The 53,649-nt window shown below is 43.6% G+C and carries 53 protein-coding genes; 32 read left to right on the top strand and 21 right to left on the bottom strand.

Annotation, left to right across the window (positions count from 1 at the left end):
• Positions 1–34: 34 nt before the first annotated feature.
• A complete protein-coding gene (locus tag FTU72_RS09795; RefSeq protein ID WP_004782528.1) occupies positions 35–457 on the bottom strand; it encodes an OsmC family protein in 423 nt (140 codons plus the stop codon).
• Positions 458–604: 147 nt separating this feature from the next.
• Here FTU72_RS09795 and crp point away from each other — a divergent pair, with 147 nt between their 5' ends.
• The 4 genes from crp to clpB all read left to right on the top strand — a co-directional run bounded on the left by crp (position 605) and on the right by clpB (position 5,894).
• Entirely contained in the window at positions 605–1,312 is a 708-nt protein-coding gene (crp, locus tag FTU72_RS09800; protein WP_004782527.1) for a cAMP-activated global transcriptional regulator CRP, read from the top strand.
• Positions 1,313–1,505: 193 nt separating this feature from the next.
• Complete coding sequence (locus FTU72_RS09805; protein ID WP_180025323.1) at positions 1,506–2,555, top strand: NADP(H)-dependent aldo-keto reductase; 1,050 nt, start codon at positions 1,506–1,508, stop codon at positions 2,553–2,555.
• Between the two features lie 140 nt (positions 2,556–2,695).
• Entirely contained in the window at positions 2,696–3,061 is a 366-nt protein-coding gene (locus FTU72_RS09810) for an antitoxin Xre/MbcA/ParS toxin-binding domain-containing protein (protein ID WP_180012072.1), read from the top strand.
• Positions 3,062–3,314: 253 nt separating this feature from the next.
• Positions 3,315–5,894: an ATP-dependent chaperone ClpB gene (clpB, locus tag FTU72_RS09815; protein ID WP_180012075.1), complete on the top strand. Its 2,580-nt coding sequence runs from the start codon at positions 3,315–3,317 to the stop codon at positions 5,892–5,894.
• A 67-nt stretch (positions 5,895–5,961) separates the two neighbouring features.
• Here clpB and rlmKL read toward each other — a convergent pair whose 3' ends face one another.
• A complete protein-coding gene (gene rlmKL / locus FTU72_RS09820) occupies positions 5,962–8,166 on the bottom strand; it encodes a bifunctional 23S rRNA (guanine(2069)-N(7))-methyltransferase RlmK/23S rRNA (guanine(2445)-N(2))-methyltransferase RlmL (RefSeq protein WP_180031784.1) in 2,205 nt (734 codons plus the stop codon).
• 655 nt (positions 8,167–8,821) lie between these two features.
• On the opposite strand from rlmKL, the gene FTU72_RS09825 reads away from it, so the two are divergent.
• The 4 genes from FTU72_RS09825 to FTU72_RS09840 all read left to right on the top strand — a co-directional run bounded on the left by FTU72_RS09825 (position 8,822) and on the right by FTU72_RS09840 (position 13,330).
• On the top strand, positions 8,822–9,154 hold the full coding sequence (locus FTU72_RS09825) for a hypothetical protein (RefSeq protein ID WP_034170006.1): 333 nt from the start codon (positions 8,822–8,824) through the stop codon (positions 9,152–9,154).
• Between the two features lie 223 nt (positions 9,155–9,377).
• Positions 9,378–10,394 carry an aspartate carbamoyltransferase catalytic subunit gene (locus FTU72_RS09830; RefSeq protein WP_004782500.1) on the top strand — a complete coding sequence of 339 codons (1,017 nt, stop codon included), beginning with the start codon at positions 9,378–9,380 and terminating at the stop codon, positions 10,392–10,394.
• A 10-nt stretch (positions 10,395–10,404) separates the two neighbouring features.
• Positions 10,405–11,643 (top strand): dihydroorotase, encoded by a 1,239-nt coding sequence (locus FTU72_RS09835; RefSeq protein ID WP_159123875.1) that lies wholly within the window; start codon positions 10,405–10,407, stop codon positions 11,641–11,643.
• Between the two features lie 193 nt (positions 11,644–11,836).
• Positions 11,837–13,330 (top strand): OmpA family protein, encoded by a 1,494-nt coding sequence (locus FTU72_RS09840; RefSeq protein WP_257220190.1) that lies wholly within the window; start codon positions 11,837–11,839, stop codon positions 13,328–13,330.
• Between the two features lie 58 nt (positions 13,331–13,388).
• Here the strand turns inward: FTU72_RS09840 and FTU72_RS09845 are convergent, their stop codons facing one another.
• The 8 genes from FTU72_RS09845 to FTU72_RS09880 form a co-directional block, all read right to left on the bottom strand.
• The gene (locus FTU72_RS09845; RefSeq protein ID WP_004782496.1) at positions 13,389–14,801 is read right to left on the bottom strand and encodes a short-chain fatty acid transporter; all 1,413 of its coding nucleotides are present in this window, start codon (positions 14,799–14,801) and stop codon (positions 13,389–13,391) included.
• A 97-nt stretch (positions 14,802–14,898) separates the two neighbouring features.
• Entirely contained in the window at positions 14,899–15,537 is a 639-nt protein-coding gene (locus tag FTU72_RS09850; RefSeq protein ID WP_004782495.1) for a CoA transferase subunit B, read from the bottom strand.
• A gap of 2 nt (positions 15,538–15,539) precedes the next feature.
• The gene (locus FTU72_RS09855; RefSeq protein WP_159123878.1) at positions 15,540–16,244 is read right to left on the bottom strand and encodes a CoA transferase subunit A; all 705 of its coding nucleotides are present in this window, start codon (positions 16,242–16,244) and stop codon (positions 15,540–15,542) included.
• 100 nt (positions 16,245–16,344) lie between these two features.
• The gene (locus FTU72_RS09860) at positions 16,345–17,247 is read right to left on the bottom strand and encodes a hydroxymethylglutaryl-CoA lyase (RefSeq protein WP_004782490.1); all 903 of its coding nucleotides are present in this window, start codon (positions 17,245–17,247) and stop codon (positions 16,345–16,347) included.
• A complete protein-coding gene (locus FTU72_RS09865; protein ID WP_179992276.1) occupies positions 17,244–19,238 on the bottom strand; it encodes an acetyl/propionyl/methylcrotonyl-CoA carboxylase subunit alpha in 1,995 nt (664 codons plus the stop codon). The genes FTU72_RS09860 and FTU72_RS09865 overlap by 4 nt, the downstream gene beginning before the upstream one ends.
• A gap of 19 nt (positions 19,239–19,257) precedes the next feature.
• The gene (locus tag FTU72_RS09870; protein WP_004782487.1) at positions 19,258–20,052 is read right to left on the bottom strand and encodes an enoyl-CoA hydratase/isomerase family protein; all 795 of its coding nucleotides are present in this window, start codon (positions 20,050–20,052) and stop codon (positions 19,258–19,260) included.
• Positions 20,053–20,064: 12 nt separating this feature from the next.
• Positions 20,065–21,666 carry a carboxyl transferase domain-containing protein gene (locus FTU72_RS09875; RefSeq protein ID WP_004782485.1) on the bottom strand — a complete coding sequence of 534 codons (1,602 nt, stop codon included), beginning with the start codon at positions 21,664–21,666 and terminating at the stop codon, positions 20,065–20,067.
• Positions 21,667–21,701: 35 nt separating this feature from the next.
• Entirely contained in the window at positions 21,702–22,874 is a 1,173-nt protein-coding gene (locus FTU72_RS09880) for an isovaleryl-CoA dehydrogenase (protein WP_004782484.1), read from the bottom strand.
• 146 nt (positions 22,875–23,020) lie between these two features.
• Here FTU72_RS09880 and FTU72_RS09885 point away from each other — a divergent pair, with 146 nt between their 5' ends.
• From FTU72_RS09885 to FTU72_RS09905, 5 genes are all read left to right on the top strand, one after another.
• Positions 23,021–23,656: a TetR/AcrR family transcriptional regulator gene (locus tag FTU72_RS09885; RefSeq protein WP_004782481.1), complete on the top strand. Its 636-nt coding sequence runs from the start codon at positions 23,021–23,023 to the stop codon at positions 23,654–23,656.
• A gap of 97 nt (positions 23,657–23,753) precedes the next feature.
• Positions 23,754–25,442: an AMP-binding protein gene (locus FTU72_RS09890; RefSeq protein WP_004782479.1), complete on the top strand. Its 1,689-nt coding sequence runs from the start codon at positions 23,754–23,756 to the stop codon at positions 25,440–25,442.
• A gap of 242 nt (positions 25,443–25,684) precedes the next feature.
• A complete protein-coding gene (locus FTU72_RS09895) occupies positions 25,685–26,356 on the top strand; it encodes a class I SAM-dependent methyltransferase (RefSeq protein WP_034702126.1) in 672 nt (223 codons plus the stop codon).
• 62 nt (positions 26,357–26,418) lie between these two features.
• Entirely contained in the window at positions 26,419–27,216 is a 798-nt protein-coding gene (locus tag FTU72_RS09900; RefSeq protein WP_179992277.1) for a thioesterase family protein, read from the top strand.
• An 83-nt stretch (positions 27,217–27,299) separates the two neighbouring features.
• Complete coding sequence (locus FTU72_RS09905) at positions 27,300–28,076, top strand: Rossmann-like and DUF2520 domain-containing protein (RefSeq protein WP_179992278.1); 777 nt, start codon at positions 27,300–27,302, stop codon at positions 28,074–28,076.
• 43 nt (positions 28,077–28,119) lie between these two features.
• Here FTU72_RS09905 and trmB read toward each other — a convergent pair whose 3' ends face one another.
• Both trmB and FTU72_RS09915 read right to left on the bottom strand, forming a co-directional pair.
• Entirely contained in the window at positions 28,120–28,836 is a 717-nt protein-coding gene (gene trmB / locus FTU72_RS09910) for a tRNA (guanosine(46)-N7)-methyltransferase TrmB (RefSeq protein WP_004782474.1), read from the bottom strand.
• 150 nt (positions 28,837–28,986) lie between these two features.
• Positions 28,987–30,432: a SulP family inorganic anion transporter gene (locus FTU72_RS09915; protein WP_179992279.1), complete on the bottom strand. Its 1,446-nt coding sequence runs from the start codon at positions 30,430–30,432 to the stop codon at positions 28,987–28,989.
• Positions 30,433–30,648: 216 nt separating this feature from the next.
• Here FTU72_RS09915 and FTU72_RS09920 point away from each other — a divergent pair, with 216 nt between their 5' ends.
• The 3 genes from FTU72_RS09920 to FTU72_RS09930 all read left to right on the top strand — a co-directional run bounded on the left by FTU72_RS09920 (position 30,649) and on the right by FTU72_RS09930 (position 32,326).
• Complete coding sequence (locus FTU72_RS09920; RefSeq protein WP_004782472.1) at positions 30,649–31,260, top strand: glutathione binding-like protein; 612 nt, start codon at positions 30,649–30,651, stop codon at positions 31,258–31,260.
• Positions 31,261–31,417: 157 nt separating this feature from the next.
• Positions 31,418–31,999 carry an NAD(P)H-dependent oxidoreductase gene (locus tag FTU72_RS09925; protein ID WP_179992280.1) on the top strand — a complete coding sequence of 194 codons (582 nt, stop codon included), beginning with the start codon at positions 31,418–31,420 and terminating at the stop codon, positions 31,997–31,999.
• 15 nt (positions 32,000–32,014) lie between these two features.
• On the top strand, positions 32,015–32,326 hold the full coding sequence (locus tag FTU72_RS09930) for a putative quinol monooxygenase (protein ID WP_179992281.1): 312 nt from the start codon (positions 32,015–32,017) through the stop codon (positions 32,324–32,326).
• Between the two features lie 40 nt (positions 32,327–32,366).
• On the opposite strand, the gene FTU72_RS09935 is transcribed toward FTU72_RS09930, so the two are convergent.
• The 6 genes from FTU72_RS09935 to FTU72_RS09960 all read right to left on the bottom strand — a co-directional run bounded on the left by FTU72_RS09935 (position 32,367) and on the right by FTU72_RS09960 (position 36,191).
• Positions 32,367–33,092 carry a hypothetical protein gene (locus FTU72_RS09935; protein WP_179992282.1) on the bottom strand — a complete coding sequence of 242 codons (726 nt, stop codon included), beginning with the start codon at positions 33,090–33,092 and terminating at the stop codon, positions 32,367–32,369.
• A gap of 314 nt (positions 33,093–33,406) precedes the next feature.
• Positions 33,407–34,189: a thiazole synthase gene (locus tag FTU72_RS09940; protein WP_034702140.1), complete on the bottom strand. Its 783-nt coding sequence runs from the start codon at positions 34,187–34,189 to the stop codon at positions 33,407–33,409.
• A 17-nt stretch (positions 34,190–34,206) separates the two neighbouring features.
• Positions 34,207–34,404, bottom strand: coding sequence for a sulfur carrier protein ThiS (thiS, locus tag FTU72_RS09945; RefSeq protein WP_005235073.1), 198 nt, complete (start codon positions 34,402–34,404; stop codon positions 34,207–34,209).
• Between the two features lie 39 nt (positions 34,405–34,443).
• Positions 34,444–34,809 carry a DUF423 domain-containing protein gene (locus FTU72_RS09950; RefSeq protein WP_004782466.1) on the bottom strand — a complete coding sequence of 122 codons (366 nt, stop codon included), beginning with the start codon at positions 34,807–34,809 and terminating at the stop codon, positions 34,444–34,446.
• Between the two features lie 137 nt (positions 34,810–34,946).
• A complete protein-coding gene (gene rpoH, locus FTU72_RS09955) occupies positions 34,947–35,816 on the bottom strand; it encodes an RNA polymerase sigma factor RpoH (protein WP_004782464.1) in 870 nt (289 codons plus the stop codon).
• A 141-nt stretch (positions 35,817–35,957) separates the two neighbouring features.
• Complete coding sequence (locus FTU72_RS09960; RefSeq protein ID WP_175968201.1) at positions 35,958–36,191, bottom strand: sulfurtransferase TusA family protein; 234 nt, start codon at positions 36,189–36,191, stop codon at positions 35,958–35,960.
• A 383-nt stretch (positions 36,192–36,574) separates the two neighbouring features.
• On the opposite strand from FTU72_RS09960, the gene FTU72_RS09965 reads away from it, so the two are divergent.
• Both FTU72_RS09965 and rhlB read left to right on the top strand, forming a co-directional pair.
• Positions 36,575–36,790: a cold-shock protein gene (locus tag FTU72_RS09965; protein ID WP_004782461.1), complete on the top strand. Its 216-nt coding sequence runs from the start codon at positions 36,575–36,577 to the stop codon at positions 36,788–36,790.
• Positions 36,791–36,886: 96 nt separating this feature from the next.
• Positions 36,887–38,038 (top strand): ATP-dependent RNA helicase RhlB, encoded by a 1,152-nt coding sequence (rhlB, locus tag FTU72_RS09970; RefSeq protein ID WP_004782458.1) that lies wholly within the window; start codon positions 36,887–36,889, stop codon positions 38,036–38,038.
• A gap of 60 nt (positions 38,039–38,098) precedes the next feature.
• Here the strand turns inward: rhlB and FTU72_RS09975 are convergent, their stop codons facing one another.
• Complete coding sequence (locus tag FTU72_RS09975) at positions 38,099–38,476, bottom strand: hypothetical protein (RefSeq protein ID WP_171505595.1); 378 nt, start codon at positions 38,474–38,476, stop codon at positions 38,099–38,101.
• Positions 38,477–38,741: 265 nt separating this feature from the next.
• Between FTU72_RS09975 and FTU72_RS09980 the strand changes: the two genes are divergently transcribed.
• The 13 genes from FTU72_RS09980 to FTU72_RS10040 all read left to right on the top strand — a co-directional run bounded on the left by FTU72_RS09980 (position 38,742) and on the right by FTU72_RS10040 (position 51,674).
• Entirely contained in the window at positions 38,742–39,320 is a 579-nt protein-coding gene (locus FTU72_RS09980) for a nitroreductase family protein (protein WP_034169994.1), read from the top strand.
• 33 nt (positions 39,321–39,353) lie between these two features.
• Positions 39,354–40,427, top strand: a complete 1,074-nt coding sequence (locus FTU72_RS09985; RefSeq protein WP_034704062.1) for an NAD(P)H-dependent glycerol-3-phosphate dehydrogenase — start codon at positions 39,354–39,356, stop codon at positions 40,425–40,427.
• A gap of 72 nt (positions 40,428–40,499) precedes the next feature.
• Positions 40,500–40,955, top strand: a complete 456-nt coding sequence (locus FTU72_RS09990; protein ID WP_179992284.1) for a histidine phosphatase family protein — start codon at positions 40,500–40,502, stop codon at positions 40,953–40,955.
• A 29-nt stretch (positions 40,956–40,984) separates the two neighbouring features.
• Positions 40,985–42,127: a type II secretion system protein GspL gene (gspL, locus tag FTU72_RS09995; protein WP_179992285.1), complete on the top strand. Its 1,143-nt coding sequence runs from the start codon at positions 40,985–40,987 to the stop codon at positions 42,125–42,127.
• Positions 42,127–42,606, top strand: a complete 480-nt coding sequence (gspM, locus tag FTU72_RS10000; protein WP_004782448.1) for a type II secretion system protein GspM — start codon at positions 42,127–42,129, stop codon at positions 42,604–42,606. Before gspL ends, gspM begins: the two co-directional genes overlap by 1 nt.
• 90 nt (positions 42,607–42,696) lie before the next feature.
• A complete protein-coding gene (locus FTU72_RS10005) occupies positions 42,697–43,698 on the top strand; it encodes a quinone-dependent dihydroorotate dehydrogenase (RefSeq protein ID WP_005235085.1) in 1,002 nt (333 codons plus the stop codon).
• 5 nt (positions 43,699–43,703) lie between these two features.
• Complete coding sequence (locus tag FTU72_RS10010; protein WP_005235088.1) at positions 43,704–44,285, top strand: CvpA family protein; 582 nt, start codon at positions 43,704–43,706, stop codon at positions 44,283–44,285.
• Between the two features lie 24 nt (positions 44,286–44,309).
• Positions 44,310–45,845 carry an amidophosphoribosyltransferase gene (gene purF / locus FTU72_RS10015; RefSeq protein WP_179992286.1) on the top strand — a complete coding sequence of 512 codons (1,536 nt, stop codon included), beginning with the start codon at positions 44,310–44,312 and terminating at the stop codon, positions 45,843–45,845.
• Positions 45,846–45,936: 91 nt separating this feature from the next.
• A complete protein-coding gene (locus FTU72_RS10020) occupies positions 45,937–47,826 on the top strand; it encodes a M48 family metalloprotease (RefSeq protein ID WP_034169988.1) in 1,890 nt (629 codons plus the stop codon).
• A gap of 208 nt (positions 47,827–48,034) precedes the next feature.
• A complete protein-coding gene (locus FTU72_RS10025) occupies positions 48,035–48,682 on the top strand; it encodes a hypothetical protein (protein ID WP_180031788.1) in 648 nt (215 codons plus the stop codon).
• Between the two features lie 22 nt (positions 48,683–48,704).
• On the top strand, positions 48,705–49,685 hold the full coding sequence (locus FTU72_RS10030; protein ID WP_180031790.1) for a D-glycerate dehydrogenase: 981 nt from the start codon (positions 48,705–48,707) through the stop codon (positions 49,683–49,685).
• A gap of 85 nt (positions 49,686–49,770) precedes the next feature.
• A complete protein-coding gene (locus FTU72_RS10035) occupies positions 49,771–51,213 on the top strand; it encodes a M48 family metalloprotease (protein ID WP_180031792.1) in 1,443 nt (480 codons plus the stop codon).
• Between the two features lie 101 nt (positions 51,214–51,314).
• On the top strand, positions 51,315–51,674 hold the full coding sequence (locus tag FTU72_RS10040; RefSeq protein ID WP_180003691.1) for a hypothetical protein: 360 nt from the start codon (positions 51,315–51,317) through the stop codon (positions 51,672–51,674).
• Between the two features lie 80 nt (positions 51,675–51,754).
• Here FTU72_RS10040 and FTU72_RS10045 read toward each other — a convergent pair whose 3' ends face one another.
• Together FTU72_RS10045 and rpsU are read right to left on the bottom strand one after the other, a co-directional pair.
• On the bottom strand, positions 51,755–52,201 hold the full coding sequence (locus FTU72_RS10045; RefSeq protein WP_004782432.1) for a GatB/YqeY domain-containing protein: 447 nt from the start codon (positions 52,199–52,201) through the stop codon (positions 51,755–51,757).
• A gap of 33 nt (positions 52,202–52,234) precedes the next feature.
• Entirely contained in the window at positions 52,235–52,450 is a 216-nt protein-coding gene (rpsU, locus tag FTU72_RS10050; RefSeq protein WP_001136722.1) for a 30S ribosomal protein S21, read from the bottom strand.
• 146 nt (positions 52,451–52,596) lie between these two features.
• On the opposite strand from rpsU, the gene tsaD reads away from it, so the two are divergent.
• Positions 52,597–53,613 (top strand): tRNA (adenosine(37)-N6)-threonylcarbamoyltransferase complex transferase subunit TsaD, encoded by a 1,017-nt coding sequence (gene tsaD, locus FTU72_RS10055; protein WP_004782431.1) that lies wholly within the window; start codon positions 52,597–52,599, stop codon positions 53,611–53,613.
• The last annotated feature ends 36 nt before the right edge of the window (positions 53,614–53,649 follow it).

Consider the following 53,649-nt stretch of genomic DNA (forward strand, 5'->3'; position numbering starts at 1 on the left):
CCACGAAGACTGCTTTTTTATTGAAATTAGCGGATTATTCCACTTCTACAATTTCAAAATCGTGAGTAATTTCGACCCCACCGTCAGATAGCATTTTACTGGCAGAACAGTATTTCTCAGCAGAAAGTTCTACGGCTTTAGCGACCTGTTTCTCTTTGATGCCTTTACCGCTGACCACAAAGTGTAGATGGATTTTGGTAAATACCGCAGGAATTGTATCGGCACGTTCTGCTTTTAATTCACAGCGAACATCAGTAATCTCCTGACGTGCTTTCTTTAAAATTGTCACAATGTCAAAAGAAGCACAACCGCCCAGACCGGTTAAAATCAGTTCCATTGGGCGAGGACCACGGTTTTCACCGCCATATTCAGGTGAACCATCCATGATGATACTGTGACCACTTTGAGTTTTTGCTTCAAAAGCAACATTCTCTAGCCAATGAACACTCGTTTGCATTGCAACTACCTAAAAAAAGCTATAAATTTACGAAGTAACTGTACACTAACATAAATTGGGTTGATAAGGAATTTCAATCCCACTGTGTGACAAGTTCACATTAGGTCTTGTGCGATCTATAAATTATCCATATTCGGAACTGTAAGCATGACTTCAAACTTTTCACAATTAAGCACAGACGCACTTTCGCCGGGGCAACTACCTGAATCAGTGAAAGCGTTATTAAAACGTGCATATATCAATCGCTATCCAAAACGTACCACGATCGTGGATGCAGGATCAGAATCTAAATCGCTGTATTTAATTCTGAAGGGGTCTGTATCTATCATTCTTCGTGAAGATGATGAACGTGAGATTGTGGTAGCTTATTTAAATGCGGGAGACTTCTTTGGGGAAATGGGTCTTTTCGAAGCAAATCCACAGCGTACTGCAGAAGTGCGTACTCGTGATGTCTGTGAAATTGCTGAAATTACCTATGAAAACTTTCATGAAATTAGCAAACAATATCCAGACCTTAGCTATGCAGTTTTTGCCCAGCTGGTTCGCCGTCTGAAAAATACCACACGTAAAGTGACTGACCTGGCATTTATCGATGTGTCTGGTCGTATTGCACGTTGTCTGATTGACCTGTCATCTCAGCCAGAAGCGATGATCTTGCCAAATGGTCGTCAGATCCGTATTACCCGTCAGGAAATTGGCCGTATTGTTGGGTGTTCACGTGAAATGGTCGGTCGTGTTCTAAAAACTCTAGAAGAACAGGGCATGATTGAAACCGATGGTAAGGCGATTCTGATTTTTGATGCATCGCTGGAAGAACCTGAAGCAGTGGGTGCTGGCGAGTTCGAAGACGAATAAGCCAAAAGCACGATAAAAAGCAAATCTTCGGGTTTGCTTTTTTTATTCCTGTTTAAAAATTTCAGCCTGATTCAGAACATAACAAATTGGCACAAGCTTCTTAGAAAAGATGATCTAAGTCCGTCTTATAATTCCGATAGGCTATAGCACACTTGCTCTTGATAAATAACAGATAAACTTAAAGGACATTTTTATGCAATTCAGACCATTGGCGGATACGGGAATCTTATTGCCAGAAATCTGTTTGGGCACCATGACTTTTGGTGAGCAAAATACTCAGGAAGAGGCTTTTCAGCAATTAGACTATGCCTTGGAGCAAGGTTTATATTTCTGGGATACCGCAGAAATGTATCCGGTGCCACCCAAGCCTGAAACGCAAGGGGCAACTGAACGCATTATTGGTAACTGGATTGCTTCACGTGGTGGTCGTGACAAACTATTTTTAGCTTCGAAAATTGCGGGTCCGTCACAAGGTGGGAGCCATATCCGTGATGGTCAGACCCGGTTTGTGGCAGATGAGATTGCATCAGCAATTGATAATTCATTGTCACGTTTGCAAACTGATTATATCGACCTGTACCAATTGCACTGGCCTCAGCGCGCAACCAATTTCTTTGGCAAGCTGGGTTATGGCAATGCAGAAGCTGCAGATGATCGTGCCGTAACGAATCTGGAAGAAACCCTGACTGCTTTGCATGACGAAATTAAGAAAGGTCGTATCCGTTATATTGGCTTGTCCAATGAAACCCCTTGGGGCACCATGAAGTTCCTGCATCTGGCAGAGAAATTGGGACTTTCTAAATTTGTTAGCGTGCAAAATCCGTATAGCTTGCTGAATCGGACTTATGAAATTGGTATGTCGGAAATTGCCAAATACGAAGGTGTAGGTTTGCTGGCTTATTCTCCACTGGCATTCGGTTATCTGACTGGTAAATTCCGCAATGGTGCACGTCCAGCCAATGCACGTGTGACTTTATTTTCACGTTTTAGCCGTTATAGCAATCCGGAAAGCGAGTGGGCCGTCGAGCAGTATGCACAACTGGCTGAGCAGCATGGCCTGACCTTAACCCAGTTGTCACTGGCTTTCATTAAACAGCAGTTCTTCGTGACCAGTACTATTATTGGTGCGACCAACTTGGATCAGCTCAAAGAAAACATTCAGGCGTTTGACGTGAATCTGTCTGAAGAAGTCTTGCAGGGCATTGAAGCCATTCACCGTCAGCAGCCCAATCCGGCACCATAATCACGATATTACCATTCTAAAACACCCTCTAAGCGAGGGTGCTTTTAATTTGATGAGTAAATTTGATGATAAACAACATAGCAAGAAAAGGATAAAGGCAGCATAATCAAAACAAGATTCATCAATAGGATTTAATAAAAATGAATAATGAAACGGATATTTCTAAATCCCAAGTACTAGCTATAGCAATATTCAATCTCGCTGAACAGTTGCAATTGCAAGAATCTGAGCTTGCATTAGTTCTGGATCTATCTAAAGCAGAATTATCGTCAATCATAAATCAAAAAGAATTAGAACCAGATACTACCGCAGGTAAAAGAGCAATAACTTTAATCAATATCTATCAGGCATTATTTAGCCTGAATGGTGGGGATTTGAGCTGGATGCGCCAGTTTATCAATTCACCTAACAAGCTTTTGGATCAGCAAATACCAAGATCCTTGATGCAAACAGAATATGGTTTGAGTGCAGTATTGCGATTACTAGGACGCTTGCAACCGCACTAAAGGTCTTTCTCTATTTTCTACCCATCCGAAAAATAGCAGAGTCAATTAAATCAAATATTCATTATTGATCTTCACCTTAAAAATTCTACTTTCGCTCACTTGAAATATTTTCATTGAATACCAATATTAATACTGATAACTCTGTCTTTTATTTAATTAAATTTTTGAAAAATATATAAAAAATTATTTGAAATTTTATTTCCAGCACCCATATATCCATCAAGTAGAAAATTTGTTGTGAGGAATAACAAGAATGCGTTTTGAGAAATTTACCAATCGCTTACAGCAAACCCTTTCCGATGCGCAATCTCTGGCAATGAGCAAGGATCATGCTGCCATTGAAGGGATTCACATCTTGTCCACCTTGATGGAAGAAGCATCGAATGTGAGCTTGCTGCAACAGGCAGGAGCGAACCTGCGTGACCTGCAAAGCAAAGTACAAACTGCGCTGAACAATGTAGCTACGCTCGGTAATCCCTCTGCCGATATCAATATCAGTCAGGAAGCAGCCAAAGCCCTGCATCTAGCGGACAGTTATGCACAAAAAGCAGGAGATGAGTTCCTGTCCACTGACTGGGTATTACTGGCACTTGCAGAAACGGGTGCCACCAAAACCTTATTAAATAGTGTTGGCGTAAAAACTGAAACTTTACGACAGGTCATTAATCAAATTCGAGGCGATGAAAAAGTCATGAGCAATAATCATGAAGATCAACGGGACTCACTGAATAAATATACGATTGATTTAACTGAACGTGCCATGGCTGGCAAACTTGACCCGGTGATTGGTCGTGATGATGAAATCCGTCGTACGATCCAGGTGCTGTCACGCCGTACCAAAAACAACCCGGTACTGATCGGTGAGCCAGGTGTCGGTAAAACTGCGATTGTCGAAGGTCTGGCACAACGTATTGTTAACGGTGAAGTTCCTGAAGGCTTGAAAGGCAAACGTGTATTATCACTGGACTTAGGTTCATTGCTGGCAGGTGCCAAATATCGTGGTGAGTTCGAAGAACGTCTGAAAGCCGTTCTGAAAGATCTGGCTAAACATGAAGGCGAAATCATCCTGTTCATTGACGAGCTGCATACATTGGTCGGTGCCGGTAAAGGCGATGGCGCCATGGATGCGGGTAACATGCTGAAACCTGCATTAGCGCGCGGTGAACTACGCTGTGTCGGTGCAACGACTCTGGATGAATATCGTCAGTACATTGAAAAAGATGCAGCTTTAGAGCGTCGTTTCCAGAAAGTGCTGGTGGATGAACCAAGCGTGGAAGATACCATTGCGATTCTGCGTGGTCTGAAAGATCGTTATGCAACTCACCATGGTGTGCAGATTCTGGATTCTGCAATCATTGCTGCGGCGAAAATGTCGCATCGTTACATCACAGATCGTCAATTGCCGGATAAAGCCATTGACCTGATTGATGAAGCAGCATCTCGTATCAAAATGGAGCTGGATTCTAAACCTGAAGCACTGGATAAACTCGAACGTCGTCTGATTCAGCTGAAGATGCAGCTTGAAGCGGTGAAAAAAGATGCAGACTCTGGTGCACAAAGCGAAGTGAAACATCTGGAAGAGCAGATTGCCACTGTAGAGAAAGAGTACAGCGAGCTGGAAGAAATCTGGCGTGCCGATAAAGCGCTGGTAGCAGGCAACAAAGATATTCAGGTGAAACTGGATCAGGCTCGCATTGCGCTGGAAAAAGCCCAGCGTGAAGGTGATCTGGCTGAAGCAGCACGTTATCAATACGGTGTGATTCCTGAACTGCAAAAACAGCTGGAACGTATTGAAGCGGCTGAAGAAAGTGAAGCACCAAAACTGTTACGTGACAAAGTCACTGACAATGAGATCGCTGAAGTAGTCAGTGCTGCGACCGGTATTCCTGTGGCGAAAATGCTGCAAGGTGAGCGTGATAAACTGCTGCATATGGAAGAATTCCTGCATAACCGTGTTGTTGGTCAGGAAGAAGCCGTAGTGGCTGTATCTAATGCTGTGCGCCGTTCACGTGCTGGCTTGTCCGATCCTAACCGTCCAAGTGGTTCATTCCTGTTCTTAGGCCCAACAGGTGTGGGTAAAACAGAATTGACTAAAGCTTTGGCGAACTTCCTGTTCGACAGTGACGATGCCATGATCCGAATCGACATGTCCGAATTTATGGAAAAACATTCGGTGAGCCGCTTGGTCGGTGCACCTCCGGGCTATGTCGGTTATGAAGAAGGTGGTGTGCTGACTGAAGCGGTGCGCCGTAAACCATATAGCGTGGTGTTATTCGATGAGGTCGAAAAAGCGCATCCGGATGTATTTAACATTCTGCTGCAAGTGCTAGATGATGGTCGTTTGACTGACTCGCAAGGTCGTGTGGTGGACTTTAAAAATACCGTGATTGTGATGACTTCGAACCTGGGTTCACAGGATGTCCGTGAACTGGGCGATAAAGCAACTCGTGAAGAAGTCCGTACAGTGGTGATGAATGCGGTATCGGAACATTTCCGTCCAGAATTTATCAACCGTATTGACGAGCTGGTGGTGTTCCATGCGCTAGAAAAAGACCAGATCCGTGGTATTGCCGATATCCAGTTGAACCGCTTGCGTCAACGTCTGGCAGAACGCGATATGCGTCTGTCTGTGGATGACAGTGCTTTCGATCAGTTAATCGAAGCTGGTTTCGATCCGTTGTATGGTGCGCGTCCATTAAAACGTGCGATCCAGCAACGTATTGAAAATGGTTTGGCACAAAGCATCCTGGCAGGTGAGTTTGGCCCTGGTGATACCATCGTCGTTCGTGGTGAAAGTGGCGAGCTGGTCTTTGAAAAAATGAAACTCAGCTAATAGAAGTTCTCCTCGCAACAAAAAAACCCAGCCTAGGCTGGGTTTTTCTTTATCTTATATTCACACCTTACATTTTTGGATGAGTAATTTTCCAGGCACGGTGAATTTTCTGGTTACGCTTGAAGTCTGGACCAATGGTTTCATGCGTGATTTCTTCCACGTCATATAAACCTTCAATCATTTCATCCATTTCGAAACCACGGTAGTTGTTCGAGAAATACAACGTACCGTCAGTGGTTAAACGGTTCATGGCACGTTTCAATAAAGAGACGTGGTCACGCTGAACGTCGAAAGTCCCGTAGAATTTTTTCGAGTTAGAGAATGTCGGTGGATCGATAAAGATCAGGTCATATTGTTCATGACCTTCTTTCAGCCATTCAAAACAGTCAGATGCAAAGAATTGATGTTGTTGATCGGCATGGTCTACAGTCAGGCCGTTTAGAACAAAGTTCTCTTTTGACCAGTTCAAATAAGTATTAGACAAATCGACACTGGTGGTACTCGCTGCACCACCTAAAGCTGCATGTAAGCTCGCCGTAGAAGTATAACTGTACAGATTCAGAAAGTGTTTACCTTTGGCTTCTTTGGCAATACGCAGACGCATCTGACGGTGATCCAGGAATAGACCGGTATCCAGATAATCGGTCAGGTTGACCAGAATCTTGGCTTGGCCTTCCTGGACGATAAAACGTTTAGACGCTGTACTTTGTTTGGTGTACTGGTTTTTACCTTCCTGACGGGCACGCGTCTTGATAAAGATCGCATCACGGCCCAAACCGGTCACGGCACGAATTGCCTGTAGAGCCAGGTTAAAACGTTTTTTTGCTTTTTCAGGATCGATTTTTTTCGGTGGTGCATATTCCTGAACATGCAGACGTTCGCCATACAGGTCGACTGCTACGTTAAAGTCTGGTAAGTCGGCATCATACAAACGCAGGCAGTGAATATTTTCTTTTACCACCCATTTTTTCAGGGTTTGCATATTCTTGGTCAGGCGGTTAGCAAATTCCATCGCACCTTCGATCGGCTCGAATTGTTGCGGCTGCCAGCTTTCCAGGAAAGGACGTGTGACTGCTGCCGGTTTTACTGTACCAAAACGGATATAGATTGGCAGTTTACCGTTCATCAAACGCAGAATTTGCGGGTCATTGAACGCCAAGACATCGGCCTGTTCCACCTGAGCAGCAATGACTGCGGCTTTTTGATTCGGGAAATTCTTTTGCAGCAGATTAGACAAACCCAGATACAAGGCACGGTTAGATGCCTTATCGCCCAGACGCTCACCATATGGTGGATTCGTCACAAAGAAGACTTTCTTGCCTTCAGCCTGGAAATCTGGCCAGTCATTTAAAGTACGCTCTTCGATCTTGATCTGATCAAGGGCTGATTCAAAACCTGCCGCAATAATGTTCTGTTTAGTGGCTTTCACCGCTTCCCAGTCGGCATCAAAGGCATAGAATTTCGGTAATGGATTTTCTAGCGCAGCTTTATGACGCTCAGCCGCTTCAGCTTTGATACCCATCCATAATTCATGGTCATGACCATTCCAGCCATTAAATCCGAAACGACGCACCAGACCTGGGGCACGATCAGTCAGAATCATCAGTGATTCAATAATAAACGTCCCTGAACCACACATTGGGTCAACTACAATATCTGGGTTGATGTCTTTCAGGCCGCCTTTTTGTAGGATCGCAGCCGCCAAGTTTTCCTTGATTGGTGCTTCAGTCATAAAGCGGCGATAGCCACGTTTATGCAGAGAATCACCGGATAAATCTAAACAATAAGTGTGTTCTTTTTTACCAGCCAGAATGTACATAGTAATTTCTGGCTGTTTGGTATCAATACTTGGGCGCTTGCCCACAGCTTCCATAAAGGAATCGACGACGCCATCTTTGGCACGTAGAGTCGCAAACTGGGTGTTGACCTTAATATCACGTTCAACGTGCAGACGAATTGCAAAGGTGCTTTGTGGTGCAAAAATCAGTGACCAGTCGAAGCTCATCGCACCTTCATAAAGCTCTTCTGCAACATCACGCGCATCGTGGGAGAATTCGATTTCATGCGTATGAATTGGCATCAGGACACGAGAAGCCAGACGAGACCACATACAGATGCGGTAAGCATTTTCAAGCGTGCCTTTGAAGGTCAGACGACCTGGGAAACGTTCAATATCCTGAACACCTAAACCTTTGATTTCTTCTTCTAATAAGGTTTCCAGACCATCGGCACAGGTGACCCAATAATTGCTTAAACGTGAAGAGGTATTCATAAAATAGAGAGACCGGAAAAGAATAAATAAAAAACTGCGTTCAGTTTAGCGTATTTTGCCTGTTAAAGCTTTGGAAATTTTTTAAAATCGAGCATATACAGCCTAGTTTTACTCCTCCTAAAAAGCACTAAATGTTGACTTAAAAAGCAAACTGAAAATTTATGAAATAGCTAAGATTACACAATACCAATAGGGGGAATTTTTGATTAAATCTTTTATTTTACAGATGGATATCTGATGAATATTAAACTAATTCACAATGCTAGCTCTTCAAGTGCGACCATGTTGTATGTGTGATTTAAAAAAATAAATAATCGGGTTATTGATGTGATGGATCTGATGCAGGGTTGTTCATATGCACCTCATGGCATCAACATTACTCTAAAAGTAAAAGCTAAAATTGGGTCACTTATGTCAAGTGATCGAGACTAAGAATTGATTAGCCAGACGAGGAGTGAATCTAAAACAAAAAAGACACTGATCTACGATTGCTCGAGGTAGAACAATTTTCATTCATATCAATTTATAACTCACATAACTTATTTATTAATTTTGGTACGTTTATTGCTCTATCTAATATCAATGAAGCTGTAATGCTGAGGGGAATCATTACAGCTTCATCTTTATTCTTAATTATTATTTCGGAGGGGCTTAGATGTTGGATCTTCAATTACGCAGGAATGAGGCATTTTCAATCGCTACCTTGATCTATGCACGTTTAAGACGAGTGACTGGGCGAGTAATTGATGCCATGTATCTTGCAGAAAATATCCACTATGCAAAGCATGTGATTGGGCTGGCAGAGCAGACTGAAGATCCTGAGTTATTACATCTGGTCAATCGTTTAAAAACCACTCTGGATTTATCGTCATTTTCAGAACTGCAGGCTGAAGAACAGGCGGAAAAGGAACTGATTTCTGTGGAACCAAGTGAAGAAGATATCTATCGCGCACAGGTTTCACATCATTATATTGGCGCATTGCGCTAATTGGGGGATTGGGTGTGGATGCTCCAGACTGAAGCACTCATGTTTAAATGAAAAAACAAGCATATAGATAGACAGGTTAAATTATCTTATTGAAAAAATACATGGGAATTTAAATTTCCATTCTTATTACCGAGATGGTTTTTGTACAACCGAGCTCTTTATCAACTATAAAGATTCGCTAATCTCTGTATAATACGTTGACTTAACGTATAAGGAATCTCTCATGCACTTGGCGGCATTGCATACACCGAGCCAGATTCAACTCAACAAAGCAGGTAATCTTAAACATTTCCTGACCATCGAAGGTCTTTCTAAAGAAACTCTTACAAAAATACTGGACACTGCGTTGTCCTTTTTTAATGACCAAAATCAGCTGATCACCAATAATTTGCTCGAAGGCAAAACGGTGATGAACCTATTTTTTGAAAATTCTACCCGAACGCGTACTACATTTGAGGCAGCGGCCAAACGTCTGTCTGCCAACGTGCTGAATATCGATATTGCCCGTTCAAGTACCTCTAAAGGTGAAACTTTACGTGATACCTTGTGGAATCTTGAAGCCATGGCGGCAGATATTTTCGTGGTACGTCATTCATCTTCAGGTGCAGCACACTTTATTGCCAAAGATGTCTGTCCAAATGTCGCTATTATTAATGCAGGGGATGGCCGTCATGCCCATCCAACTCAAGCGATGCTGGATATGCTGACTATTCGCCGCGAGACCAATAAAAAATTCGAAGATATGTCGATTGCGATTATTGGCGATATCAAGCATTCGCGTGTAGCACGTTCAGATGTGGCGGCACTGCAAACCTTAGGCTGTAAAGATATTCGCGTGATTGCACCGAATACGTTATTGCCATACGGTTTTGATGACTACAGTGAAGATGTACGCCTGTTCAATAATATGGAAGATGGCATCAAAGACTGTGATGTGATCATTACCTTACGTATTCAAAACGAGCGTATTGATTCGCCAGCGCTGTCTTCTCAGGCTGAATTCTACAAAATGTATGGCCTGAATAAAGAACGTCTCGCCATGGCCAAGCCGGATTGTATCGTGATGCATCCAGGACCAATGAACCGTGGTGTGGAAATTGATTCCAGTATTGCAGACGGTCCGCAATCCGTGATTCTGAAACAGGTTACTAACGGGATTGCAGTACGTATGGCGGTACTGGCTCTTGCGATGCAGGGTCAGTTACAGGAACAGGGTTTGATTGAAGCGATTGCGGTATAAGGAATAAGTCATGTCTATTGTAAAAATTGAAAATGTCCGTGTTCTTGACCCAATCCAAAACACTGATTCAGTCGAAACGGTTTATCTGGAAAATGGTAAACGTATTGCAGAAACTGCTCACGTCTCTGAAACCATTGATGGGCAGGGCAAATGGCTGATGCCAACCATGGTGGATCTGTGTGCACGTTTACGAGAACCGGGCCAGCAGCAACACGGAACTTTAAAGTCTGAAGGTAAGGCTGCACGTGAAAACGGTATTCTGCATGTCTTTACCCCGCCAGATTCCAAACCGATTGTGCAGGATAATGGTGCGCTGATTCATGGTCTGGTTGAAAAAGCCATGCTGGATGGTGGCATTTATTTGCAAGTGATCGGTGCGCAAACTCAAGGTTTGCAAGGTCAGCAACCAGCCAATATGGCAGGTTTAAAAAAGGGTGGTTGTACTGCGGTTTCTAATGCCAGTGCGCCGTTTGCCAATGATGATGTGGTATTGCGTACACTTGAATATGCAGCGGGCTTGGACCTGACTGTAGTGTTCTATGCAGAAGAGCCGCAAATTGCCAAAGATGGTTGTGTGCATGAAGGCTTTATTGCTTCACGCCAAGGCTTGCCAATGATTCCATCGCTAGCGGAAACTGTGGCCATTGCCAAATACCTGCTCATGATTGAAGCAACTAAAGTACGTGCTCATTTTGGCTTGTTATCTTGTGGTGCATCAGTAGAACTGATTCGTATTGCTAAAGAAAAAGGCTTGCCAGTAACTTGTGATGTCGCTATGCACCAATTGCATCTGACTGACCATCTGATTGATGGCTTTAACTCTCTTGCACACGTGCGTCCACCATTACGTTCTGAATCTGACAAAGAATTACTGCGTCAGGGCGTAAAATCTGGTGTGATTGATGCGATCTGTACCCATCATGAACCCCTGAGCAGCTCTGCCAAAATGGCACCCTTTGCGGAAACACAGCCTGGCTTTACCGCGTTTGATACCTACGTACCGTTCGGTATCCAACTAGTGAATGAAGGCTTCTTTACGCCGTTGGAATGGGTGGAGAAAGTCACAGTTGCTCCTGCGAAAGTCGCCAGTATGTTTGAGCGTTGGAAAGCGGAAGCAGGCTGGGTACTGGTTGATCCAGAACAGGAGTGGACATTAAGCAAAGAAACGATCGTTTCTCAAGGTAAAAATACACCACTGCTCAATCAAAAAGTGAAAGGTAAAGTGCTGCAAACTTTTATTGCTGCATAACACTTACATTTCGCGTTTACAAAAAGTCAGCTTCGGCTGACTTTTTTATATCTTAATTAAAATAGTAGAAAAGTTAGCCCTATATAAACAGTGAAACTTTATGATATCAGTACAATTATTAACATTCCAAAGAGGGTGGGTCGCTACACTGATTAAATATTAAACATTATAAATCAGAATAATGGTGATCTTGATGAATACAGATTTAATTGAACGTTTAAAGAGTGATGTGACCGCCATTGTGCTGCAAGGTGAAACTGAACATCTATTTGCCAAGGATCAGGCCTTAGCCCAATTCTATCCTGTATTGTTAAGTATTCTTCGTGCAAGACCGGCCTGGATTGAAAGTTTCGGTCAGCAACTTAATCCCAAGATTGATGAATTATTTAATAATAATCCGACCCTAAAACAACAATTCCTGGCTCAGTTAGATTCAACTGCACCTCAAGATGAAATTGAACAGACCCTGAACCGGGCAATTGTTCCAACCATGAACTTCTTGCAAGCAGAAGCGGGTGCACCCACTGCTGAAGCAGTAGGCCATTTGTTAGATACCCATGCAGACTCGATTCAACGGGCATTACCAGTCTGGGCTGGCCCCATACTGGCATCTCTAGGCGTATCTCCGCTGGCGGGACAAAACCTGAACCGCGCACCGGGTCTGGCTTCTGAACCGGAGGCAGAGCCGGTACTGACTGAAGAGAAAAAGGCAGTAGTGTTCTGGCCATTTATTCTCCTCGTGATTATTGCTGCAATTATCTTATTCTTCTTCCGTGGATGCCTGCGTGATGATGATCCGGATGAATTGCGAAATGCTCAAGCGGTGAGTGAAGCTGCTGCAACGAACCCTGCAATTTTAAAAATCAGCACAGGTAGTCAGGGTGAAATCGTCAACTGTCAGGTACAGATGAATGATCCGAAATATATGCAGATTTTGCAAAATGAAATCAAACAGATCTTTAATTACAGTATTGGCTGTGGTGCAGTAGCCAATGAGAATTACCACTCAGAATTTATTGATCAGGATACGATTCCATCTGTATTGAAACTGCTGCAAGGCATGTCAAATGTGACTTTGACTTGGGCGGGTAATCAGGTGTCTGTACAGGCAGCAAACAGTGCGGATGCACAGCGTTTGGCAGGTCAGATTCGTGGTCTGGCTAAAAATGTAGAAGTCGTGACCCAAAAACCAGTTGATATGGATGAGGCGATCAATACAGCCAATACCGAGGCTAAAAAAGCTTTAGACGAACTTCAGATGGAAAATATTGAGGCGCTGGATGTTGCAACTGCCTTAAACCTGCAAATTATTCATTTTGCGACAGGTTCTACAGAAATTCCTGAAGTGAATAAAAGCTTGCTGGATCAGACCGCAGCTTTATTGCAATATGCCAAAGATGTACGTCTAACCGTAATAGGCCATACTGATACGGAAGGCAGCAGCACTCAAAATCAGGAGCTGTCTTTAAAACGTGCTCAAGCCATTGTGAATTATCTGGTGCAGAAAGGGGTGAACCCGGCGCAGTTACAACCAGTAGGTATGGCGGCGAATCAGCCTGCTCAACCGAATGCGACTTCAAACGGTCAGTATCAAAACCGTCGTGTAACTTTTGAAGTTATGAGTACCGAAGATGGCCGTGTCCATACTGTAGATAATGAAGGCGTAGTTGAAAAGAAAGCCAGCTAAATAATTCTTTCATCATAAAAAAAGGACGAATGATTCGTCCTTTTTTATTTGTTATAAATTAAGAGAAGACAGGTGGGGTATAAGTCAGGGTTCTTCCCAGGAACCAGAGTAAGAACAGTACCAACGGAAGATGAAAGACCAGTTGGGTCACTGTAAAACCGATCACATCTTTAGCCTTTAACTTTAGGATCCCCAGCATGGGGAGCATAAAGAAAGGATTAATCAGATTGGGTAAGGCTTCGGCTGCATTGTAAATCTGGACAGACCAGCCCAGATGCACTTTCAGGTCATGTGCGGCCTGCATCACATAAGGCGCTTCAATAATCCATTTTCCTCCACCAGAAGGAATGAAGAAGCCTAGAATAGCTGAATAAATTCCCATCACCACTGCAAAGGTTTCCTGCGAGGCAATCGAAACGAAGAACTCGGCGATATAGTGCGATAGGGACAGGTCAGCAGAATTCAGGGCATTGGTCATCATAAAGGCGATGCTGCCATAAAGCGGAAACTGGATCAGCACCCCTGAAATGGCCGGCACAGCTTTGGACACAGCATTGAGAAAATTACGTGGTGTACCATGTAAAGCTACACCCAAAATCAGAAAGATAAAGTTATAGGTGTTTAAGCTGGAGATTGCCAGAATAGGATTACTTTTGGAAAACTCGTTAAACATCCAGACCAGACCCAGAACCACAATCAGAATACTTAAGATTGGCGAGTTTTCCAGCCAGTCACCCGGCCGTTTATGGGTCACGGTTTCAGTCTTTTCTTCTTCAATCTGGATCGGGAAGTGATCAATAGTTTTAATATGATTGCCTTTGGGCGCAGACCAGTAGGCAATGGCAATCGAAGCAATAATCAAGACTGCTGTCATGATCATGGATTGCGGCAGGAAAATCGTTTCAGTAAATGGAATCACACCAGTCAGATTATAAAGTGGTTCTGGTAGACTGGATTTGTTGGCTTGTAATTGCGCTGCTGAAGAGCTGATACCCAGTGCCCAGGTTGCGCCCATCCCGATAATCGCTGCTGCGGCAGCCGCACGGTAATCCATATTCAGTTCTTTACGCTGCGCTAGCGCAATCACCAGAAGTGCGGTTAGAACCGTACTCATCGCCCAGTTAATCAGGGAAATCAGTAGACTAACAGTGGCGACGAGAACGATGGCTCCACGTCCAGAATGAGGAATGCGCGCCATTTTCTGAATCAGTAATTGCATCGGTTTGGAAACCGAAACTACATAACCCACCACGATCAGCATACACATCTGTAAGGTAAAGGGAATCAGACTCCAGAATCCGTCACCAAATGAAATCGCGACGTCTTGTGCCGGCGCACCAATGCCAATCGCGGCAATCGCAACGATGATGACACCGAGTAGGGCAAAGATATAAGAGTCCGGAAACCATTTTTCAGACCAGTCGCTGACGCGCATGGCAAAGCGCTGCAAGATATTTTGTTGAGTTTGCATGATTAAAATCCATTTATTCTGCATTTGTTATTAAGAAGTGGCTTTCTTCAGCCAAAAAGAAACCCTTAAAAATTTTCATTTTAAGGGCTGGAAAAAATCAGGCTGCTTTACGGAGTAAAGGTACGCCGGTGACTTTCTGAATTTCATCAAAACTGACATCGGGTGCCAGTTCTACAAGTTGAATACCTTCAGGTGTGACATCCAATACACCTAAGTCAGTAATAATCCGGTTCACTACGGCCTGACCAGTAAGCGGAAGACTACATTGTGAGACAATTTTAGGCGTACCATCTTTGGCGCAGTGTTCCATCAGCACCACAACTTTTTGCACACCTGCGACCAGATCCATGGCACCACCCATGCCTTTGACTTTCTTGCCTGGAATCATCCAGTTGGCTAGATCACCATTTTCTGAGACTTCCATAGCCCCCAGAATGGCGATATTGACATGACCGCCACGGATCATGGCAAAGGAGTCGGCACTAGAAAAGAAAGAAGCACCTTTGCGGGCAGTTACCGTCTGTTTGCCAGCATTGATCAGGTCTGCATCCACAGTATCGGCCGTTGGAAATTCTCCAATACCCAGCAGGCCATTTTCAGACTGTAGCCAGACATTAATATTCTCTGGAATATAATTTGCGACTAAGGTTGGCAGACCAATACCCAGATTCACATAGAAACCATCTTCAAGTTCCTGTGCGGCGCGCTGCGCCATTTCATTACGTGTCCAAGCCATGATCAAGCCTCCGCCTTTAAAGTCATCTGTTCAATCCGTTTTTCCGGTTGGGTATTCAGTACAATCCGGTTCACATAAATGCCGGGAAGATGAATTTCATCTGGATCAAGGGCACCGATCTCGACAATTTCTTCGACTTCAGCAATGGTCACTTTGCCAGCCATGGCACAGACCGGATTGAAGTTCTGGGCAGTTTTACGGAAAATCAGGTTACCGGCTTTATCGGCCTTATAAGCTTTCACCAAAGCCACATCCGCAGTTAAGGATTCTTCCAGAATATAAGACTTACCATTGAATTCGCGGACATCTTTACCTTCAGCAATAACGGTACCGACACCAGTCGCGGTATAGAAAGCGGGAATACCTGCACCACCGGCACGTAATTTTTCCGCCAACGTGCCTTGTGGAGTCAATTCTACTTCAAGTTCACCGCTTAAGTATTGGCGTTCAAATTCCTTATTCTCGCCCACATAGGAAGAGATCATCTTTTTAATCTGTTTGGTTTCCAGCAATAGCCCCAAGCCAAAGCCATCGACACCGGCATTATTGGAAATACAGGTGAGACTTTTGGCACCGGTTTCTTTTAAAGCTGCAATTAGGGCTTCTGGAATACCACATAGACCAAAACCGCCTACCGCCAAGGTATGTCCATTCTGAACCACGCCGTCTAAAGCGGCTTTTGCACTGTCATACACTTTATTTGACATTTTTACCTCGATTTATTCTTCTCTTGCAGATCTCTTTCATCTAAAGATCTGCTGATTTCTATCCATGAGGACTTATAGAGTGTCCGGCTATTTCAAGTTTTTAAGCACAGGCTTTTTGCCAATAGGCATTGGCATAATTGGATGGATTATTGCGTTGTAATACCTCGCTGATATTACGGCTGGCCTGCATCAAAGCATCCAGTTGAATACCGGTTTCAAAGCCCATCTTGGAGAGCAGGTAATACAGGTCTTCAGTTGAAACATTGCCGGAAGCACCTTTGGCATAAGGACAGCCACCGAGACCGGCAATAGAGGAGTCAAATACCCGAATCCCTTGCAGCAATGACTGGTAAATATTAGCGATGGCCATGCCATAGGTATTATGAAAATGACCGGCTAGCACTTTACTATCAATTTCTGAAAGACAGGCATCCCAGACGTTCTTCACGCGATCCGGAGTTGCCGTACCAATGGTTTCACCTAATGACACTTCATAGCAGCCCATGTCTAGTAGACGCTGTGTAACTTTGACGACCTGCTTCGGATCAATTGCACCTTCATAAGGGCAGTCCACCATACAAGAGACATAGCCACGCACCTTGACATCATTTGCTTTGGCAGCTGCCATCACATCTGCAAACTTCTCAAAGCTTTCATCAATCGAGCAGTTGATATTCTTGTGGGTAAAGCTTTCAGAAGCTGCGGTAAATACCGCAACTTCTTTACAATCCACAGCCAGCGCTGATTCAAAACCTTTCATGTTTGGCGTCAGCAAACTGAACTGGATATTCGGATCTTTAGGCAAGCTGGCAAATAGCGTATCGCTATCTGCCATCTGTGGAACCCATTTGGCTGAAACACAGGAGCCGACCTCAATCGCCTGCAAACCTGTTTTCATCAGGTCCAGAATCAGATTTTTACGGTCATCTAGTGTTAAAGGTGTTTTTTCGTTTTGCAGGCCATCGCGTGGCCCGACTTCTACGATTTTAACGAAATCTGTCATGCAACTTCCTCCGCTAGAGGCTGAAACTCAACCAGTTCATCACCGGCTTTAACCTGATCACCTTTCTGGAAGTATGAGTTTGCGATAATGCCATCATGCGGAGCGCGAATGGTATATTCGATCTTCATTGCTTCCAAGGTCAGCAGTACATCGTCTTTTTTCACTTTGTCATTTGCCGCGACCAGAACCTGAGTAATCACGCCAGGCATTGGCGCAGTCAAGTTATTTTCAGTCCCTTGTTCATCCTGGTTATTAAAGTCATTTTTCAAATAATTGAACTTGTAGCTTTGACCATTCTGGAACAGGGTAATGCCATGCTCAGTCTGGCTAAATGCCAGTTTCTGCTGCTGACCCGCAAGATTTAACTGGAGTAGGTGTTGATCAAGCAGCTCACCCTGGATGGTAAGTGTCTGGCCTTCATAATTTGCCAGGAAACTATTTTCTAGCGCTTTAAAGCTCACCACACGTAAAACGTCATTACATTGTAATTTAATTGTGTAGTTATTTTGCTGATTCAGACGCCAAAATGCCTTTTGCTGCCAGACGGGATTATTGCTAGTCGGGTTTTGAGCCAGACGCGATAACAGTTCAACCAAGGCTGCAGTGACCACTAATTCTGCACTGATATCAGCAGATGGTTTGAGTAGGAACTCTTCTTCACGTTGAATCAGGCCAGTATCGAGATGGGCATTTTTAAATGAATCACATAATACTAAGCGATCAAGAAAAGCGATGTTATTGCCAAGACCATCGACATGAAACTGACCCAAGGCATGATGCATCTGGGTTAAAGCAGCTTCACGGTTTTTGCCCCAAACAATCAGTTTGGCAATCATCGGATCATAATAGGTGCTGATTTCATCACCTTCGACAATGCCACTATCCACACGCACGCTGTCATTTTGTTCTGGATAGTGCAAATAGCTGATCTGACCGATGGCAGGAATAAAACCTTTTTCTGGTTCTTCGGCATAAACACGGGCTTCCAGTGCATGACCGTGTATCTGTAATTCATGCTGCTGTTTCGGTAAAGGTTCACCGAACGCTACACGTAACTGCCATTCCACCAGATCCTGACCGGTGATCATTTCAGTGACTGGATGCTCAACCTGCAGACGGGTGTTCATTTCCATGAAGTAAGCAGTACCGTCTTGCTCAACGATGAACTCGACTGTACCGGCACCGACATAATTTACAGCACGTGCAGCATCAATTGCGGCTTGGCGCATCGCCTCAAGTTTGTCTTCTGGCATTTTAGGTGCAGGTGCTTCTTCCAGAACTTTCTGGTGACGACGCTGCACGGAGCAATCACGTTCAAACAGATGCACATAATTGCCATGTGTATCACCAAAGACCTGAACTTCAATATGGCGTGGCTGCACGACATAGCGTTCAATCAGCACATCTTCATTGCCGAAGCTGGAACGTGCTTCGCTTTTACAGGAAGCGAGTGAACTCAGGAAATCTTCACTACGCTCGACCAGTCGCATGCCTTTACCGCCACCGCCAGCACTAGCCTTGATCAGTACTGGATAGCCAATACTGTCAGCTTGTTGTTTCAAGAAATCGGCATCCTGATTGGTACCATGATAGCCGGGGGTTAAAGGTACACCAGCTTTTTCCATTAAGGCTTTAGAGGTCGCTTTCAGACCCATTGCTAAGATCGCATCCACTGGCGGACCAATAAAGACAATGTTGTTATCCTGACAGGCCAGGGCAAACTGGTCATTTTCAGACAGGAAACCATAACCTGGATGAATGGCCTGAGCACCGGTAGTTTTTGCTGCCTGAATAATACGTTCAATCTGTAAATAACTTTGTGCAGCAGGTGATTCACCAATATGGATGGCTTCATCTGCCAGTTTGACATGCTGTGCCTGTGCATCGGCATCGGAATATACGGCAACGGTGGCAATCCCTAACTTTTTCGCTGTACGAATCACACGGCAGGCAATTTCACCACGATTGGCAATTAAAATCTTTTCAAACATCCTACGATCCTTCTTGTTGTTATGCCGTGGTCTTAATCCAGGCCGGGCTTTGTTTGTTTAAAAATGCATTCAGTCCATTTTTCGCCTCATCTCCCTGGCGAACATGGGCAATATGCTGTGCGGTTTTAAACAGCAGATCTTCAGTCAGGACCTGTTGATCGACCAGTTGAATCAGCTGTTTTGAGGCGTTTTGCGCTGCTGGTCCACCGAGTAAGAGCGCTTCCACAATCTCATCAATTTTGCTGTCGAGCTGTTCTGGTGCAGTCACTTCATGTGCCAGACCAATGGTTTTCGCCTGTTCAGCTGAGATTCGCTCAGCAGTCAGGAAATAACGTGACGCCTGACGGGCGCCAATCGCACGAATCACATACGGACTAATGGTCGAAGGGGCTAATCCTAAACGTACTTCAGACGTTGCAAACTTGGCATCAGTGCTGGCGATACAGATATCACAAGCGGATGCCAGTCCCATACCGCCGCCAAAAGCAATTCCATGGACACGGGCAATCGTCGGTTGTTTTAATGTCGCCAGACTTTGCAACATTTTTGCCAGTTTGAGAGCATCGGCTTCATTGTCTGCCTGTGAGGCCTGACCGGCCTGTTTCATCCAGTTCAGATCTGCACCCGCAGAGAAGCTTTTGCCTCGGCCTGCCAGAATCACCACGCGTACGTCATCACGCTGATTTAAAGACTGGAAACAGGCATGTAGCTCTTCAATGACCTGGGTATTAAATGCATTGTGCAATTCAGCGCGATTAATCCAGACCGTTGCTACCTGATTCTGCTGTTCGAGCTGTAAAAATTGATAGTCCATTTTTGTCACCTCTTACATGCGGAACACGCCGAATTTGGTTGGCTGGATTGGTGCATTCATCGCTGCAGCCAGACTTAGGGCCAGGACTTCACGCGATTGCGCTGGATCAATGACACCGTCATCCCATAAACGCGCAGAAGCATAATAAGGATGGCCTTGGCGTTCATATTGGTCACGAATTGGCTGTTTAAACTGGTCTTCTTCTTCAGCTGACCAGGTTCCACCTTTTTGCTCAATCTGATCGCGTTTCAAAGTCGACAATACGCTAGAGGCCTGTTCACCGCCCATCACTGAAATACGCGAGTTTGGCCAGGTCCACATAAAGCGTGGCGAGTAAGCACGGCCACACATGCCATAGTTACCGGCACCAAAAGAACCGCCAATCACCAGAGTCAGTTTAGGCACATTGGCTGTCGCGACGGCCATCACCAGCTTGGCACCATTTTTAGCAATACCTTCATTTTCATACTGACGACCCACCATAAAGCCGGTGATGTTTTGCAGGAAGATCAGCGGAATATTGCGCTGGGTACATAGTTCAATAAAATGCGCGCCTTTTTGCGCAGACTCAGAGAATAAAATTCCATTGTTGGCAATAATTCCAACTGGCATTCCATAGAGCTTGGCAAAGCCAGTGACCAGGGTAGTCCCAAAGCGTGCCTTGAATTCGTCAAAGCGTGAACCGTCGACAATACGCGCAATCACTTCACGGATATCAAACGGTTTACGTGCATCGCTTGGCACAATGCCATACAGCTCTGAACTGTCAAAACGCGGTGCTTCAATTTCATCTGCAGTTTTATTTGGCTTTTTATTCAGGTTCGCCACAATGTTGCGGGCAATGGCAATTGCGTGTTCATCATTTTCTGCCAGATGATCGGCAACCCCAGATAAACGGGTATGTACATCACCACCACCTAAGTCTTCACTAGAAACCACTTCACCGGTTGCCGCTTTCACCAGAGGAGGGCCGCCGAGGAAAATCGTGCCTTGATTACGCACAATAATGGTTTCATCTGACATCGCTGGCACATAAGCACCACCTGCCGTACAGCTACCCATTACCACTGCAATCTGGGCAATACCCAGACTCGACATACGTGCCTGATTGTAAAAGATACGACCGAAGTGATCACGATCCGGGAATACTTCATCCTGTAAAGGCAGATAAGCACCACCAGAATCGACCAGATAAATACATGGCAAATGATTCTGCTCGGCAATTTCCTGGGCTCGTAAATGCTTTTTCACCGTAAGTGGATAATAAGTACCGCCTTTGACTGTGGCATCATTGGCCACGATCATGCAGGTTACGCCATTCACCTGACCCACACCAGCGACTACACCTGCTGCAGGAACATCATCCTGATAAACCTGATAGGCAGCCAGTTGACCGATTTCCAGAAAAGCCGTGCCTGGATCAATTAAATGATTAATCCGTTCACGCGGCAGTAATTTGCCGCGATCCAGATGTTTCTGACGGGCAGTTTCTCCGCCACCCAAGGCAATTTTTTCTACTTTCTGTTTCAGGTCATCCACCAGTTGCAGCATGGCAGCCTGGTTGGTCTTAAACTCTTCACTACGTATATTGATTTTGCTCTGTAACTGATTCATGACGAACATCCTTGTTTTATTCTAAGTGTTAATGTTTAGGCTGTTTCGTTGAAGAGCTCACGGCCAATGAGCATGCGGCGGATTTCGGAAGTTCCGGCGCCAATTTCATAGAGTTTGGCATCGCGCCATAAACGGCCTGCAGCAAATTCATTGATATAACCGTTCCCACCTAGGGTCTGAATGGTTTCACCCGCCATCCAGGTGGCTTTTTCAGCGGCATATAAAATGGCACTGGCAGCATCTTTACGCAGGCTACGGCTATGATCGGCCTTGTCACATTCAGCGCCGACCGCATAAACCAGTGCCTTACATGCCAGCCAGGTAGAGTACATGTCAGCAATTTTGCCTTGCATCAACTGGAATTCACCCAGTGCCTGACCAAACTGCTTGCGGTCATGAATATAAGGAATCACGGTATCCATGCAGGCATCCATAATGCCCAATGGACCAGCACTGAGAACCGCACGTTCATAGTCCAGACCGCTCATCAGCACTTTGGTTCCATTGCCGACACCGCCAAGCACGTTTTCTTTCGGAACTTCAACATTGTCAAAAAACAGGGGATAAGTATTCGAACCACGCATGCCCAATTTGTCTAAATGAGTGCCGTGACTAAAACCTGGCATATTTTTCTCAACCAGAAAAGCAGTCATGCCTTTGGCACCAGCTTGTAAATCGGTTTTGGCATAGACGACAAGTACATCGGCATCACCACCGTTAGTGATCCACATCTTGGAACCATTGAGTAGATAATGATCGCCTTTATCTTCAGCTTTCAGTTTCATGCTGACTACATCTGATCCGGCATTCGGCTCAGACATTGCCAATGCACCAACATATTCGCCAGAAATCAGTTTTGGCAGGTAACGCTGTTTTTGTTCTTCATTACCATTTCGCTTAATTTGGTTAACACATAGGTTAGAATGGGCGCCATAGGACAAACCAATGGATGCTGAAGCACGGGAAATTTCTTGCATGGCAATAATATGGGCCAGATACCCCAGATTGGTACCGCCATATTCTTCACTGACCGTTAAACCAAGTAGGCCCATATCACCAAATTTTTTCCAGAGGTGAGCCGGGAATTCATTGTCACGGTCAACTTGCTGGGCAATTGGGGCAATTTCCTTGGCGCAAAAAGCGGCCACTGAATCACGAAGCGCAATAAGAGTTTCATCCAAACCGAAATCTAAGCTTTGTAAATTCATTCTTCATCCATCCTGAGATTATATTTGTTGTGTCCAAAAGCATTTTTGTTGTGCTTGTTTTTTTAACATACAACGAAAAATTAAAAAAGTGAACCTATATTCACAAAATGATTTACAATTCATTTTATCTGGTTGAGAATAAGATTATGAGTTATAAAAGATCATCACTGATGCAGGAACGAATGGAACAAAATCGTTTGTCGATTTTACAGTCTGCTCGTGAACTGATTACTCAAGGGGGCTTTAAAGAGGCGTCGATTCAGGCGATTGCAGAACGCGCAGGCGTTTCTACAGGGCTGGTATATCGATATTTTGAAAACAAAAGCCAGATTTTGATTGAGGTTTTGTCGGCAGCGATTCAGCACGAAGTTGGAATTCTTGTTTCCATTGCCGGGTCGGATTTGTCGCCAAAACTGAAATTGCAAAAATCTGTTACAACTTTTGTGAAACGTGCCATGAATAGCCCCCAGTTGGCGTATTCACTTATGTTTGAACCGGTTGATCCGGAAATGGAACATGAGCGTTTTCGCAGTAAACAGCTGCTTAAACAAAGCATTAAGGAAATCCTGGCCGAAGGAAAGGTGAATGGAGAGTTCGAGTTTGAAGATTTAAATACGGCAGCTTTGGGTGTGGTCGGTGCCATGACCTTTGTCGTGATTGAACCTTTAAATCCGTCCCGTAATGTAATGTTTGATCAGAACTACAAGGATCACTTTGTCAAACAGATTGCCGATTTTTGTGTTAACGCAGTACATCGACAGGAGGGAAATTCAGCAGCATAGACGCACAAAAACAGGCACATAGACAAGGTCGTCGTGGTCATAAAACAATTAGTAAAGTTGAAAATCAGAATTACAAAGAATCAAGGAGATCGATTCAATGACACAAGTACGGTTAAGCTATGCCTATGGAACCAGCAGCCAGCCTTTATTGGGTATGACGATTGGTGAAAAATTTGATCAGGCTTGCGAACAATATGCAGATCGCGATGCAGTTGTCAGTATGCATCAGAACATACGCCTGAGTTATCGGCAGCTACAGGATCAGGTCAATGCCTTTGCCTGTCAGCTGCTGAAATTGGGTATGCAAAAAGGTGACCGTCTGGCGATCTGGTCGCCGAACTGTGTGGAATGGACTATTACCCAGTTCGCAGCTTTCAAGGCAGGCATTATTCTGGTTAACCTGAATCCGGCCTATAAAAGCAATGAGCTGGAATATGTCCTGAATAAAGTGTCCTGTAAGGGACTGGTCATTGCATCGCAGTTTAAAACCACGGACTATCAGGAAATCCTGACCAAAATTGCGCCTGAATTAAAACAGGCTGAAAATAAATTACTGAATGCAGAGCGTCTCCCACATTTAAAGCATGTCATTAAAATTGATGAGCAGCAGCATACTGGCATTCATCGTTTTCAGGATTTAATGCCTACACCAAGTGCTCAAGAGCTGGAACAGCTGCAACAGATCTCCACTGATTTGCAGTTCGATGAAACTATCAATATCCAGTTTACTTCGGGAACTACAGGTAACCCTAAGGGTACAATGCTGACCCATAACAATATTTTAAATAATGGTTACTTTGTCGGTGAGGCGATTCACTTAAGTCCAGAAGACCGTGTCTGTATTTCTGTTCCACTATTCCACTGCTTTGGCATGGTAATGGGCAATCTGGCCTGTATTACCCATGGTTCAGCCATGATTTATCCATCTGCCGTATTTAATCCGCTGGAAACCTTAAAAGCCATTCAGCAGGAAAAATGTACGGCAGCTTATGGCGTACCGACCATGTTTATTGCCGTACTGGAACATGAGCAGTTTGACGAATTTGATCTATCCAGTCTGCGTACCGGCATTATGGCGGGTAGCCCGTGTCCGCAGGAAATTATGCAGCGCGTGATTGAGCGGATGCATATGTCCGAAATTACCATCTGTTATGGCATGACTGAAACTGCTCCGGTAAGTGCCCAGAGTTCTACTGAAGACAGTGTTGAACGTCGTGTCAGTACAGTTGGCCGTGTCCATCCGCATCTGGAAGTGAAAATTGTCGATGAAAATGGTAAGGTGGTGCCGCGCGGTCAATTGGGTGAACTGTGTGTGCGTGGTTATTCCGTGATGCTCGGTTATTGGGAGGACCAGGACAAGACGCAGGAAGTGATTGATGCAGCACGCTGGATGCATACCGGTGATATTGCTGAAATGGATGATGAAGGTTTTGTCAAAATTAAGGGACGTATCAAGGATGTGGTCATTCGTGGCGGTGAAAACCTGTTCCCGAAAGAAATTGAAGATTTCCTTTATACCCATCCAGCGGTGTCGGATGTGCAGGTGATTGGCGTGCCAGACCATAAATATGGTGAAGAGCTTTGTGCCTGCATTATCCTGCATGAGAATGATCCATGTACCGAAGAAGCCATCCGCCAGTATTGTGCCGAGCATATTTCTCACAATAAAGTGCCGCGTTATGTGCGTTTCTTCCATGAATTTCCAATGACGGCTTCAGGTAAGGCACAGAAGTTCAAGTTGCGTGAATTTATGCGTGAAGAATTAAATTTAAAAGAGATTGCTTAAATTAATTAAAGCTAAGTTTAAATAGTATTTGATCAGATGACCTGGCGGCATGGATGCCGCCGTTTCATTGTATGGCAAGGATGCCATATCAATGAAACAGAGGGGTTTGGTTACTTTGCCCAGTCAAAGTAACGAAGCACCTGCACAATGGAAGAAGAATCCATCTTGCAAATTGAGGTCATGTATTTAGCAATTTCTTTTAATAGATAAAAATCTATTTCTATATAAATCAGAGTAAACAGATGGCAAAAAACTTTCACAGTGAAGTGGTGGTCGCCAGTTATGATGATCATATCCGTAAACTGATTCCTGGCTATGAACTGGTGCATCAACAGATTGAAGCAATACTCAGTACTGAGCTTCCAGAAAATGCACATATCCTGATTGTGGGTTGCGGAACTGGTTATGAACTATCTTATTTATTGCAACAGCATCCAAACTGGACATTTACTGCGATTGATCCTTCCGCTGCAATGCTTGAGCAGGCAAGGAAGCAGCTGGCTTCTATTGGCGCTGAACAACGAGTTCAGTTTATACAGTGCACCACTCAGGAACTGGATCAACAAAATTCATTCGATGCTGCACTCGCTATTTTAGTCGTCCATTTTATTCCTGAACCTCAGAAATCTGATTTTTTTCAGGCTATCTATCAGAGCCTTAAAGCTGGCGGGATCGGATTGACCTATGATCTGATGCAACCAGAAGATGAGAATGAATTAAAGGTAATGCAAAAAATGGCACAGCAAACCGGACTTAGTGTGCAGCAAAGCGAAAATATGCTGGCCAGATTGCAGCAGGACTTTTTCCTGATTTCAGTAGAAGATTCAAATGAACTTTTAACAAAAGTCGGATTTAAACAGCGCAAAATTTATAGTCAAATCATGAATTATTATGGTTTTTTACTCAGAAAATAAAGATCATGAAACTTTATATGAATTTTAAAGTTTAAGAGAATAATCAAGGAAGTTTAAGAATAATGTCAGCATATTATAGTTTGATCCAGCGCGAGCAGCATACAGATGGCAGTAATACTGCCTATTATCGTTCCAATATTCATGCTCAAGGTGCGTGGAATCCTCATGAACAGCACATGGCGCCAGCAACCGGTATTCTATGTGTTGAACTAGAACAGTTTCAGCCTAGATCAGAAATGCGCATTGGCCGGGTTGGACTGGATATTTTTGGGTTGATTGCATTTGGTGAATTTTCTATTACTACACGCATGATCCGTCCTGGCAAAACTATTGAACTGATTGAGGCGGAAATGTGTGCCAATGGAAAAACCTGTATCGTTGCTCGTGCCTGGAGGATGCTGACTTCGGATAGCCGGGCCATTGCAGGTATCGAAGATTTTCCGATTGAAAGCCCTGAGTTTTTACCGGTTTGGGAGGGTATGAGTTGCTGGCCGGGCGGTTATATTCAAAGTATTGAAACCCGTGCACATCCTGATCATCGTGCAGGCAAAGGCATTGTCTGGCTCAGAAATTCATTGGATATGGTAGAAGGACAACCGACTACAGATTTTAGTCGTTTACTCGGTATGGTCGATACCGCGAATGGCATTGTGCCACGTCAGGATCCAAATGCGGGCTGGGGATTCCCGAATCTGGATTTGCAGATTCATATGCACCGTCTGCCGCAAGGTGAATGGCTGGGGCTGGAAGTGGTGCAACAGTATGGTGAAGATGGGATTGGTCTCACCAGCGGTGTGCTGCATGATATTCACGGGCCTTTCGGTCGCAGTGAACAGATTCTGACCTTACGAAAATTCTAAAACTGATTTAAAAGCAAAAGGATGAATTGATTCATCCTTTTTTTATTGGCATGCTGTGCGCAATGGTTCAGGAATATTGATGAATGCGGATTAGTATTATTGGGGCAGGGCGAGTGGCTTATCATCTTGCCCATGCATTGTCAGCACAACATGAAATTGTACAGATCTACAGCCGGACTCTGGATAAAGCACAGCAACTGGCTGATCAATTTAAAGCGCAAGCCATCGCTCAACCTGAAAATCTGAATCAGGATATAGACTTGATGATCATTGCCGTGAGTGATCAATCAATTGCTGAGGTCATCAGACAAGTCTATTTTTACTTGCAAGATGTGCTGATTGTCCATACTTCAGGCAGTTCTCACCTGAATGTTCTAGCAGATGTACATGCAAAGTCTGGCGTCTTTTATCCATTGCAAACCTTTAGTCTGGAACGTGAAATTGACTGGGAAAATACGCCTTTATTTATTGAAGCGTCTGAGCCAGAAGATCAAGAAATCTTAACTCATTTAGCAAATAGCCTAAGCAAACGAGTTTATCAATATAGTTCGGACCAACGTTTGAGCTTGCATCTGGCTGCAGTGTTTGCCTGCAATTTTAGCAACTACTGTTATGACATGGCCAAGCAGGTAGTAGATGCACAGCAGGTAGACTTTAGCCTGCTTTATCCATTGATTCTGGAAACAGCCCATAAAGCGACGCAAAATGATCCACGCCCGGGGCAGACTGGACCTGCGATGCGTGGTGATCAGAATATTCTGAATATGCATCAGCAGATGCTAGAGCAGTCTCAGCGACAAGACTTGGCAGATGTATATAGATTACTCAGCCAGCAGATTTTAGAACGCCATCAGAGCTAATAAAAAAGCGCTGAATAATCAGCGCTTTTTAGACTTATAGATATTAAGAAATTTTCTTAAAGATAAAGTCATTAATCTTGTGGCCAGCTTCGATCCCGCGACGTTCAAATTTGGTCTGTGGGCGCCATTCAGGACGAGGGTAGCTGTTTCCTTTACCCGCCAGGTTTTCTAAACGTGGACGTTCTTCCAGAACTTCCAGCATCCACTCAGCATACGGTTCCCAGTCTGTTGCAGCATGGAAAGTACCGCCAAGTTCCAGTTTTTGCTCAACCAATGGCATGCGGTCATGAGATACAAAACGGCGTTTAAAGTGACGTTTTTTCTGCCATGGATCAGGGAAATACAGCTGAACGGTGTTGATGCTATTGTCTGGCATTTCACGAAGTACCTGAATCGCATCAGCATCCAGTACACGTAAGTTCGTCACGCCAGCCATACCTGCTTCATACACGCACTGCGCAATACCCGGTACATGCACTTCGATTCCGACAAAGTTACGCTCTGGATTCGCTTTCGCCATGAGAACCAGAGAGCGGCCCATACCAAAACCGATTTCGACAGTCAGCGGACGTTCAGGGTGTTCAAAATGCTGACGCAAATCACCTACCGGATATTCCAAAATTAAGTGACCATATTGTTCAAGCGCAGTACGTTGAGAGGTATTTAATGGCGCTGAGCGGCGCATAAACGTCACAATTTCACGGTGCTCGCTTAAATTGTCCAGCTCCACGACTTGCTGGTCTAATTGATCGTTCGACATAATTTTGGCAAATCTAAAAATTCAGAATGCGGTATTTTAAGTCCTGAGCGGTGCAAGTCAAACTTTTCTCGGTATTTCTCCATAAAAATCGAGCCAGAGATCTCAGACAAAATAAAAGAGCCAGTTGGCTCTTTTATAGATCAAGCTTGATCAGGTACTAAAACGATCGATCAAAGTGCTACTGGCTTCATTTAAACCAATTACAGTCACGTCTATGCCTTGGGCTTTAAACTTCTGGATGACGTTATTGAGCATATTTACTGAAGTTACATCCCAGATATGTGCATGCGTCAGATCTAGCTCAACATGATCTAGCTTTTCCTTAAAATCAAAAAACTGGTAGAACTTTTCTGTACTACTGAAAAAAATCTGACCAGAAATTATATAGCTACGTGAATTAGGCTTATGCAAATAAGTCGAGACATGTACAGTTCTTTCCAGCTTATTAATAAAGAACAGAGCAGAGAGCAATACACCGACAAATACACCGAGCGCCAGATTATGAGTAGCAAGCACGACAATTATCACTGCAATCATCACGGTATTAAATTCTAGCGGATGCTTGCCAAACTGTTTGATTGCACCCCACTGGAAGGTGGTAAATGATACCATAATCATAATAGCTACCAGTGCTGCCATAGGAATATAAGCCAGCCAGTCTTTCAGGAAGACCACCAGACACAGTAAAAATACGCCAGCAACTAATGTCGATAAACGTGTACGAGCACCTGATGAGACATTGATAATCGACTGGCCAATCATGGCACAACCGGCCATTCCGCCCATAAAACCGCTGACAATATTGGCCATACCCTGACCACGACATTCCTGATGTCGGTCACCTTCAGTTCCAGTCACTTCATCAATCACTGTAGTCGTCATCATACTTTCAAGCAGACCTACAGTGGCTAGAGTAAAGGAATAAGGCAGGATAATCTGCAAAGTTTCCAGATTCAGTGGAATTTCTGGAAGAAGAAAGACTGGCAAGGTATCTGGAAACTGTCCCAGATCGCTCACAGTACGCATATCTGCACCAAGCAATAACGCAAGTGCGCTCAGTACGACGATACAGATCAGAGGCGATGGAATCGCTTTACCGATTTTCGGGATATAAGGAAACAGATAGATAATTGCCAAACCTACTAAAATGAACAGATAAGCCGTACTGTCCATCCGGTGAATTTCCGGGATTTGTGCCACAAAAATCAGGATCGCGAGGGCATTCAAGAAACCATATACCACAGCCTGCGACACAAAACGCATCAGCTTGGCAACTTTAAAAAAGCCCGCAATCACCTGAATGATTCCGGTCAGAATCGTGGCTGCAAGCAGGTATTGCAAGCCATGATCCTTGACCAGCGTAATCATCAATAGTGCCATTGCACCTGTAGCCGCAGAAATCATGGCAGGACGACCACCGAAAAAGGCAATGGACACGGCAATACAGAAAGAGGCATATAAGCCGACTTGCGGATCGACACCGGCAATCGCAGAAAAGGCAATAGATTCAGGAATCAGGGCGAGTCCAACCACCAAACCTGCCAGTACATCAGTCCGGATATTGGAAAACCATTCTTCTTTTTTCAGGTTAATCACGAAATATCATCTAAATTTTGAGAACCTGCGTATCTTAAACAGATACAGATAAAAATCTACACAAGATTGACTTGCAAAAGCCTGTAAATTCCTCAATATTGAATATGTAACTGTGCTGAATCACAGTTACGCTTTTTTGCAATTTACAGGTTTGATCACTTGAAAGTTTGTCAGAAGCGATTTAAAACATTGAGAAGTGTATAACAAGGATCAGAAATGAAGCTTTACTATTCGCCAGGCGCGTGCTCTTTGGCAGCTCATATTATTTTAAATGAAATTAATGTCGATTTTGATTTGGAACGTGTTGACTTAAAAACCCATAAAACAGAAAAAGGTGCAGATTATTACGAAATTAACCCAAAAGGTTATGTACCAGCATTAGAAATTAATCCGGGTTTAATTCTTACAGAAAATGTTGCAATTTTACCGTTTCTTGCTCAACACGATCCAAAACAAGATCTGATTCCACCTTCTGGCATGGGACGTGCCAAAGTGCTGGAGTGGTTAGGTTATCTCAATTCAGAACTGCATGATGCTTATGCTGTATTCTTCACTGGAAAATTATCAGATGAAGCCAAAGAAAAAGCATATGCAGAAATTGACCGTTTATTGAGTTATATCGATAAGGCGATTGGTGAATCGGACAATGATTATCTGGTCGATGATAATTTCGGTCCGGCAGATGCTTACCTGTTTGTTCTCACCAACTGGTCGAACCAGATTGAACATGATCTGAGTCCATATAAAAATATTATTCATATCCGTAATAAGGTTGCAGAACGTCAGTCTGTACAGATTGCAATGCGTGATGAAGGTTTGATTCCTTAATACTAAAATTTTGAAAAAGCGTCATAAGGCGCTTTTTTTATTGCTTCCAAAGTAATTGTTGATATTTAGTCAATAATGATTTGCAAAATCACTGCTTTTTAGCAATAAGCAGAGTCTATATAGTGCCTGCATAAATTTTTGGTTTCAGGTTCTTTCCATGAAAAATATTTTATTAATTAATGGCGCAAAAGCTTTTGCCCACTCAAATGGTCAGTTAAATGATACTTTGGCCGAACTGGCTCAAGAAGTATTAACAAAGCTGGGGCATCAGGTTCAGGTAACTCGTGCTGACAATGAATATGATGCAAAAGCAGAAGTAGAAAAATACCTTTGGGCAGATACGGTCATTTACCAAATGCCAGGCTGGTGGATGGGTGCGCCGTGGCCAGTGAAAAAGTATATTGATGATGTTTTTACCGAAGGGCATGGCAGCCTGTATGCAAATGATGGTCGCTCACGTTCAGATGCTTCAAAAAAATATGGCTCAGGTGGCCTGATTCACGATAAAAACTATATGTTATCTCTTACCTGGAATGCACCGATGGATGCGTTTACAGATACCGAGCAGTTTTTTCATGGCGTGGGTGTAGATGGCGTTTACCTACCTTTTCATAAAGCCAACCAATTCCTGGGGATGCAAGCTTTACCGACATTTATTGTGAATGATGTAATTAAAGCCCCTGAAGTTGAAGCGTATATCGCACAGTATCGTGAACATTTAACTCAAATTTTTGCTTAATCAGGAGATATGACCATGCTAACCGTTATTGCTGAAATCATCTGTCATTCGGAACAAGATATGAAAACAGTGCTGGATTCATTTAACAACATCCGCACACAGGTATTACAAGAGCCAGGCTGTCATCTTTATGATGTCTATATTGATCATCCGGCAATTGAGAGCCGATTACAGACCAAAGTGCCTTTTTCAATCATGATGTTTGAAAAATGGGAAAGTATTCAGCATCTGGAAACCCACATGCATAGTGTAAATATGCAGCAACATGCTAAAGCCACTCAAGGTGCGGTTGCGAGTGTAAAGATTCGGATTTTAGAAGCACTTTAAGCTGTAATTCTCAGTTTGAAAGAGTTTGTAATATTTAATTTTATTCGAACTCTTGTGGCTGATTAAATTGAACCTGTTCAAGTTTCAGTGCGTAGCGGTGTTTTAAGGTGGACCATTGAACTTTGGCAAGTTGCGTCTGTTCTGAAAATTCATTTTCATCTGTTGTAGTTTTTAGCTTGCCTGTTAAAAAGTTAATGCTTCGTGCTGTACTCTCACCCGAGGCACGGTGAAAATCATCTACATCATAGCCAATCAATTTAAAAGCATTATCTTGGTATCGAAAGGTATAAGTATAATTGGTGACATACCATGAACCACAGCTTAGCCAGTAGTGTAAATGAACCCGAAGTACACCTTTTTGAATGCTTAAGGCTTCGGATTCACCAAGTGGATCAGTGAGGCAAGGCGACTCTACATCACCTTCGGTTGGCAAAGTAGTATTGCTAGCTGCAAGCTGATAACCATTTGCCTGCTTGAATAAAATCAAAAGTTTTCGTTCGTTGGTATTCAGAACATGATTACCTACACCTGCATTTGCAACAAAGTTTTCGGGATTAGTATCTTCAATAATCAGGGCAATATCCGCTTGACCGTCCTGATTTAAATCACCTTGTGCTTTTTCTAGAACTTTCCAGTTTTTCGGAACAAAAGATTGATAGCTTGATTTAGGAGAACTACCTGTCTGAGGTTTCGCACAAGCACTTTGTGTAAATGCTAGACACAGCAGGGTGCTAAATAGGAAAGGCAGTTTGATCTGATAAAGCATCGGTTTAAATTCCTTTTATTTATAATTTTATTGATGATCAAAGCTGAGTGATAAGTTTAGCAAAATAGGTTAAGTCATCTCTTTGAATATTGGATAGATATTTATGGTGAACTTTAAAGCTTTTTTATAAATTCAACTATGGATTTGAAGTTCCTATTCGAATTAATCCGAACCAAGACGTGAACTTTTAATATTTAATTTTCAAAGTTGACCGGGGTATTGGGTATCTAAATTTAAAAGTCCAGGAGTTTGCTGGAAACTCCTGAACAGATCGACATGATTTAAATAATTTTTTGGGCCTCTAGCCTCGATTATTATTTAAAGAAATAACCGGTTTCAGGTGAGCTGGCATTGGCCATGCGTTTGCGTGGCATACGACCGGCCAGGAATGCTTCACGACCCGCTTCAACCGCCTTACGCATCGCAGAGGCCATCAAGACCGGATTTTGTGCAGCAGCAATCGCAGTATTCATCAGTACGCCGTCACAGCCTAGTTCCATGGCAATCGCTGCATCACTGGCAGTACCGACACCCGCATCAACCAGCACAGGCACTTTGGCATTTTCTTTAATAATCGAAATCGTGTGTGGATTCAGAATCCCCAGACCTGAACCGATCAGACTACCTAAAGGCATGATTGCTACACAGCCCATACTTTCCAGTTCTTGTGCCACGATCGGATCATCTGAGGTATAGACCATGATTTCAAAACCGTCATCAATCAGGGTACGCGCTGCTTTCAAAGTTTCGGTAATATTTGGATAAAGAGTCTTTTCATCACCCAGAACTTCCAGTTTTACCAGGTTATGACCATCCAGCAGTTCACGTGCTAGCATACAGGTGCGTACTGCGCTATTGGCATCAAAACAGCCCGCAGTATTTGGTAAAATGGTGTATTTTTCTGGTGGAACCACTGAAAGCAGGTTCGGTTGGTCTGGATGCTGACCAATATTCACCCGGCGAATAGCAACCGTTACAATTTCTGCACCACTGGCCTGAATGGCCTGATCTGTTTCATTTAAATCTTTATATTTGCCTGTGCCTACTAAAAGACGAGACTGGAATTGGCGTGAACCGATCTGTAATAAATCTTGCATAATTGTTCCAAGTGTTATTAGCCGCCACCGACTGCGTGAATAATTTCTATTTTGTCCGCTTCGCAAATGGGCGTTTCACCCAATCTGCTTTTAGAAATAATCATTTCATTGACCTCAACTGCAAAGCGTTTACCCTCAAGCGCCAGACTTTGAACCAGTTCCAGCAGGTTCTTGCATTGAGTTTCTTGTTGTTCGCCATTGATATACACCAGCATCTTGGCAACCCTCCATGATTATTGATTAAAGCATCAGACCTATTTGAGGTATTTTACGGCATTCCAGGCCAGAATTAACCAGCCAGCAATCATTAAGGCACCACCAATTGGCGTAATTGCACCTAAACCGCGCGGCAGACCCAGTGCCATGACATAGAGTGAGCCACAGAACAGGAAAATCCCCGCCTGGATCAGGAGAAAACTCCATTTGATTGGCAATTCAGGAATTACTCGGCTGATCACTGCTAGAATAAGTAAGCCAAGAGCATGGTAGAAGAAATAATCTGTGGCCGTTTGCCACCAGGTCAACTGTGCTTCAGTCGCTCGAGTCTTTAAACCATGGGCACCAAATGCGCCGAGCATGACTGCAAGCGCAAGATTCAGTGCTGAAATCGCAATCCACATTTGAATTGACCTTCCCAATAAAGTTTGCGCTTAACCTTAGCATAAAAGCTAAGGCTGAAACACGGCATTAAAAGACAAAAAAAGCCTTCATATATGAAGGCTTTTTCTTAAGATTAGTAGTTTATTAATTCAATACATCAGTTTGAAGACATTGCTACTTTAATCTTTTCCATTGCATTCTTTTCAAGCTGACGGATACGTTCGGCGGAAACATTATATTCAGCTGCCAGTTCATGCAAGGTTGATTTTTCATCATCCAGCCAGCGACGCTGCAAGATATTACGGGAACGGTCATCTAACTGTTCCATCGCTTCATGCAGAGCAGAGGTGCTTTGTTCCTCATAGTCTTCATTTTCAATCAGACGTGCCGGGTCATAACGGTTGTCTTCCAGATATAGTGCTGGAGCAACGTGAGTTGAATTTTCGTCATCATCGTCACCTGATGCTTCAAATGCTGCATCATAAGCCGTCAATCGGCCTTCCATTTCCAACACCTGTTCTGGTGTTACATTCAGGTCATTGGCAATCGACTGAGCTTCTTCAAGCGTTAACTTTTTAGAAGACTTTTTCAGACTACGTAAATTGAAGAACAGTTTACGCTGCGCTTTAGTGGTCGCAATTTTGACAATACGCCAGTTACGAATTACATATTCATGAATTTCAGCTTTGATCCAGTGCACCGCAAATGACACCAGACGTACGCCCATACTAGGGTCAAAACGCTTAACGGCTTTCATCAGGCCAAGGTTGCCTTCCTGGATCAGGTCACCTTGAGGCAGGCCATAACCTGCATAACTACGTGCAATATGTACCACGAAACGCAAATGAGACATGACCAGCATTTTTGCTGCGTCCAGGTCCTGGTCGTAGTAATAGCGTTCGGCCAACTCTTTTTCTTGTTCGGCCGTCAAAATAGGAATTTGATTGACAGTGCTAATATAAGCACCAAGATTGACACCTGGCGCCGATAATGACAGGGGCATCAATTGATTGCGGCTGTCACTCATGTGTTCTCCTTGAAGTGCGGGGGATTTAACCCTTAACTAGGTTTTATCTTAATCCAAACTCTCCTCAAATAATGGATATTTGGGTAGAGAAATGTAAACTTTTATACGAGTATGGAGAGCATCCAGTTTAATTGAAAATTTTTAAGATTCAATCAGGTAGTGATACTCGGTTGCAGAAATCTGTTGAGATTCGCATTTTAACTGATGCATTTGGCAATACCGTGTAACATCAGTTTGACTATGTGGATCTGATGACTTTAGCAAGAATGTTTTGCCCTGATCTGCTTTTAATGCACGCTTTAACATCAGGAGCGGCATCGGACAGGGCTTACCCATGGCATCAATAATATGCGCTTGACCGTGGTTATCACTCATTTCCGTTTTATTCATATCGCAAAAAAAAGGCTATAAATATTAGCAAATAGGATGCCAAAACCCAACTATTTGGCTAAAAAGTTACATGAAATAATATATATAATTTTTCTGATATATATTGTGAAAAAAATAACTAAATCAAAAGGAACAAAGCTAAAAAATATCTATTAATTGTCATAAACCCATGTTAAGCTCGTTGCGTATTTAGGATTTCAGATAAACAAATTGATTGTTTTTCGCCCTATACACAATGGATGTAACCGGGATTTTGTTAATAGTTTTACAGAATGATTACAAGCTTAAAAATAATATTTTCAAACTTGTTTGCTCTGCTGTTTGCAACACCGGGTGGTCCTTTTTTTAGTATCAATGAGGATTAACTTATGACAGCTGCTCGTGAACAAGGCGTAGTTAAATGGTTCAACGACACTAAAGGCTTCGGCTTTATTCAACGCAACGGCGGTGATGACGTATTCGTTCATTTCCGTGCAATCCAAGGCGAAGGCCACCGTTCACTTCGTGACGGCCAACGTGTTGAATTCAGTGTAGTTAAAGGCCAAAAAGGCTTCCAAGCTGAAGAAGTTCAACCATTAGACTAATCTTCGGATTAAGCTAATAAACGCCCCAATATAAATTGGGGCGTTTTTTGTTTATACTATTCCATCTTAGTGATTATCAAATTAGAGCAGCGCTTTATGTCATCTGGTTTTGAAACCTTAAATTTACATCCCCAACTGAAAAAGGCAATTGATGCTTTAGGCTTTACTTCCATGACGCCGATTCAGCAGAAGGTTTTAAAATTCACCTTGGCAGGACATGATGCTATTGGTCGTGCACAAACGGGTACGGGTAAAACAGCCGCATTCCTGATTAGCGTGATTAATGACTTGCTGAATAATCCGGTAAAAGAACAGCGTTATCGTGGTGAACCGCGTGCACTGATTCTGGCACCAACACGTGAACTTGCCCTGCAAATCGAAAGCGACGCGCATGAGCTGACCAAGTTTACTGACCTGAGTGTCGTAACACTTCTAGGTGGTGTAGATTTTGACAAGCAGAAAGCTCAATTGGATAAAGCGCCAGTGGATATCATGGTTGCTACTCCAGGGCGTCTGATTGATTTTGTCGAGCAAAAAGAAGTCTGGCTGGATCAGATTGAATTCCTGGTGATTGATGAAGCTGACCGTCTACTGGATATGGGTTTTATTCCATCAGTAAAACGTATTGTGCGTTTCTCGCCACGCAAAGAGCAGCGTCAGACGCTGATGTTCTCTGCAACTTTTAGCTATGATGTCTTGAATCTGGCACAGCAATGGTTATTTGAACCGGTCACTGTCGAAATTGAGCCAGAGAAAAAAACCAATGCCGACGTAGAACAGCGTGTGTATATGGTGGCGAAAGCAGACAAATATAAGTTGCTGCAAGACATTCTGCGTGATGAGCCGATTGAAAAGGTCATGATTTTCGCTAACCGTCGTGATCAGGTACGTAAGCTATATGATCATTTAAAACGTGATGGTTATAAGGTGGTAATGCTGTCAGGTGAAATTGCCCAAGACAAACGCTTAAAAATGTTAGACCAGTTCAAAAATGGTAAACATAACATCATGATTGCGACAGACGTTGCCGGTCGTGGTATTCATGTGGATGGCGTATCTCATGTGATTAACTTCACTTTACCTGAACAGTCCGATGATTACGTACACCGTATTGGTCGTACTGGTCGTGCGGGAACGCGTGGTGTAAGTATCAGTTTCCTGGCGGAAGATGATGCGTTCTATTTGCCAGAGATTGAAAAAGCGATTGGACAAAAATTACCGCTGACCCGTTTGGAAGGCTATTGCTAATCTAAACTGCAAAAAAACCGCTCTTTAAGAGCGGTTTTTTATTACTGCATATGTTGAAGCTTATTTGGCTTCACAGCGGAACGTTAAAACAGTCTGATAATCATCATTCTGGTTCAATCCGGTGTTGGTGCCGGCAATATTGCCTAATACAGTCGCAGCAGCCTGAATCATTTGTCCGGTCTGTTCATCGACTACACCTTTTAGTGCACCATTATAAGAAGTTTTTTCATCCAGAATAATCGCAGTTGCTTTAGAGCCACATGTTTTGCTGGCTGCATTCACTGCATTATTTTTAGAGGTTAACTGGTTTTTACCTAATCCTGTTACTTCAAACTGATTATTTTCCTTTTGAACCGCTACTGAAGTCGGGTTAGATGCACAGGCAGTTAAAAGTAGAGCTGAAGCTGCTAATCCGCTGATCGCAATTGTTTTTTTCATCATAAAATCTCGCTTGAAAACAGAACTGGGAATATTGAAACACAGTAAAAAGCACAGAATTAGGAGCTGTTGTATAAGTTTGGCAATTTTTGATGTTGCTCTATGAGAGAAAAGTGAATGAAAGAGACATTTTATTGATTCCACGGAAAATATTGTAATCTTCCTTAAATATTTTCGGGGTAGAGGTATTTGCAAGTTTCTAGAGTATTGTTAGTGGAATATGCTAATCTTGACCGTAGTTTTTAAGTTATAGATCTATAAAGCAATGACGGAATCTGTGGTCGACATCGTTCATCAAAATATTCACCAACGTCAATCAATAGGACATTTGCTGGCACCTGCGCCGAATGCAGAACAGTTAGAAATGGCATTTAAAGCTGCTTTGACAGCACCGGATCATCACCGGTTAAAACCTACCACTTTTGTGATCATCCCGGATGCGCAACGTGAAGCATTTGGTGAACTGTTATCGCAAGCACTGATAGATCTGGGTCAAACTGAATCAGCTCAGATTGAACGGGTCAAGAATCATCCTTTTCGTGCACCTTTGCTGGTACTGGCATTAACCCGTTTGCAGGATCATCCGAAAGTGCCACATTTTGAGCAGATTTTGAGTTCAGGTGCCGCTATTCAAAACTTCTTGCTGTCTTTGCAGGCTCAAGGTTTTTCAACTATGTGGCGTAGTGGCGCAGTAGTAGAATCAAAATTTTTCAAGCAGTCGCTCGGCATTGGTAAGGATGATCTGGTTTCTGGCATTATCTATATCGGTACGGCGGCAAAAGCGATTGCACCACGTGCTGAAATCCAGACCCAGAATTATGTAAGTTATTGGAATCAAAACTAAGGCATTTCAAGACACAGGATATTAGAAAACAAGATGTCAGAATTAAATTTTACCGATTTGATTGAACCGGTAGTGGTCAACCAGAATACGGCTTTAAGAATTACAGTTTTAGGCGGTGGTAGTTTTGGTACTGCAATGGCCAATACCGCGGTTCGAAATGGCTGCGATACCATGATCTGGATTCGTGATCCGGAAGTAGCTGAAGATATTAATGCAACACATATCAATAAACGCTATCTACCGGATTTTAAGCTGGAAGAAAATCTGCTTGCTGTGTCCGATCTGGAGAAGGCTGTTCGTGATCGCGATATTATTCTAGTCGCGATTCCAAGCCATTCTTTCCGTGATGTGTTGCAGCAGATCAAGCCCTTTATAACCTCTCAAGCGGTGATTTCCCTGACAAAAGGGATCGAAGCCAATACCTTCAGCTTTATGAGTGACATCATTCGTGAAGAACTACCGGAAGTGCCTTATGGTGTGCTGTCTGGTCCAAACCTGGCCAAAGAAATTGTCGCAGGTCAGCCGGCAGGTACGGTGATTGCCAGTGAATCTGAACTGGTACGTTATGCAGTGCAACAGGCACTCCATAGTGCATTATTCCGTGTCTTTGCCAGTGATGATGTGCATGGCGTAGAACTGGGTGGCGCATTGAAAAATATTTATGCGGTCGCGATGGGAATGGCGGCTGCCTATAATGTCGGTGAAAATACCAAAAGTATGATTCTAACTCGTGCGCTAGCTGAAATGAGCCGATTTGCAGTCAAGCTGGGTGCAAATCCGCTAACTTTCTTGGGGCTTTCTGGTGTAGGTGATCTATTTGCCACTTGTAACAGTCCGCTGAGTCGTAACTATCAGGTCGGTTATGCATTAGGTAAGGGTAAAACCTTAGAGCAGGCGACGACTGAACTGGGTCAAACTGCGGAAGGGATCAACACCATTGTGCAGGTAAAAGCGCGTTCAGAAGAGCTGGATGTTTATATGCCGATTACAACTGCCTTGTATGAAGTGATCTTTGAAGGAGCGCCGCCGCTGACGATCGCTTTATCTTTGATGAAAAATGGTCATCGCAGTGATGTGGAATTTGTCTTGCCACATCATCAAGTCTGATCTATAACACAGGAAGAGCGATGATTATAATGCTGACTGATGACCGTAGCGACAAAATAAATAGGGAATAAGATGCAACTGACTTTAGTGCGACATGGCGAAGCCGCGCCACCAGTGAGTGGGAATGATAGCAAACGTCCCCTAACGGAACGCGGGCATCACCAGGCGGAACAGACAGCGCAGTATTTAAAGGACATCATTAAACCGGAAGTATTTGTGGTCAGTCCTTTATTGCGTGCGCAGGAAACTCTGGCGCATTTACAGCACTATTTTAAAGATGTGCCCGTGGTGATCTGTAATACCATCAAGCCTGATGATGATGCTAAAGTTGCAGTTGAATGGTTATCGCAGTTGCCGTATGAGTCCATTGCGGTGGTTTGTCATATGAATGTTGTGGCGCATATTGCCTCCATTCTCGTGACTGAGTCTTTTCATCCATTTCATTTATCAGAAGCACGTATTTATGATCAGGCCGTGATTGCACCAGGCTTATCAACACAAGTTAAAAGCTTTATTCCAACAGTATAAAAACCAATTAAAACGGTAGAACACAATCGATGTTGTATTTATGGATGCCGGAAGCCAATGGGGTTTGGCAATGGTCAAAGGGGGAGTTCTGGAACACTGCTGCAACACTTGAGCAGCTGATTCAGGATATTCAGGCTTATCATGGTGAAGAGGCGACGGTCTTTTTTCCAAGTCGTCATGTGCAAATTTTGCAGCAGACTTTGCCAAAGAGCCAATATAAAAAAATGGGCAATGATGGCATTAAATATCTGTTAGAAGAATATGTAGTACTGCCTGTCGATACCATGAAAGTGCTGCATCATTTTCAGCAGCCTGACCAGATCAGTATTCTGGGGATTGCAAATTCTACAGTTGAAACTTTGCAGCATGCCCTGAATTTGATTCCTGTTAAACTCGCTGCATTATTGCCAGACTTTCTGGTTTTGCCAGTGCCTGAACATGCGCAGCAGCGCGTTATTGCACAAATTGGTGGGCATTTGCTGGTACGTGAAGCTGAATATATCGGCCAGTCAGTGGATGATCTGAGCCTTTATCTGGATTTTCAGTCTAAAGATCTGGAATATCAGGTCAGCAATCTCAGCCCTGAACAAATGAGCAGTTTAGAAGCGGTAGCAACACGTGAACAATTAAACTCGTTCCAATATACGTTGCCAATGCTAAAAAAACTGAAACAGCATCCATTTAATATCCTGCCAAAGGGTAAATCGGATCATACTGTTTCCGGTTACTGGAAAGCCTGTGCGGCGGTTTTTCTTGGGATTTTAGTACTACAGTTTACTTATGATGCGGTGCGCTGGTATCAATATAAAAAAGTCGCCAATACCACTGCGATGCAGGCGATTGACCAGTTTAAATATTGGTTCGGACAAAATTATCCGGTCACTGAGCAGAATATTAAAAGTCAGTTTGAAGCCCAGCTTCGTCAAAGTCAGACTGCGGATACTCAGGCTTTGCAGCTCATTAGCCGAGTCGGGCCGGTGTTGATGCAAAACCAGATTGTGGCACAGCGTGTCAATTATGATCCGTCTGGATTGAGTCTGCAGTTACAGTCCAATTCATCTGAAAGTTTAAATACTTTGACCAAGCAACTGGGGCAGCAGGGCTTTAAAGTAGAATTGGGGAATATACAGGCGAATGGAACAGGCGCCGTAGGGCTGGTGAAAATACAATAATGAAAGCTATTGAAACCTTACAGAACCGCATGGATCTGCAAATTGAAAAACTGACCGATTATCTGGATCGTTTGTCAGCACGTGAACGCATTCTGGTAATCTTTACCACAATCTTTGTGCTGGTGACCGCTGTTGCGAGTGCACTCTGGGCAATGCATCAGGCAGCAGATACCCAGCAGAAACGTTTAAATGATCTAAAAGATACGCTGGTCTGGATGCAAAGCAATGCTGTTACTATGAAGCCGGCAGGAGACTTGCAATTAGATGCAGCAGAAAAAGTGCAGCGTATTGCTCAGCAACAAGGGCTGTCGGTTGCATCACAGCAAATGGATGGAAAAATTCAGTTGATGCTGTCTCATGAAAATTATTCTGTGCTGGCCAACTTCCTGACACAGTTGGCACAAATGGGGCTAAGTATCGAGAAAATGGAACTAAATAATGAAGCAGGGCAGATTAAATTAACAGCGACTGTGCAATAACTGGTAAAAATAAAGATTTGCAAAGCATGGTTTTTTTGTCAGCCTATGCCTATAATATGCCGACTTAAAAAGCAGTAGACTTTTCTAGATATGTTGTATTCTCTAGCCCGCCCTTTGTTGTTTTCTTTAGCACCAGAGCGTGCACATGAGCTGACACTATCACTATTAAAATCATCCCATAAAATGGGCATGATGCGTCAAAATGTTGCTGTGAAACCTGTGACCTGTATGGGAATCGAATTTCCTAATCCGGTCGGTCTTGCAGCAGGGTTAGATAAAAATGGTGCCTATATTGATGCCTTGGCCAGTCAAGGCTTTGGTTTTATTGAAATTGGTACCATTACTCCACGCCCGCAACCTGGTAATCCTCATCCACGTTTATTCCGTCTTCCGAAAGCCAAAGCGATTATTAACCGTATGGGTTTTAATAATGATGGTGTGGACAAACTGATTGAAAACGTTAAAGCTGCAAAATTTAAAGGTGTACTGGGAATCAATATCGGTAAAAACGCTGATACTCCGGTAGAAAAAGCAGTAGATGATTACCTTATTTGTTTAGAAAAAGTCTATAATTATGCTTCCTATATCACCGTTAATATTTCTTCTCCAAATACCAAGAACCTGCGCAGTTTACAAAGTGGCGATGCACTGACTGAATTGCTGGAAACGCTGAAGAATCGTCAGCTGGAACTGGCTCAGGAACATCAGCATTACGTTCCTCTGGTATTAAAAGTTGCACCGGATCTTGAAGCTGAAGATATTGCCTTTATTGCCAAGCAGTTATTGCAATACAAGATTGATGGTCTGATCGTGACCAATACCACATTGTCACGTGAAGGTGTGGAAGGTCTGGAGCATGCAGAAGAAGCGGGCGGTTTATCAGGCGCGCCAGTCTTTGAGAAAAGCACGGCATGTCTGGCTGCATTTGCAGAGGAATTAAAGGGACAAATTCCATTGATTGGTGTGGGTGGTATTCTTTCAGGTGCGGATGCGCTGGCCAAGAAAAAAGCTGGTGCAAGCCTTGTACAAGTCTATAGTGGCCTCATATATACTGGGCCGGAACTGGTTAAAGACTGTGTAGCCGCGCTTTAAATCCTATGAATGCCATTGATATCTTTCTACTGATTATCTTGCTCATTGGAGGGCTCAACGGTTTGCGCCAAGGATTTATTAAAGCCTTTGCGAACTTAGTGGGATGGATTTTTGCCTTGATTATTGCGGCGAAATATTCAACACTACTTGCGCCCTCAATGGTTGCTCTCAGTACAGATCCAGTGGTACAGAAGATTGCAGCCTTTGCCTTTATCGTTCTGATGATTGTGGTACTCACCTGGATTGTCACCTTTCTGCTCAACCGCATTTTAAAAACCCTGAAACTCGGTCCGCTGAATCGTCTTGCGGGCGGTGTTTTCGGTAGCCTGAAAGGTTTGCTGATTGTTCTGATTACCATGCAGGGGATTGGCCCTTGGGTGGAAAGTTCGCCGCACTGGAAGCAGTCCAAATTTATACAGGTCTTATTGCCATATGCGCCTTGGGCAACAGAGCTCTCCAAAGAAGCCGCAAATGGCGCCCTGCAACATATCAAGTCTGAAGGGGCACAGAAACCTTCAGATTCCTCATCTGAACCGGCATCCAAGGCCAAGAGTTCAGATGCGTCAACGAATAATCCTTTTTATTAATCCTAGCTTGTCTGCGAGGTTGCTATGTGTGGAGTAGTTGGTATAGCTGGTAAATCACCTGTTAACCAAATGTTGTTTGATGCATTAACGATGTTACAACATCGTGGACAAGATGCAGCTGGGATTGTGACTTGTCAGGAAGGCCGCCTGTTCCTGCGTAAAGATGTCGGTATGGTCCGTGATGTATTCCATACCCGTCATATGCGTGCTTTACAGGGTAATTATGGTATTGGTCATGTGCGTTACCCAACGGCGGGTACTTCAAGCAGTGCCGAAGCGCAACCATTCTACGTAAACTCACCTTATGGGATTACGCTGGCGCATAACGGTAACCTGACCAATGCTGAAGAAATTCATGATGACCTGTTTAAAACTGATCTGCGTCACATGAATACTGATTCAGATTCAGAAGTGCTACTAAACGTACTGGCGCACGAATTACAAAAACGTGGCAAGCTGGTACCTACCTCTGAAGATATTTTTCAGGCTGTAACGCGTGTACATGAGCGTTGTAAAGGTGGATATGCCGTTGTTGCGATGATTACCGGTCAAGGTCTGGTAGGCTTCCGTGATCCAAACGGTATCCGTCCATTAATTTACGGTTCGCGCGAAACAGAAAGTGGTATGGAATATATCATTGCTTCTGAATCTGTAGCGATTACGGCACTAGGCTTTAAGGTTGAACGTGATATCGAACCAGGTGAAGCAGTTTTCATTGATTCTGACGGTAACTTCTTTACCCAGCAATGTGCAGCGAATCCAGAATATCGTCCATGTATTTTTGAATATGTGTACTTTGCTCGTCCAGATGCAACTATTGATGGGATCTCTGTGTATAAAGCCCGTTTGAAAATGGGTGAGAAACTGGCACAAAAAATCCTGCGCGAGTGGGGCGATGAGCATGACATCGATGTGGTGATTCCAATTCCGGATACTTCGCGTACTTCGGCATTAGAATTAGCCAATATGCTAGGCGTGAAATTCCGTGAAGGTTTCATGAAAAACCGTTATATCGGTCGTACCTTCATTATGCCAGGTCAGCAACTGCGTAAAAAATCAGTACGTCAAAAACTGAACCCGGTTGAGCTCGAGTTCCAGGGCAAAAACGTTCTACTAGTTGATGACTCGATTGTGCGTGGTACGACTTGTAATGAAATTATTCAGATGGCACGTGATGCGGGTGCGAAAAAAGTATTCTTCGCTTCTGCGGCACCTATGGTGAAATATCCAAACGTATACGGTATTGATATGCCGGCGAAATCTGAACTGATCGCTTCTGAACGCAGTGTAGAAGAAATCCGTGAAATCATTGGTGCTGACCGTCTGATTTTCCAAGATCTGGAAGACCTGAAAGATGCAGTACGTACCAAAAAAGTTCCTCATTTGCGTGAATTTGACTGTTCTGTATTTGATGGTGTGTATGTCGCAGGTGGAATCAATGCTGAATACCTCGATCAATTAGAGCAAAAACGCAGTGATGGCGCCAAAAAAGGCGACAATTTTATTGATGTGAATATTGATGCAGCATCAGTTGACCTGACCGGTGTACGCGAAGTCTAAGCAATTAAAATCATGATGAAAAAGCGGGAATTTCCCGCTTTTTTGTTTTATGATGAGCCCAAGGAAAGACCAGATCAGTTAGGGTGGTAGATTGAAAAGCGTAGGATATGCTTTGGTCAAAAACAAGAATATGCTATTGCTAGCCAGCTTTTGTCTGATTGCGATACTATTAACAGTTCTGATTATCAATACAGTGGTTGGCCTGTTTGTTTTCTATGCTGATCCTGGCCAGTCGATATGGTGGCATGTCCTTAGTCCTTATCTGGTAGCACTGGTTTTGTTCTTGATGATTATTTCGGTCATCTATGAATTTTATACGTTTCGTGCCGGCGGCTATTCTTTAGCCCAGCAAATGGGCGCGCGTCGACTGAATCAAATGGAAAGTATTCCGGAAGAAAGTGCTGCACTACGGATCAATACTCAACTGGCAGATACGTTCCTGATTGAACCGCCAGCTATGTATGTCCTGCCGAATGAAGTGGGGGTCAATGCATTAACAGCGGGTTTTAGTCCACGTGATACTGCTATTATTCTGACTTGGGGTGCATTACAAACTCTTGATGAAATTGAACTTTATGGCTTGCTCAGTCATGAATTTAACAAGATTCTATCTGGTGAAACAGCTGAAAATACCCGCCTGAAAATTCTATATAGCAGTCTGACCACTTTTAGCCAGTGGGGCAGCAAGATTGCGAAGTTGGGGTTTTATCGAAATGATGTACCTCGGGAAAACAAGTTTGAAACCTTCTATGTCTCAATCGGAGCAGTCATCTGGTTGATTGGCAGCTTGGGTATTTTGATTACACGTTTTATTAAATATATTTCATTGGGCGGACGTACCTATAAAAATGACCAGAAAACCCGACGCCTGATTCAGAATGATGCCAATATTCAGACTTTATTGCGCATTCATGTGCATCATTCAGGATCACAGATCTATAGTGAATATGCCGAATCCATTTCACATATGTGTTTTGCCAATTCTTTAAGTCCACAGAACTGGTTGAATATTCATCCGAATATTAATCAGCGTATTTATGAATTAAATCCTGCTTTGATTCAGGATTTGCAGCTCGAAAATCTGAAGAAATTAAAAAACCAGCCTTTGTTTAGTTTGTTTCGTTCACTCGAAGATGTCGTGCCTGAAAGCACAGCAGTCTGGGAATCCCCACAGCCTTTGCCTTTGTTGCGTTTGTCTCCGATCAGTTTTGCGATCAAAGATGCCATCAAGCCATTGAATCCTGAACTACGTGCCAATATGCCGCGTCCAGAGCTGATTGAACGTGCTTTGCAAACTTCGACCGGTTCACGTGAGGTGATGGTCGCAATTTTGATGATCCGGCAATATCGTGAATTTATTCCGACCGAGGCAGAAGTCAGTCGTGCGATTATTGATTCATTATTAAATCTGGATGGACGGGTACATATCTCGATTTTCCAGCAAGCCTGTAAAAATATTGGTGGAATGCCAACCACGGTGGCACGGCAGTTTTTAATGAAGCTGGCAAGGATTATTCAGGAAGATGGTGAAATCGGTTTGCTAGATGCCTTATTGCTAGAGCGGGTGAAGTATGAGTTGAATTTACTGCCGATGCATACGCCGACGTCTTTAGATGAGGTCAAACCACAGATTGTACGTCTGATTGATGCCTTGCTGCATGTGCAGCAGATTAATAGCGATAATCAACTGGAGGTTCGGGAAAAGATTTTAAACCGTATTCTTAGTCCGCGAGAACTTGAGCTGTATAGTGAAATCTCAGATGAGCCGATTGATTTGGCCGAGATTTTAAATGATATTGCAGGATTGTTATTACGTGATCGTTTGAGCATGTTAGGTATTGCAGAAGTTTGCCTGTGGAGCGACCGGATCATGACTCAGGATGAGCTGGATGTGATGGAACTTCTGTACTGGCGCTTGGGCTTTGAATCCAATGAAATTACCTCGCAAATGCTCAAGAAAAACAGCTTGATGATTATCTAGTATTTTTAAATTAAGAAGATGTATTTAAGTCCAGTTTTTCAAGAACTGATCTATAAAAGAACTTGCAGTAGAAAAAAGTAATCTTATAAATTGATTTCTATTCTGAGTTAAAGTGATTCAAGATAGAGAGTGAAAAACTGGAAATAGTTCGGCAAAGAAAAGCGAATCCCGTTAAAATGTTCAACCTGAAATAGGTGATGAAGAAAAGATGATTGGGCATCAGCGTGACATACTGGCAACATTAGGAATCGATATCTGGATTCCCAAGGGCGACGTATGTCAGCAGCATCAGGTTTCGATCTGGCGTGATCAGGCCCCAGCAGAATTACATAGCGAAATCATCCTGCCACAACCGACTCAGATTGCTCCGGTAGCAAAAGCTCCTTTAATTGCGCCTGAGCCTGTTACAGTTGAAGCAAAAGCTGAAGCTAAAAGTGAAGCGCCAGTAGTTGTTGCAACAATTCAGGAACAGCGGGAAATTCTGCATATTCCGCCATTCAACTTGCAGGCTTTAAGCTTGGAACATTGCACGATTGTCATCGATGCCACAGAAATGACCGAGCAAACCCAGCATTTATGGAGCAATATCCAGCGTGCTCTGCAAAGTGAATTTTATGAACTGAACTGGCCATTTCCTTGGGTGAATCTGCAAGATGGCCGGGGTGTTGAATCTTATATTCAGGGTTTTCTGGACATGATGAGCCTGGAAAAAAATATCATTTCCCTTGGCTCTATTCCGCATGTGACACATAATAAAATGATTCAACTGGCATCTTTACAGGAAATGCTGGATCAGCCCATACTTAAAAAACGCTTATGGCAATTTATGCAAAACAGGCCAGCGAACTCAGAATAATATTGATGTGGAATAGGGACATATGAAGCAAAAAGTGATTGTATTCAGCCAGATCGATCAGGATGTCCAGAAAAAACTCGAACAAAATTATAATGTAGTAACTTTACAGCCGAAACTGGGCAATGTGCATGAGCAGTTGCTGGAACATGTGCGGGATGCCGATGGCATGATCGGGGCAGGAAGGTTGCTCAATCGCGATAATCTGGCACCAGCAACCCGACTTAAAATCATTTCGAGTGTCAGTGTAGGGTATGACAACTATGAAGTTGATTATCTGAATGAAAAAAATATCTATCTGACCAATACCCCCCATGTCCTGACTGAAACCACGGCAGATCTGGGATTTACGCTGTTAATGGCAGCTGCACGCAAAGTGGCTTATCTGGATCACTGGACCAAACAGGGACAATGGCACCGCACGACACGTGAAGCACAGTTTGGTATGGATATTTTCGGAAAAACGCTGGGGATAATCGGGCTAGGGCATATTGGGGCAGCAGTTGCACGCCGTGGATTTTACGGTTTCAATATGAATATCTTGTACCATAATCGCCATGAAAAACCGGAATTGGCTCAAGGGCTCAGTGCACAGTATTGTTCTCTGAATGAGCTTTTGCAGCGCTCAGATTTCGTGGTGGTTACCGTGGATTTAAATGCTGAGTCAAAAGCACTGATTGGAGCAGAACAACTGGCACAGATGCAGCCACATGCGGTGCTGGTAAATATCTCCCGTGGGCCTGTGATTGATGAGCAGGCTTTGATCGAAGCCTTAAAAGCCAACCAAATCTTTGCTGCGGGTCTGGATGTTTATGAGAAAGAGCCTTTAAAAGAATCAGAATTATTTGAACTGGATAATGTCATTACCTTGCCCCATGTCGGTTCGGCCACAGTGGCGACACGTCGAAAAATGGCTGAGCTGGCTTATCAGAATCTGGTTGATGTACTTGAAGGGCGGGTGCCACGCTATGTGGTGAATCCTCAAGTGATTGGTTCATCTAAGTAATATTAAATAACATTTTCTTGCATCTATGCTCATTTTTCGATGCTATATTCGAGACAGGTTGAAACTGAATTTTAGAGATTTTTCATTGAAACGTTTGGTATTGGCGTGCGGGTTAGGTCTGTGTGCAACGGCAGGACATAGTGATAATAATTATTTTAATCAGCCTGCTGCACAATTTTCTGTACCGGATATTGGTGCGGGCGTCGGATTGATCGATCAGCAAAAAGAACAAATGATCGGCGAAAAGGTCTATCGTCAAGTCCAGAAACAAATGCCTGTGATTCAGAATCCATGGCTTGAAGATCAGTTACTTTCCATATTTTCCCACATTCTCAGTCAGACCAAATTACAGCAGCCGATTGGGTTAATGGTAATCAATGATCCGCAAATTAATGCTTTTGCAGTACCCGGCGGATTATTTGCTTTAAATGCTGGCCTGATTAATTCAGCCCGGAATACAGACGAAGTGGCAGGGGTGATGGCACATGAAATTGCACATGTTACACAACGTCATTACAGTCGTTCGCAAGAAACCTTTAAAGGACAAGGACTGTTGGCCCTAGCAGGGATTCTGGTGGGTGCATTAGTCGCTTCACAGGCAGATGGTGATGCCGGTGCAGCAGTGATGATGGGTTCTCAGGCAGCACTACTGGATCAGCAATTAACTTATAGCCGTAATCAGGAACGTGAGGCGGACCGGATCGGAATGCAATATATGTATGCTGCCGGATACAGTCCGCACAGTATGGCGGATTTCTTTGAAGTGATGCATCGGTCCACTAGCCGTTTAAGCTTTATGCCAGATTTCTGGCTGACGCATCCTTTAACTACTGAGCGTATGAGTGAAGCGCGTTTGCGTGCCAATCAGTTGCCTGCGGTTAAGCGTAATTTAAATGATCAGGATTTTGAAATCATTAAATGGTATACACGGGTACTGTCACGTCAGACCACTGAACAACAGCTCAACTTAATGGTGCAACGTAATGATTTTCCTGGCCAGCTGGCTTTAACGGCTTATCAGCTTCAGCAGGGAGACTTTCAGGCGGCACAAGTCGCACTGGATCAAGCCAAAAAGCACAATAAAATGCATCCTTTGCAGGTGTTATTTCAAACTGATATTTATCTGGGGCAAAATCAGCTGGATAATGCGCTAAAAAGCATTAGTTCAGCCGCACGGATCATGCCGGAAAACCGTGCTTTAAATTATAAATATGCTGAAACCCTGATTCGTGCTAAACAGCCTGATCAGGCCAGAACGATTGTGCAGCGCTTTTTAAATAGCAATACCCGTGATGTTAGTGGCTGGAGATTGATGCAACTGGCAGCGAATGCAGCACCTGATTCATCAATAAAAGCCGCCAACGTCTTGCGTTATCGGGCTGAAGTAGAGTACTGGTCGGGCTATGAAGAAACTGCGATTAAATCCTTAATACATGCTAAACGTATCAGCAAAGGCAATCAGTCTCTGTCAGCAACCATAGGTCAACGTTTAAAACAGATGCAGCAAACGCGACAGTTTAAAATTTAAGTCTATTTTTCTAATAATTTTTAGTTTCAGTAGATATAGCCGAAGTTCACTAAATCACGCTACAATCCGGGCAAAGCTAAGTTGTTTATTTCAATTATTTTATGAAAAAAATATTATTGGGTTTATTGATATTGGGGTGTGGCGGAAATGTATTGGCGGCTAGTGCTGCAGAATACGTGCAGTCCGTTGAACAGATTAATACTGATTATCAAAAAGAATCACGCCAGTTTTTAAAAGGTTTAAATCCACAGCAGCAGGGTTTTAGTGCATCGCAGAATCAGCAGTTTTGCGCGATTGTACAGCGCTATGTGGATCGCTTATATAAAGCGGCAGACCAGAACCGGGCTTATCTGGATCGTCAGTATCAAAATGTAGGCAAGCAGGATGTCATACTGCAGGTAAAATCTTCAAAAGAGATGCAGTTGCTGAAACGTTATAATGTGGATTGTAATTTACAGTAAGAATAAATAAGAAAATGCTGAGAACTGTCCGGAATGGAGGCAGTTCAACGCAGATTTAGATTTGAAATAGAATGGGGGAATTAAGCAAGTTTTGCTTTAATTTTTGCTGAAACTTGTGCAGGATCGGCGCGCCCGGCTATGAGCGGACGCAGAGAATTCATCACCTTACCCATATCTTTCATGCTAGTAGCTTGTTGCGCTTCAATTATTTGCGCAATCAGGGAATCAAGTTCTTCCTCAGTCATAGCTTCTGGTAGAAATTGAGAGAGAACCTCAACTTCGGCTTGTTCCTTACTAGCTAAATCATCTCGACCAGCGCCTTCAAAGGCTTTGATCGATTCTTTACGTTGTTTAATTTGCTTTTCAATGACCGCAAGAACTTGAGCATCGTCAAGTTCTTTACGCTCATCGACTTCGATTTGCTTAATTGCTGCTTGCAGACTACGAATGACCGTCAACTTTGACATATCTTTGGCACGCATGGTGGCTTTCAATACGTCAGTAATCTGGTTTTTTAAAGTAGTCATTATTTATTCCAAGCAGTCAATCACAAATTAATCTTAGTAAAGGCGAGTAGTACGTACTGATTCACGCGCCAATTTCTTTTGGTAGCGTTTAACAGCAGCAGCTTTTTTACGTTTACGTTCTTGAGTTGGTTTTTCGTAGAATTCACGTTTACGAACGTCAGCAAGAACACCCGCTTTTTCGCATGAGCGTTTGAAACGACGGATAGCTACGTCTACTGGTTCGCCTTCTTTCAATTTAACTTGTGGCATGAAGAATCCTCATTAAGTTATGGATAAGATCAGGGCCGAATTGCCCTCGATCACAAGTGAAGGTCAGTATTTTACTCATTTACATCTCATATCACAAGTCTATAATAGTTGCTGCAATAGATTTGATACAGGTTATAGGCAGTTTAATGATCGTTTTAGGCTTGGAAACGTCGTGTGATGAAACAGGACTTGCGCTGTATGACAGCGAGTTGGGTTTGCGCGGACAGGTGCTGTACAGCCAGATTAAACTGCATGCTGAATATGGCGGCGTCGTACCAGAACTGGCTTCGCGCGACCATGTGCGTAAACTCATTCCCTTACTGAATGAACTGCTTGAACAAAGTGGCATCAAAAAATCAGAAATTGATGCGGTGGCCTATACCCGTGGTCCGGGCCTGATGGGCGCGTTAATGACTGGCGCACTGTTTGGTCGGACTTTGGCCTTTGCCTTAAATAAACCGGCAATTGGTGTGCACCATATGGAAGGTCATATGCTGGCACCATTACTTTCTAAAACGCCACCAGAATTTCCATTTGTGGCATTACTGGTGTCTGGTGGTCACTCACAGCTCATGGCCGCTTATGGCATTGGACAATATGAATTACTCGGTGAATCGATTGATGATGCGGCGGGTGAAGCATTTGATAAAGTTGCGAAAATGATGGGTCTGCCATATCCGGGCGGCCCGAATATTTCCAGACTAGCTGAGCAGGGCGATCCGAACGCCTTTGCTTTCCCACGTCCAATGCTGCATCAAGGTTTGGAGTTTTCATTCAGTGGTTTAAAAACTGCAGTTTCTGTTCAAATGAAGAAACTCGGTGAAGAAAGACGTGATGCAGATATCGCTGCGAGCTTCCAGGAAGCCATTGTCGATACACTTGTTAAAAAATCAGTGAAGGCATTGAAACAGACTGGCTTAAAACGTCTGGTGATTGCTGGTGGTGTAAGTGCCAACAAGCGTTTACGTGAACGCCTGGAAGCAGACTTGGCGAAAATCAAAGCCACCGTGTACTATGCAGAACCTGCGCTGTGTACCGATAATGGTGCGATGATTGCCTTTGCGGGTTATCAACGTCTAAAAGCCGGACAGCAAGATGGTTTGGCTGTGACCACAACTCCACGTTGGCCAATGACAGAATTGACGAATCCGGCAGAAGCTTGATTTAAAGATTCAGGATGAAGAAAAGGGGCCTTAAGC

It is taken from the genome of Acinetobacter sp. YH12137 (assembly GCF_013418535.1).
Taxonomy (GTDB): domain Bacteria; phylum Pseudomonadota; class Gammaproteobacteria; order Pseudomonadales; family Moraxellaceae; genus Acinetobacter.

Bases quoted from the DNA above. Each gene is read 5' to 3' on its own strand.
- FTU72_RS09795 (WP_004782528.1), bottom strand. From the start codon at position 457: ATGCAAACGAGTGTTCATTGGCTAGAGAATGTTGCTTTTGAAGCAAAA.
- crp (WP_004782527.1), top strand. From the start codon at position 605: ATGACTTCAAACTTTTCACAATTAAGCACAGACGCACTTTCGCCGGGG.
- FTU72_RS09805 (WP_180025323.1), top strand. From the start codon at position 1,506: ATGCAATTCAGACCATTGGCGGATACGGGAATCTTATTGCCAGAAATC.
- FTU72_RS09810 (WP_180012072.1), top strand. From the start codon at position 2,696: ATGAATAATGAAACGGATATTTCTAAATCCCAAGTACTAGCTATAGCA.
- clpB (WP_180012075.1), top strand. From the start codon at position 3,315: ATGCGTTTTGAGAAATTTACCAATCGCTTACAGCAAACCCTTTCCGAT.
- rlmKL (WP_180031784.1), bottom strand. From the start codon at position 8,166: ATGAATACCTCTTCACGTTTAAGCAATTATTGGGTCACCTGTGCCGAT.
- FTU72_RS09825 (WP_034170006.1), top strand. From the start codon at position 8,822: ATGTTGGATCTTCAATTACGCAGGAATGAGGCATTTTCAATCGCTACC.
- FTU72_RS09830 (WP_004782500.1), top strand. From the start codon at position 9,378: ATGCACTTGGCGGCATTGCATACACCGAGCCAGATTCAACTCAACAAA.
- FTU72_RS09835 (WP_159123875.1), top strand. From the start codon at position 10,405: ATGTCTATTGTAAAAATTGAAAATGTCCGTGTTCTTGACCCAATCCAA.
- FTU72_RS09840 (WP_257220190.1), top strand. From the start codon at position 11,837: ATGAATACAGATTTAATTGAACGTTTAAAGAGTGATGTGACCGCCATT.
- FTU72_RS09845 (WP_004782496.1), bottom strand. From the start codon at position 14,801: ATGCAAACTCAACAAAATATCTTGCAGCGCTTTGCCATGCGCGTCAGC.
- FTU72_RS09850 (WP_004782495.1), bottom strand. From the start codon at position 15,537: ATGGCTTGGACACGTAATGAAATGGCGCAGCGCGCCGCACAGGAACTT.
- FTU72_RS09855 (WP_159123878.1), bottom strand. From the start codon at position 16,244: ATGTCAAATAAAGTGTATGACAGTGCAAAAGCCGCTTTAGACGGCGTG.
- FTU72_RS09860 (WP_004782490.1), bottom strand. From the start codon at position 17,247: ATGACAGATTTCGTTAAAATCGTAGAAGTCGGGCCACGCGATGGCCTG.
- FTU72_RS09865 (WP_179992276.1), bottom strand. From the start codon at position 19,238: ATGTTTGAAAAGATTTTAATTGCCAATCGTGGTGAAATTGCCTGCCGT.
- FTU72_RS09870 (WP_004782487.1), bottom strand. From the start codon at position 20,052: ATGGACTATCAATTTTTACAGCTCGAACAGCAGAATCAGGTAGCAACG.
- FTU72_RS09875 (WP_004782485.1), bottom strand. From the start codon at position 21,666: ATGAATCAGTTACAGAGCAAAATCAATATACGTAGTGAAGAGTTTAAG.
- FTU72_RS09880 (WP_004782484.1), bottom strand. From the start codon at position 22,874: ATGAATTTACAAAGCTTAGATTTCGGTTTGGATGAAACTCTTATTGCG.
- FTU72_RS09885 (WP_004782481.1), top strand. From the start codon at position 23,021: ATGAGTTATAAAAGATCATCACTGATGCAGGAACGAATGGAACAAAAT.
- FTU72_RS09890 (WP_004782479.1), top strand. From the start codon at position 23,754: ATGACACAAGTACGGTTAAGCTATGCCTATGGAACCAGCAGCCAGCCT.
- FTU72_RS09895 (WP_034702126.1), top strand. From the start codon at position 25,685: ATGGCAAAAAACTTTCACAGTGAAGTGGTGGTCGCCAGTTATGATGAT.
- FTU72_RS09900 (WP_179992277.1), top strand. From the start codon at position 26,419: ATGTCAGCATATTATAGTTTGATCCAGCGCGAGCAGCATACAGATGGC.
- FTU72_RS09905 (WP_179992278.1), top strand. From the start codon at position 27,300: ATGCGGATTAGTATTATTGGGGCAGGGCGAGTGGCTTATCATCTTGCC.
- trmB (WP_004782474.1), bottom strand. From the start codon at position 28,836: ATGTCGAACGATCAATTAGACCAGCAAGTCGTGGAGCTGGACAATTTA.
- FTU72_RS09920 (WP_004782472.1), top strand. From the start codon at position 30,649: ATGAAGCTTTACTATTCGCCAGGCGCGTGCTCTTTGGCAGCTCATATT.
- FTU72_RS09925 (WP_179992280.1), top strand. From the start codon at position 31,418: ATGAAAAATATTTTATTAATTAATGGCGCAAAAGCTTTTGCCCACTCA.
- FTU72_RS09930 (WP_179992281.1), top strand. From the start codon at position 32,015: ATGCTAACCGTTATTGCTGAAATCATCTGTCATTCGGAACAAGATATG.
- FTU72_RS09935 (WP_179992282.1), bottom strand. From the start codon at position 33,092: ATGCTTTATCAGATCAAACTGCCTTTCCTATTTAGCACCCTGCTGTGT.
- FTU72_RS09940 (WP_034702140.1), bottom strand. From the start codon at position 34,189: ATGCAAGATTTATTACAGATCGGTTCACGCCAATTCCAGTCTCGTCTT.
- thiS (WP_005235073.1), bottom strand. From the start codon at position 34,404: ATGCTGGTGTATATCAATGGCGAACAACAAGAAACTCAATGCAAGAAC.
- FTU72_RS09950 (WP_004782466.1), bottom strand. From the start codon at position 34,809: ATGTGGATTGCGATTTCAGCACTGAATCTTGCGCTTGCAGTCATGCTC.
- rpoH (WP_004782464.1), bottom strand. From the start codon at position 35,816: ATGAGTGACAGCCGCAATCAATTGATGCCCCTGTCATTATCGGCGCCA.
- FTU72_RS09960 (WP_175968201.1), bottom strand. From the start codon at position 36,191: ATGAGTGATAACCACGGTCAAGCGCATATTATTGATGCCATGGGTAAG.
- FTU72_RS09965 (WP_004782461.1), top strand. From the start codon at position 36,575: ATGACAGCTGCTCGTGAACAAGGCGTAGTTAAATGGTTCAACGACACT.
- rhlB (WP_004782458.1), top strand. From the start codon at position 36,887: ATGTCATCTGGTTTTGAAACCTTAAATTTACATCCCCAACTGAAAAAG.
- FTU72_RS09975 (WP_171505595.1), bottom strand. From the start codon at position 38,476: ATGAAAAAAACAATTGCGATCAGCGGATTAGCAGCTTCAGCTCTACTT.
- FTU72_RS09980 (WP_034169994.1), top strand. From the start codon at position 38,742: ATGACGGAATCTGTGGTCGACATCGTTCATCAAAATATTCACCAACGT.
- FTU72_RS09985 (WP_034704062.1), top strand. From the start codon at position 39,354: ATGTCAGAATTAAATTTTACCGATTTGATTGAACCGGTAGTGGTCAAC.
- FTU72_RS09990 (WP_179992284.1), top strand. From the start codon at position 40,500: ATGCAACTGACTTTAGTGCGACATGGCGAAGCCGCGCCACCAGTGAGT.
- gspL (WP_179992285.1), top strand. From the start codon at position 40,985: ATGTTGTATTTATGGATGCCGGAAGCCAATGGGGTTTGGCAATGGTCA.
- gspM (WP_004782448.1), top strand. From the start codon at position 42,127: ATGAAAGCTATTGAAACCTTACAGAACCGCATGGATCTGCAAATTGAA.
- FTU72_RS10005 (WP_005235085.1), top strand. From the start codon at position 42,697: ATGTTGTATTCTCTAGCCCGCCCTTTGTTGTTTTCTTTAGCACCAGAG.
- FTU72_RS10010 (WP_005235088.1), top strand. From the start codon at position 43,704: ATGAATGCCATTGATATCTTTCTACTGATTATCTTGCTCATTGGAGGG.
- purF (WP_179992286.1), top strand. From the start codon at position 44,310: ATGTGTGGAGTAGTTGGTATAGCTGGTAAATCACCTGTTAACCAAATG.
- FTU72_RS10025 (WP_180031788.1), top strand. From the start codon at position 48,035: ATGATTGGGCATCAGCGTGACATACTGGCAACATTAGGAATCGATATC.
- FTU72_RS10030 (WP_180031790.1), top strand. From the start codon at position 48,705: ATGAAGCAAAAAGTGATTGTATTCAGCCAGATCGATCAGGATGTCCAG.
- FTU72_RS10040 (WP_180003691.1), top strand. From the start codon at position 51,315: ATGAAAAAAATATTATTGGGTTTATTGATATTGGGGTGTGGCGGAAAT.
- FTU72_RS10045 (WP_004782432.1), bottom strand. From the start codon at position 52,201: ATGACTACTTTAAAAAACCAGATTACTGACGTATTGAAAGCCACCATG.
- rpsU (WP_001136722.1), bottom strand. From the start codon at position 52,450: ATGCCACAAGTTAAATTGAAAGAAGGCGAACCAGTAGACGTAGCTATC.
- tsaD (WP_004782431.1), top strand. From the start codon at position 52,597: ATGATCGTTTTAGGCTTGGAAACGTCGTGTGATGAAACAGGACTTGCG.